Genomic DNA, 57,671 nt, shown 5'->3' on the forward strand with positions numbered 1-57,671 from the left:
ATGACCTTTATGCTGAAAGGGGTCTTCTTTACGATCCTCCTGGCGGTGGTTTCCGTCAGTGCCAGCCTGGGTGTCGCGTCCGTCCTGGCTCTAGTGCGGAACTACTGTACCAAACCGGCGGAACGGGTGTTCCGCTGGGCTGCCACGGCCTACATCGAACTGTTCCGGAATACGCCCCTGCTGTTCTGGATCTTCATCGGCACCGTGTTCTTCCCGGCTCCCGGCATCCGGCGGATGTTCGGCCTGAGCTCTGTGGAGACCAAGCTGCTGTTCAAGTGCACCGTTGCCCTGACCATCTTCGAATCCGCTATCATCGCAGAAATCATCCGGGGGGGCCTGAACGCCATTTCCAAAGGCCAGTTCGAAGCCGGGTATGCCCAGGGGTTCAATATGGTCCAGGTGATGTGGTATATCATCCTGCCCCAGGCCTTCCGGAAGATCGTGCCCACCCTGATGAGCCAGGTGATCACCATCATCAAGGATACGTCCTTTATGGCTAACGTGGCCACCATCGAACTGATGGCCCGGGTGAACAAAGTATTGAGCGGGGCGGCCCTCTACAACGGGACCGGGACCATCAATGTATCTGACGTATTCGTACTCTTCGGCTTCGCGGCTCTGGTGTACTTTGTGATCAACTACACCCTGTCTTGTGCTGTCCGCCATGTCCAGGCCAACCTGGAACGGGAAGGGGAGCCGGTACCGGTGGCAGAAATGCCGGCCAATGTGGAAATGGCCAAGTGAATCACTGATCAAAAGGGGGTGCTGCGGTAAGCAGCAGCCCCTTTTTCCTTTACAACCACGCCTAAGTAAAGTACAATGAGGGGTGTTGAATTCCCGTCGCGCCTTACCAAATATCATTGAGGTGATTGTGTTGAATCTGTATCTTGGTGTCATTATCTGTTATGCACTGCTGCTGATCCTGCTGGGACATCTGGTGGGGAAGCATGTGAAAGGGGCGTCGGATTTCTTTGTAGGGGGCCGTTCCTTCCATGCCGGGCTGCTCTTTACTACCCTGATCGCGGCCAATATCGGTGCCGGCTCTACCGTAGGGGTCACGGGGCTGGCCTATAAATTCGGAGTCTCCAGCTGGTGGTGGATTGGCTGCAGTGGCCTGGGTTCTCTGATCCTGGCCTATATCGTGGGGCCGGCGGTCTGGAAAGCGGCCCAGAAGTACAATCTGTATACCATGGGAGATTATCTGGATCTCCGCTACTCCCATGCCTTCCGGGGCGTCACGTCCACCATGATGGCTATCGGGACCCTGGCCCTTTTCTCCGGCCAGCTGCTGGGGATCGCCTGGATCCTCAATGTAGTGGCCGGCATCGACAAGCTGTACGGCATCATCATCGCCGCGGTGGTGGTGACCCTGTATTTCTCTGCAGGCGGGATCAAAAGCGCCGCTATCGTGAATATCATTGAACTGATCGTCATCCTGCTGGGCTTCTGCATCGCTACGCCGTTCGCTCTCCAATATGTAGGGGGCTGGAGCGGGCTCCAGGCTGCTGTGGCCAGCCATATGGGGGATAGCGCCCGGACGGCCAAGTATTTTGCCTGGGACGGCATGGGCACCACGGCCATCCTGGGATATTTCCTGATGCTGACTCCCGCTTTCTGCATCTCTCCGGGGCTCATCGGCAAAGTCTATGCGGCCAAAGATGAAAAGGCCGTCCGGGTGGGGACACTGTGGAACGGCATCGTCCAGTTGCTCTTCGCGTTCCTGCCCATGCTCATCGGCATGTGTGCTTACGCGGCGTTCCCGGATCTGGGAAACCAGGAACTGGCCCTGCCCAAAGCTATGAAGGAAATGATGCCCTTCGGCATCTCGGCCCTGGCCCTTTCAGCCATCTTCGCGGCGGAAGTCAGTACCTGTGATACGGTGCTCTATATGCTGGCCACGTCTCTGTCCAAAGACCTGTACAAGACCTTCTTCCATCCGGAGATCTCTGATGAAGAACTGCTGAAAGTGAGCCGGAAGCTGACAGTGCTCTGCGGTATCGCAGGGATCTTCATTGCCTATTATATGGCCAACATCATAACCGCCCTGGCCATTTTCTACTCCTTGATGACTGTTTCCCTGGCGGCTCCTTTCCTCTTCGGACTGTTCACGGAAAAAGCGTCCACCAAGGGAGCCTTCTGTTCGGCTGTCCTGGGGGTGGCTGTGGTGCTGGGCCTGAAATTCTTCAACGGAGGAAAGGGCTTCGGCATCTTGAATTCTACTAGCCTGGGGATCATCGTGGCAGCCGTGGTGATGCTGCTGAGCCTGTGGGTGTTCCCCCGGAACCGGGAAGAAGCTGAAAAGAAGTAAAGAAAATCCAGGGAAAGGGAACCCTGACTCCTGGAAAACTAGAGCAGAACGAGGTATGACCCATTGAACAAGAAACAGAAACGGCTGGCCCTGGGCCTTGCTCTGGCCGGCCTGCTGGGGACTGGGACCGTCTGGGCCTCCCCCCTGGAACCGGGTGCCAAACCGGCGGAAACCGTCCTGCTGGATGAAACGGACGGACCTCTTTCCCATCTCCAGAAAAAGAAAATGGAGAAAAAAGAAAAGCTCCCCAAGGAACGGAACCTGGAAAAGAAAGAGGCCAGCTTCCGGGAAAAGTTCCGGAAACAGCGGAAACAAGAGGAAAAGGCGCTCCAGAAGAAAAAAAACCTTCGGGAGCAGCCGGAGAAAAAGACTTCTCAGGAGGGCAAGAAACGCCTGGAGGAACCGGCTACAGCCAGGACCAAAGAGAAAGGACGCCGGGATGGGCGGGACAAGGATCCCCTCAGACGGGATCTGCAACCTGCCAGCCAGCCTCCATTGGTCATCCGCAAGGGATATCTGGCGGTGAATGGGGATCCCCTTACGCTGCCCCAGTGGCCGGACCCGGATAAAGTCCTGAGACTGGAAAATCAGGACCGGGTGGTCACGGATCCCAGCCTGAAGATCATCCTCAGCCGGCTGACCACTACGGCGAAGATCTGGGAACTGCCGGAGAATTATCAGGACGTGACCATTGCCGGGCCGGCAGAAGCCAACCGGGACCAGGCTGTGGTGCTGCTGCGCCGGTACAATCCCAAGCTGCCCATCAAGGCGACCCCGGAAGAGATCGTGGACCTCTACTACCAGGAAGCTGGCCGGGAAGGGCTGCGCTGGGATATCGTGTTCTGCCAGGCTCTTTTGGAAACCGGGTTCTTCCGGTTCGGGGGGACGGTGGTGCCCCAGCAGAACAATTTCTGCGGACTGGGGACCACCAGTGCCACGGTCCAGGGTGCCTGGTTCCCTACACCGCGGGATGGGGTGCGGGCCCATGTCCAGCATCTCATGGCTTATACCACGGACCGGCTGCCGGCCACTCCGGTGATCGATCCTCGGTACTATCTGGTGTACAAAGGAAAGGTCCAGAACGGATTCTATACCCGCTGGTCCCAGCTCAACGGCAAATGGGCCACGGGCAGTTATTACGCGGAGAAGATCCTGAATCTCCACGAACAGATGAAGAAGATCATCGCCATTTCCGGCAATGACTGGGATGGAGGCGTTTTGAAATGATGCATATCGTATTGGTAGAACCGGAGATCCCCGGGAATACGGGGAACATCGCCCGGCTCTGCGCAGCCACAGGAGCCAGTCTGCATCTGGTGCGGCCCCTGGGGTTCTCGGTGGATGACAAATACCTGAAAAGGGCGGGCCTGGATTACTGGCATCTGGTGGACATCCACTATTATGATTCAGTGGAGGAGGTCTTGGCAGCCTATCCGGACAGCCCTCGGTTCCTGCTGACCACCCATGCACACAAGTCCTACAGCCGGGTCCATTATGGACCTGATTCCCTGCTGATCTTCGGCAAGGAAAGCGCCGGCCTGCCGGAAAACTTCCGGCTGGACCATGAAGAGGAATGTGTGCGGATCCCCATGGTCAGTGAGGCCCGCTCCCTGAATCTGGCCAATTCCGTTTCCATCGTCCTTTATGAAGCATTACGGCAGAATGATTTTGATTTGCAGGAGGGAACCATATGATCTGTATCAAAGAATTCGAATTCGACGCAGCCCATTATCTGCCCAATTACCATGGCAAATGCGAGCATCTCCACGGCCATACCTATAAACTGGTGGTGAAGGTGGAAGGCCATCCGGACGCAGAGGGGATGGTACTGGATTTCGTCCAGTTCAAGCATACGGTGAAAGACCTGGTGGTGGACCAGCTGGATCATCACTGCCTGAACGACATCCTGCCCCAGCCATCGGCGGAAAACATCGCGGTGTGGGTCTGGAACAAATTGAAGGAACCCCTGACGGGGGCCAATTATACCCTGTATGAAGTCCAGGTCTGGGAAACCAAGACCAGCGGAATCGTGTATCGAGGTGAATCATGCTGAAAGATGTACAGGCGCAGCAGGATCTGCGTCACATTGCCCTGAAACATGTAGGGATCCGGGACCTGCGCTGGCCCATCTGCCTGGCAGACCGGGAAAAAGGGAGCCAGCAGACCGTAGCCACCGTGACTTTGGCTGTGGATCTGCCCCAGGAACAGCGGGGGACCCATATGAGCCGCTTCGTGGAATGTCTGAAGCAAGTGGGTCCGATCCGGCCCCATGAATTGGAAGAAGTGCTGGACAATCTCCGGAACAAGCTGGAAGCCCGGAAGGCCCTTTTGGAATTCTCCTGCCCCTATTTCATCACCAAGAAAGCTCCAGTCAGCGGCATCGAAAGCTACCTGGATGTGGACTGCCATTTCCGGGCAGAAAAGGGAGAGAGCTTCTCCCTGGAAGTGGGTATGGATGTGCCCATCCATACCCTATGCCCCTGCTCTAAAGAAATCAGCAAGTATGGGGCCCACAACCAGCGGGCCTGGGCGAGGATCCGGATCCGTACTGCCCAGCCGGTGTGGATCGAAGAACTGGTGGAAATGGCGGAAAAGGGAGCTTCCACTCCCTTGTATTCCCTGCTGAAACGGCCGGATGAAAAATGTGTCACGGAAATGGCCTATGAGAATCCCCGGTTCGTGGAAGACGCAGTACGGGAAATCGCCCTCCAGCTCAATGGGGATCCCCGGATCGACTGGTATACGGTGACCGTGGAAAGCGAAGAAAGCATCCATAACCACAATGCCTTTGCTACGGTAGAAAAAGAGGTGTGACATGTATCTGACCATTCCGGCGGAGCGGATCCGCAGTGAAATGGAAAAACTGGAAGTCCATCCTGCCGGCATCGGGCTCATGGCCCCCAAGGCCGCGGTGCTGCCGGTGAAGCTCCTTTCCGTCCGGACGCCGGCGGCCAACATCATCAAACAGGAAATGCTGGCCCTGGGCGGGGAATGTGTGAATCCCAAGGGGACCATCAACTGCAGTGTGGACCGGGTGGATGTGATCCTCCTGGGGAATCGGCGGCAGTACCAGGCCCTGGCCGGGAAACTGAAGACCATGGCCGGCTGGTTCGGTCTCCAAGGGGTATTGGAAGACCTCCGGGAATTCTTGGATCCGGGGGAGATGGCTACCCTTCTGGCCGATGGCCGGAAACTGACCTATGAAAAGATGCGGGTCATGGGGATCCTGAATGTGACCCCGGATTCTTTCTATGCCGGGTCCCGGATCAGTGGGGAGGAAGCTCTGTTGCAGAAAGCCGAGACCATGCTCCGGGATGGGGCAGACCTGCTGGATATCGGCGGGGAATCCACCCGTCCGGGAGCGGACCCTGTGACTCCAGAAGAAGAGAAACGCCGGGTGACAGGCGCCCTGTCTGCCCTCCGGAAAGCCTTCCCAGAGGCCATCCTCAGCGTGGACACGTACCATGCGGCCACGGCGGAAGCGGCCCTGGAAGCGGGGGCAGATATCATCAACGACGTGACGGCGGCTACCGGTGACGGCCGGATGCTGGAAGTAGCGGCCCGGGCTAAGGCTCCCCTGGTGCTGATGCATATGCGGGGGACTCCCAAAACCATGATGACGGAAGAACTGCGGACCTACCAGGATGTGGTGGGCGAAGTGTCCCGTTACCTGCTGGAACGGGCAGAGGCCTGTGCAGAAGCCGGCCTGGGAAAGGATAAGGTGATCCTGGATCCGGGGCTGGGCTTTGCCAAAGGACGGGCGGAAAACCTGGAACTGTGCAGCGGCCTGGCTGAAATGACCGGTCACGGGATCCCGGTGCTCCTAGCAGGGTCCCGGAAAGCGTTCATCGGCAAAGTGCTGGGGAATCTGCCCACGGAAGAGAGACTGGAAGGGACCATGGCTCTTTCCGCAGCGGCCCTCTATGCAGGAGCCCAGATGGTCCGGGTCCATGATGTGAAAGAAAATGTCCGGCTGATCCGGATGCTGGAGGCGATCCGGGCATGCCAGTAGCCTATGTAGCCCTGGGCAGCAACCTGGGGGATAAGGAACAGAATATCCGCGGGGCCATAGAACGGATGGAGCAGCACGGTATCCAGGTGCTCCAGGTATCGCCCCTCTTCACTACGGAACCCTACGGGGTGACGGACCAGCCGGTATTCCTCAATGGAGCCGCAGCCGTGGAATGGGCAGGAGATGCAGAGAGCCTCCTCCATACCCTCTTGGCTATCGAGCAGGAAATGGGCCGGCAGCGGAAGCGGCACTGGGGAGAGCGGAACATCGACCTGGATCTGCTCCTTTTCGGGGACCAGGTCATCCATAGCGCCGATCTTGAGTTGCCCCACCCGGATATGGCCAACCGGAGTTTTGTGTTGGAACCTTTGGCAGCCATTGCCGGGACGGCGGTCCATCCCGTATTCCATCGGACCATCGGAGAACTTTGGGCGGACCTCCAGGAAAAACAACAGAAAAAAGGGGACTGATTCATGTCTGATCGTTTGAAAACAGGTCTTGTCCTGTTCCTTTTGTATGCTCTTTTATTCGTTTTATCGCAATGTTATCAGGTGGTGCCAGGGCTTTCCGGCCTCCGGCTCCAGGCCATGCTCTCTGTGCCCTATGGGCTGATCTTCGGACGGACCGGGGCCATTGCAGCGGCCTTGGGGGCTGCGGCGGCCATGGCATTGACCGGGGAAAATCCCAATTTCATACCTATCGAATTTTTGGGGGCCCTGCTTTCTGCCTATCTCCCTTTCCGGATCTGGCAGGGGATGCGCAGCCCCCAGGAACCCTACCTTTGTGTAGAGGATCAGCGGACGGCTACCATGTATTTCATCCTGAGCGTCATCGGGGCAGTTCCCATGGCGGTGTTCCCGGCAGTGGGCGGGGATCTGTACCGGGTAGTCCCGTTCCCGGCTTCTTATCCTCGGATCTTCCTTGCTTCGCTGGTCTGTACCATTGTGGGAGGGTTTTTGGTCTACAGCCAGGCAGCGCCTCGGATGTTCCGGGGAGCGGGAGAAGCGCTCTGGAACCGGATCCGGGATACCAAAGGGACTACCCGGAGTATGGCGGTGGCGATGCTCCGGATCACTCTTACCGGAGGTTTCCTGGGGCTGGGGCTGGCGCTGATCTTCCCCAATGAGTTCGAACTGCTCATCGTGGAATATGTGATGGGGATCTTTGCGGCCCTGCTCTTTATCCTGACGGCTGTCTGAGGGAAATATCATGATGTATGTACTGACCTTCATCGTCCAGCTGGTGCTGTTCCTGACTTTCCTCTGGACCTGCAGCACGGTGTTCATGGGTCAGCTGACCCGAAAAAAAGCCCGGCCCGTGGCAGCAGGTCCCAGCCGTTTTGCCATCCTGGTCTGTGCCCACAACGAGGGCCCGGTGATCGGGAAACTGCTCCAGAGTCTGGAAGATCAGGACTATGCCGCCGACCTGTATCAGGTGTTCGTCCTGGCGGACCACTGTACGGACCAAACGGCCGAAGTGGCTGGGCAGTATCCCCATGTAACGGTCTTGGAACGGAACAGCGGGCCTCGTACGGGTAAAGGGGCTGTCCTTAGCTGGGGGATCCCCCTTATCCAGGAACGGTTCCGTAGCCGATTTTCCCATATCGTGATCTTCGATGCGGATAATATGGCCGACCGGGGCTTCCTGACGGCCATCAATGACAGCTTCACCCACGGGGCCCGTCTGGTCATGGGGAACCGGTTGCCCCTCAATCCCTATGACAATCTGATTTCTCAATGGTACAGCATGTACTGGCTCAGTGTGGATGTGTTCAGCAAGCCCCGGTACAATGTAGATATGCCGGCCATCGTTTCCGGCACCGGGTTCGGATTCGACATCCAGCTGCTGGAGCCAGAAGGCTGGCATACCCGGACCATGGTGGAAGATCTGGAATTTTCCATGCAGCAGAATTTCAAGGGAGTCTTCTCCGAATACCAGGACAAGGCCCGGTTCTATGATGAACAGCCAGTGACCCTGAAGGTCATGGTGAGCCAGCTGCGCCGGTGGATGACGGGAAATTATGAAATCGCTCATGCCTATTGGCGGGAATGGTTCCAGCATTTTCGGAAGAAGCCGGATATCCGGCTGATCGACAATTTCATCCCCATGCTCATGTGTGTGGTCTTTGGATTCTATTTCCTGACCAATGTACTTTGGGTGGGGTACCATGCAGTGGAAGGGAGGCCCCTTTTCGCAGCCAAGGATATCCTTTGGTGGACCATGCTGTATGTGCTGAGCCTCATCATGGGGACCAATGCGGTGCGGGGCGGGGACTTGCAAATCAAAAAAATGCTGCCAGGGATCCTGACAGGCGGTTTCTTCTGCATATTTCTTTCTTTGATCGCCGTTTATTCCGTCTTTTTTCCCCAAAGGAAATGGATCCCCATCGCCCATATCCATAAAGAGGGGCCGGAGAAGTAAAGAAGGGGGGTGTGAATTTTTCACATCCTCTTCATAAAGCGTATGACGTATGACGACTGACGTATGACGAAAGGGATGCTGCACGCAACGTGCAACATCCCTTTTTTACTTCTCCCATTCCTCCAAAAAGCTATGTTCCCTGCCGTGGTACTTGAACTTCAGCACCGTATCCAGATTGATGTTTTCCAGGCTGTGGAAGATATTGCTGGGGACCTGGGGATTGCCGGCGGCCAGCTGGGCAATCAGCTTTTTCACTTCCAGCCGCTTGGAGTCGGTGGTCCCGTCTGTGTGGCAGGTGGAGCAGGTTTCCGTGAACTTGCAGGCACACTGGATGAAATACAGATCGTTTTCGTCCCGCCAGCTCTTGATGTCATCCTCCCGGACATAATAGAGGGGGCGGATCAGTTCCATACCCGGGCAGCTGGTGCTTTTCAGCCGGGGCAGCATGGTACGCACCGCACCGGCATAGAGGATGCTCATCAGATTGGTTTCGATCACATCATCGAAATGGTGGCCCAGGGCGATCTTATTGCAGCCCAGCTCCCGCGCCTTCCGGTAAAGATACCCCCGGCGCATCTTGGCGCACAGGTAGCAGGGAGATTCCTCTACATGGAAGACGGATTCGAAGATATTGGTGGAAAAGAAGGTCAGGGGGATGTGGAGCAGTTTGGCATTCTCTTCGATGATCTTCCGGTTCATTTCGTTGTAGCCCGGGTCCATGCACAGGAACACCAGGTCGAAGGGTATCTTGTTGTGGCGCTTCAGATCCTGGAACAGTTTCGCCATGAGCATGGAATCCTTGCCTCCGGAAATGCACACGGCAATCTTGTCCCCTGGCTGGATCATGTCGTAGTCGCAGATGGCCTGGACGAATTTGCTGGAGATCCGCCGTTTATATTTCCGGCGCAGAGAGGTCTCGATCCGTTTCAGCCGCTGGGAGTCAGCAGCGTCCTGTACGGCTTGCTTTTCCAGCCTACGCTGGAGCCATAGGGCATAGCCGCCGTGGAGAGAGACCGCTGTGTAGCCCTGGTCCCGCAGGTTGTCCGCCAGGCTCAGGCTGATCTTGCCCCACATACAGAGGCAGACGATGAGCTTTTCTTCCGGCAGTTCCAGGAGCCCTTCCTGGAGTGCCAGAGGATCCAGGTTAACGGCCCCTAGCAGGGTCCCCCGCTGGAAAGCTGCTGCGTCTCGGATATCCACCACATAGATCTGCTGGGGATCCAATTCCGCCAATTCTTCCGGAGAGATTTCTCTTTTCTGTGTCCAATGATCATGCAAAGCATCCATGCTGTTCCTATGCTTCCTTTACTTCAGAATCGATGGCAATAGACCAATCTTTCCTATTTTACCATGAAATCAGGACAAAACAAAGAAGGAAGCAGGAGAGAGAGGAAATCAAACCATGAACGCCTCCGTCCAAGTATGGTATTATAATGGTCTTGCAAGCCTTTCCTTTGGAGAGTTTGCCGTTTTGAAGGGAAATCATTTCAGAGAGGTGAATGATCATGGATGGAAGCTAGAAAAAGGATTTTGTCCGGATGTTTCTGTGGGATACGCTGAAAGGGGATGCTTCCCAAGAGGAAAACGACAATTTCGACGAGCCGTTAGAGGAAAATGGGGAAGAGAATGACGATGAGGATGAAGAAAGAGACAAAGATGATTTTTATAGAGATTGAGAAAACAAGAAAATAGAACCCGATCATCCTGACTCCTCACAAATGTAGTGGCAATATGCTATGCTGCAAAAGCAGGCCCGCAGTTGAAAAGACTGGGGGCCTGCTTTTACATCGGTCATAAGGCCCGCTGTATTTTTGGGCACCAGCTACATCCTCCATCCCCTCCAAGGACAAAAGGAAATCCCTTCAGTCCTGCAAAATCTCCCGCAAGGAACCGGGATTTATAATAAGTTTATCAATGAAAAGGTACGAATGTGCTATCCTTAATGGGTAAGGAGGGAGATTACATGCATACGAAAAGAAGAACTGGACAGGTCCTTTTGCTGGCCTGTATCCTGGCTCTGGGCAGCGGGACCTGGGGCTGTGCCCAGGGAACAGGCCGCCAATCCGTTTCTCCCGGGCAGGGAACGGCGGTACAGGAAAAACGATCCCTGGAAAGACCGGCCATGGAATCCAGGCCTATTGCCTTTACGGACCTGCGGCGCCGGCTGATCCGGGAATATGCCCGGATCCACTACGGCCAGGAGATGGAAACCATTGTGCCCCAGGCAGTAGTGGTCCACTGGACGGCTTCTGATTCCCGAGACGGAGTATACCGGTATTTTTACAACGAAGAGAATCCCCATCTCCAGAACGGGACTCTGAACGTGGCTTCCCATTTTCTGGTGGACCGGGACGGGACCATCTGGCAGCTGACTCCGGAAACGGCTCTGAACCGGCATGCCATCGGACTGAACTGGTGCGCCATCGGCATCGAGAATGTGGGTGGGGTGGACGGCCGGGAAGATCTGACCCAGGCCCAGCTGGAAGCCAATGTGAAACTGATCCGCTATCTCCGTGGGAAATATCCCGCCATCCAGTGGGTGCTGGGCCATTATCAGCAGGACCAGGCTCGGCATACGGCTTTGTGGAAAGAGGACGTACCAGGCTATTATCATGGTAAGACGGATCCGGGACCCCATTTCATGGCGGGGCTTAGGGAACGGCTAGCCGGGGAAGGAGTGAAGTTCTTTTGAAACCATGGAAACAGGGCATCGTCTTGCTGCTGGCGGGCCTTCTGCTGCTGCCCGGAGGGATGCTGCCCCGGACGGCGTGGGCCGGGGCCCCGGCAGCCGCATCTTTCAGAGCGGCCCTGAGTCCCCGGATGCAGAAAATCGGAAGGATCATACGAGAGGCGGGTCCCTGCCAGGTCTATTTCACCGATTTGACCACCAATCAGAGCATCTACCTGGGTAGCAGCACCCTGCCTTCTGCCAGTATGATCAAGGTCTTCATCCTGGCCAAGGCCTATGAAGATCTTCAGGCTGGCAGCCTGAGCCGGAAGGAAACCTTCACCCTCAGCCCGGACAATGTGGTGGGCGGGGCAGGAGTTCTCCAGGGACGGCCCTATGGAACCAAAGTCTCCCTCCAGGAGGCATTGGACCTGATGATCACAGAAAGCGACAATACCGCCGCCAACCTGCTCATCGACCGACTGGGCATGGACCGGATCAATACCTACATGCAGAACCATGGGTACAGCCACAGTGTCCTGCGCCGGAAAATGATGGATACCGAAGCCATGGGGGAAGGTCGGGAAAACCTGACCAGCACCCGGGACATAGCTCTATTGTTCAAACGGCTGTACCGGGGAAAATGCGTGGGCTTAGACCAGGACCGGGAAATGCTGGCCATTTACAAACGTCAGACGGACAACGACAGCATCCCTGGAGACCTGCCCCAGGGAACCGTGGTGGCGCACAAAACTGGAGAAGTCAGCGATGTGCGCCACGACGGGGGCATCGTCTATACCCCTAAAGGAGCCTATGTACTGGTGATCTTCACACGGAACTATACTCCTTACGGAACTATGGCCGCTCTGTCGAAGCAAATCTATCGGACCTTTGTGGAATAGTAGGGAAGGGGATGTTGCACGTGAAAAATATGTGTGCAGCATCTCCAACGTCATAGGTCAGATGTCATACGCTTTTGGAAATCGATTTTCGCAAATTGATTTTAAAACAGCAAAACCTGTTCCATAAATCAACTGATTTACTTAAATTCGGAGCCAGCAAAGCTGGCTTCCATGGACTTTCGACAATAGAAAAGCGGTTCGGCTGAAGGGGAAGGGCAGCTGAAGGGAAATGCACTGACTGTGAGAAAAACAGCACTTGCATTGACAAAGCTAATTTTTTGATATAAAACGAAGTAAGATTGTACGCAGGAGGCTTGACAGAATTGAAAAACCTGGATTGGAAAAGGATCATGGTGATGCTATCGGTGCTGGCCCTAGGGCTGCCGGCTGCAGCGGGGGCGGAAGAAGCCTGTACCCAAACTGCCAGTGTCCATTATCAGGCAGCCGGTGACACCCAAAAGGAAGTCTATTCTGGATATGACATGGCCGTCCAGGGCAGTACGCTGACGCTGGACCTGAAAGGAACAGCAGATGGAGATAAGGGATGGAGCGTGGCGGATCTGGATCCGACCATGCTGAGACTGGATTCTCAGACCGTAACTCAGAACACCAGGGAGCAGCCGAAACTGGCTGTAACCAACCTGCATTTTACGGCACTCAAGGCAGGGGCAACCTCATTCCAGATCAAACAAAAGGGGACGGATCCGGCAAATGCGCTGGAAGCCCATGTCACGATCAGCCCAGAGAAACAGATAATTAGTGTCCAGTTCACCCGTCCGGGTGCGGCTGGAGGCACCGATGCTGCCATCCTGAAATCCCTGGCGCCAGCAAAAGGGGATTCTTTCCAGGAAACCCATGAAGACCATCTAATCCGCAATGGTCTTACCGGTGAAGCTTATTCCGACCGAATGGTATTGCTGCATCTAGACTGGGGGATGACCCGGAAAGATGTGGAAAAGCTAGCTGAAAAAATGGACTGCAGCGTCCAGTACTATATGCCTATGCTGAGCATGGCTGCTGTAAAACTGGATCAGCCGGTGAAGGATTCCCGGGAAATGCAACAGATCCTGGACAAATTCTGCGGGATTACAGGCGTCATCATGGCGGATGTGGATCGGGTACTGACGCTGGAATGAAGGTCCGGTCCGATGTCCTTCTTTACGTTTTCGAGGATTCCCTATATGGAATTGTAGAAATGGGAACATAAATTCATTGAGGAACAACTCAAAAAGTATACAAAACAACATTGAAGGAAACAGTTCTAGGTAAAGAAAAGCCATGCCGGGAAGAAAAAGTCCCTGCCATGGCTTTTTTCGTGTATAACCAAGTGCTCATCCTGCATGCTGCTTCCGACTCCTGACTGACTATGGATTGATGGGAAAAATGACCGGAACCTGTACTTTAGTACAGTAGAATTATTTTGAATATTTCGTAAAATGATAGTAGGGATGGAATACGTATGGAATGAGTGGCAGGGAGAAAAGGAGGCAGCCTATGGAGAACAACGGAATCAATGCCAGGGCTTTTATCGCCCCGGCGCTTGCCTGGGCGGGGCGGCAGGGCTGATGCTTGTGGTCATGTACGCGCCCCGGACAGAGCATATCAACGGTCAGATGTTAGCTTCCTGCTCCAACCGTAGGGGCCGCAGGCCCGGCGGCCCGCCAGATACCCAATCCCCTGCGCCGTCTTCGTCGCGCTTGCCTTTCCCAATCAGAAATGGTAAAAATTCCTTGAAACAAGGAAGTTTTACCATTTTTTTATAAGGAGGAAACCACTATGACCAATGCTGTGCTGAAGGAACCGGTTCTGGATCAGAAACGGGTGACTATATCCTCGAAAAGACAATTTACCATTCCTCAAAAATATTATGCCCAGGTGGGATTTGGAAAAGAGGCAGAATGCCTCCTGACCCGGGATGCCATCATTATCCGTCCCCTTGCATCCAATCAGGGCGGAGAACTGGCAGAATCCATCCTGGCTGATCTGATAGCCCAGGGACTGTCCGGCCAGGAACTCCTGGAAGCCTTCCGGAAAAAACAGGCCCAAGTGGCTCCTGCCGTAAAGGCCATGCTTTCTGACTCCCGTAAAGTGGCAAAAGGGGAGAAAGAATATGAGACCATGGATGATGTATTTACGGCGGAGGATTGACCCATGCCAGAAATCCGCTTTATGAAGTCGGCAGCCAGGTTTCTGAAAAAACTAAAAGAACTATATCGGCAGGCCTTGGAAAAATTGGCCCAGGATCCCACCCTCGGTCAGGAAAAAACAGGCGATTTGGCAGGTATCCGCAGTTATGATATTTATTACAATAAAACCAATTACGAATTGGCCTATACAGTGGTTGTTGAAGACGATGCTATAATTGTGGTGATAATGGCTGGAACTCGGGAAAATTTATATGAAGAATTGAAACGATACATGAAGGTTCAATAAGAATCGGGGTCCGCCAAAGACAAACCCTTCCCGGCCACCTTTCCATTCGGGAATTTTACCGACATGAGTGGGATTTTGGGGCATGAAAAGAAGTGAGACATGGCCCTTCGGGCCTTGAGATATCAGACGTCAGATTTGTTCGGTGGAGAGGGGAAACATCCTGCCTTCATTTCTGGATGACCACATTTCTCCTTTATAGTGAAGTTTGCTCGTATGTAATGTTACAAAATGGACTATAGCCGTGGTTGGAGTAACCTGCTAGGGCAATTTTGTTTTGTACAATGCTTATGGTATACTTATTATAAGTGTAAATTTTGCAGAACAGCATTATCGTACAGGGGCGAAAATGGAGAATGATCGATGCTGTTATGTAGGAACGGTGGCTGAATTCCAAAAATTGAACTTAGACAATTGGACAGCTTACATGATTCGTAGGTTCCACCAGGTTTATCCTGATCTCCCTCTTGATGAGAATGAAAATAGAGGATAGGTCAAAGCATGGAGAAATTGTTTTAAGGTCATGCAGGCAGCGTTGGCCAATGCAAAATTTCCGGACACCAATTATATTGTGTTTGAATACAAGCTCCCCTATGAAGGAGAGCGTCGCCCAGACGTTTTACTGATCAGTGCTTCCTCTGTGGTGGTCTTTGAGTTCAAAGATTGGGATCGGTATCAAGTTTCCCAGGCCAACCAGCTTTTAGGATATAAAAGGGATTTAGAAGAGTATCACGTTGAAACCTGTGGGAAAACGGTTTATCCTATTCTTGTACTGACTTTAACCAAGGGCCTTCAGAATCAAAAAAAAAGACGTATATGTACGTTCTCCTGACAAACTTTCGATTCCTTGCCTTTCTTCAAAACCTTTTTCAATCACCCAATGGCTCAATTCCAACTATAAACCACTTTCTACGGTTCTTGAAGCTGCTCGCCAGTATGCAAATCATGAGCCCTTACCTGAGATTCGGCAGGCCTATAGTGCAGGAATTCCGGATGCAATAGAATTTTTACATGGAAAGGTCCAGTATGCTTTTACTCATAAAAAGCATCTGTTAGCTTTCGTAACTGGAGTACCTGGTTCCGGTAAAACGCTGCTTGGGCTTCAGCTTGTTTATCAAGAAACAAAATATTCTACTTGGTTCTTATCCGGCAACAATCCACTTGTAGAAGTCTTAAAGTATACTCTTAAAAGTAAATCTTTGGTCAATCAGGTTTATAACATAAAAAAGAAAAGCATATTAATCGGAACGTAATCGTTTTTGACGAAGGCCAAAGAGCATGGCCGGATGAACCTGAAAAATTGATAAATCTTATGAGCAAATGCCTGGATTGGGGCGTTTTACTCATTTTAGTAGGAGAAGGGCAAGACATCTATCAAAAGGAAATTGGCAGCTTGCAAATATGGGCAGATACATTATCTCCTGACTGGGAAGTTGCTTGTCCTTCCAAACTATTGCCAGTATTCAAAAGAGCTAAATTCGTAGAAGACAAATTGAATTTAACCGTTTCTCTTCGTACCCATACGGCAGGACAGTATAGCAAATTTGTGAATATGATGATTGCAGGCTACACAAAGGAAGCTAAGGACTTGCTTGGTCAGATCGGTGAAGATTTCCCTATTTATTTTACCATGGATTTGTCTGCGGCTCAGCAATATTGCATCAATCGATATCACGAGGAAGATCATAAACATTATGGAATGATTACATCATCAAAAGAAGCATATCCCTGGTATCCCAAAATTTCAAAATGGGAATGGGGACCATGGTATGTCCTTCCCCGAGGAGAGAAAGGGTCTAGCGGGAATTTTGAAAAGGTTGCTACGGAATTCAGCTGTCAGGGACTGGAATTAGATATGCCCATCGTATGCTGGAAGGATGATGTTTTGTGAGATGGACAGAAATGGTGGACAATTGACGATCCCAAATGGAATGATATAATTCATGATAATGTGGATAGAAAGCATCGACTCAATAGTTATCGCGTGCTGCTAACCAGGGGACGTGATGGAATCATAATTTATATTCCCAATGAGAGTCGATTCAAGTCTACCTATGAGTTCTTCAAAAATTTGGGAATCCAAGATTTAGAAGCTGCAAACGGTTAATATAATTAGTTTAAACTATCGATTGGAGGAGTTTCTCATGGGATGGAGAATGAGAAGACGTATCAATTTGGGATTTGGATGCCATATCAATATCAGTAAAAGCGGAATCGGCTACAGCTGGGGAATGAAGGGAGTCAGATTCACCAAAACGGCCCGGGGTGGAGTCCGTGAAACATATTCTGTCCCTGGAACGGGGATATCCTATGTGCAGGAACACGGTCCCAAAAGACAGAATGGTGTCCCCGGGGCCCAGCCAGTTCAGCAGCCATTAGAACCTCCTGCTGTCAGTACCGAAAGAATAGAAATTAGTGAATATCAGGATCCGGAATATGCTGTATTGCTAAAAAAACTGAAAGCGGTCCAAAGATATAATTATATCAGTACTCCATTGTTGGCCACGGCGGTATTATCCATAGTGTATCCGGTATTTGCCCTGACGGCATTGCTTGGGGCTATCCTTAAGGTTCTTGTCTATACAAAACTGCGGGTCCCTATGGAATATTCCTTTGACGAAGAATCCAGGCAAAACTACGAGCATTTATCTGCACTGTGGATGCAATTGGGTAATAATGCTAAATTTTGGCAGGTGATTTCGGAAAGCAGCCTTGAACGCAGAACCAACGGCGGCGCATCAAGGGGAATCAATCGTATTGCGGCGAGAGTTACCAATCAACTGCCTTTTTATATCCTGTCCAATGTGCCCTGCTTTGGGATAAAACTTCGAAAACAGGCTCTTTACTTTATGCCCGACAAGCTGCTGATCGTTTCAGCGATGGATGTGGGGGCGGTCAGCTATTCAGATATTCTGTTGGATTTCAAGAAAACATCATATGTGGAAGAAGAGCTGGTTCCCAATGACGCTGAAGTCATCGGCCAGACATGGCTGAAAGTCAATAAAAATGGAACACCTGACAAACGATTCAAAGACAACAGGCAGCTTCCTATTTGCGCATATGGAACTATCATTATCCGGTCCAAAAACAAAGATCTGTATGTGGAATTGATGTGTTCGAATAATAAGACCGTTGAAGGAATGAAGAAATTAGCACAAAACCCTTCGTAATGCTAATCTGAGGCAAAAGACTGTTATATATGCGGCATTCTTCTGATATCATGGACGATTTCTTTTATCATAGCGAATACCTTCTTTCTGTTGTACAGCCAGCTCCATGACAAAATAGGGGATGGATATACCCTGACGCAAAGCAACCTGTTCCTGGATGACTTCGTATCCCCGATGTTCAAAAAAAGATCGGGCTGTTATCGAAGCATGGGTCATGACCGTATTTTTTGCAAAATTCTCCAGGTGATTGCAGTGGCAAATCCTCTGCGTTGGTAATCTTTATGGACAAACAGTCTGTCCAGGTAACCGGAGGGGGCCAAATCTCCAAAACCACCGATCTTATTTTTTTCACGGCAACAACTGTCCAGTGATCCAAAGTGGGAGAGATCCAGCCCAAGGTGATCCGGTTTCCCAATAAGGCGTGAGGGACATGGTAAGAAATCAGACACGGACCTATGGGCCTTGAGACGTCAGATTTTGTACGGATTAGCAGCAGGGACCTTTTCCTTATGTTTTGTTGGAGGCAATAATTTCAAGCTTCATTGTCCACATCTTTCATAAGGTCAGCAAAGCTGTGATACCGTTTGTATTTTTCCGGATGAGTTTTCATTTCTTCATACTCGGCAAGGGCAGCACGTGTTTCAGCATTGAATGCATTGCGGCGGACTTGGAAGGGAATCCCGTCACATCTGACCGCACTCTTTAAAAACATGGTGATGGCAGACGACATATTCAGTCCCAAATCATTGAATAATCCTTCCGCTTCCTTTTTCAGCTCTGCGTCCACGCGGACATTGATGTTGGCAGTAGTCATCCTGACTCACCTCTTTCTTTTTATCAATTTAATTATATGTTAAAATAATGAAAAGAGCAATATAATAAATGATATTGTTCTATTTTTGCAACATATTTTACTATAAATTAAAACAGTAACGACTAACAAAATCTGGTAGGCGAGATCCAGCCCAAAGTGATCCGGTTTCTAAAGCTAAATGAACAGTGCAGAGCGCAGAGGGAAGAGAGAAGAGCGGTATGGTGGGAATCCAATGACCCATTGCGATACCGTAGAGGGCGCGTAGATGCTCCTGAACGTGAAAACCGGTGGCCGGGAAGGGTTTCCCTTTGGATTGCACCCTATGCCGTCGATTTCGGAGCATGGTGCAGAAAAGGCGGGGCAACCGGCCTGCGCCCCCTACGGGTCCGTGAATGAATAACTATACTGTGATGAAGATTTTACCGAGAACTTATTGACACATACCTTTCCCAACAGACTGCTTGCCAAATTTCATCAACTCTGTTATACTAAACACGAATCAATCATATACAAGTGGTGCTGGCTGCTGCCGAGTAGTCAGAAGTACGCCGTTTCCTTATCGTCAGGTCTTAGCAGATAAGGAAGCGGCATATTTATTTTTGACCGTAATAAACATTCAGGAGAAACTAATGGAAAAGTTTATTTATAAAAAACCGTATCAGGAAGAGGGAAAATCTATTTTGGAAGTAAACCTTTTCCCCGGCAAATATTGCAATTTTAACTGCATTTTTTGTCCTGTGAGTCGTAAGCTGGTACACGTACAGACCCAGGAGTCAGTGAATCTGGGAAATCTGGACGATGCGATTCGGGATCTGCGACAGCGGATTCAGAGAATCAAGCCTGATTTGGTATTTCTCAATTCTTTGGGCGAGTCTGTGCTGCTGAAAGGTGTGGAACAGGTCATTGATACTGTTCATAGGGAGAAAGTCCCCATCCGACTCCTGTCAAACGGCTATCTTTATGGAAATCCGGCGTATGCGGCCATTGCAGGTCGGTGTGAAGAAGTAATCGGGGAACTGAAAATGGGACGGGAAGAAGCTTTTCAGAAAGCCCAAAGGCCTATCGCCGGTTATACGGTTCGGCAGCATATTCAAAATATGGTGAACTTCAGGAAATCATACACGGGCCGTTTCCATCTGGAAATCACGGTGGTTAAAGGCTACAGTGACGATCCGGAATCCCTGGATATTTTTCGCAGTGCTGTTGCCCTTTTAAAGCCCGATGTGCTGCAGGTAGTCACGCCGGAATTTCCTTTTGATAAAGTACTTGGTATCTCTCAGGATAAACTGAAAAAAGTTGCTGAATTTTTGACAACGCGAAACTCAATGAGTACAGCGCCCGGGACCCATCCCGGCCGCCCAGAGGGCAAAAAAACAGACCCGCAGTCAAGGTGATTGCGGGCCTGCTTTTTTCGATATGTAATGTTTCAGAACAAGTCAGAATGGGAACCAGTGCGAAAAAGAAACAATTCCAGTACAACGATGTCAAGCTTCATTGTCCACATCTTTCATAAGGTCAGCAAAGCTGTGATACCGTTTGTATTTTTCCGGATGAGTTTTCATTTCTTCATACTCGGCAAGGGCAGCACGTGTTTCAGCATTGAATGCATTGCGGCGGACTTGGAAGGGAATCCCGTCACATCTGACCGCACTCTTTAAAAACATAGTGATGGCAGACGACATATTCAGTCCCAAATCATTGAATAATCCTTCCGCTTCCTTTTTCAGCTCTGCGTCCACGCGGACATTGATGTTGGCAGTAGTCATCCTGACTCACCTCTTTCGTTGTTTATCAATTTAATTATAAGCAAAAAGACTGAATAAAGAAATACAATAAATGACAATGCTTTATTCTTGCAGCATAAATTGATGCAAAAATAAAATTTGGCGATTCGTAGGAGCAGGTAGGTGAAATTCAACCCAAAGTGATCCGGGGTCCCCATAAGTCGTGAGGGAATCTGACAAGAAGGCAGACACGGCCTCAAGGGAGCCTTGAGACGTCAGCGGGACGGTGCGAATCCAACGCCCCCATTTGCGATGCCGTAGGGGGCGCAGGCCCGGCGCCCCGCTCTTCAAATCCGCCTTACGCCAAAGGAGACCATCTGCCGGGCAGATGGTCCTGAACGTGAAAACCGGTGGCCGGGACGGGCGGGCCTGCGGCTCGCCCCTACACCGTTGGTATCGGATGTTTGATTCCAACGGTCAGAGAAACGGGACCTTCGGAAACCGCGTTTCTGAGATTTTTCGTTGTATCTCTGCCCCTAACGCCGTAGGGGTTCGCCAAAGGCAAACCCATCCCGGCCGCCCGGAGGGCAAAAAAGCAGGCCCGCAGTCGAAGTGACTGCGGGCCTGTTTTATTCAGTTTCATTCAAAATATCTTTGCTGAGATCTTCAATGTTGCGGCCACCATAATAAATACGGGAAATCATGACACAATGGGATTGCTCATTGATTAGATAGAAAACAACATAATTGTTTACAGGCATCTGATGAATTCCCATTGATTGCAGGGGTTCCCAGTCAACTCTTTTGAAACGAGATGGCATAGTATTTAAAGCGCGGACTCCTCTTAGGATTCTATGAATCTGGTCTTTAGCAATTTCAGGGACGAGCAGCTCTTCAGCAATATAAGTATATATTTCCCTCAAATCTTCAAGAGCTTCATTGGAATAAGTGACGCTGTATTGAATGCTCATATGCCAAATTCCTTTTTAAGGATTTCATCTACTTCATTTGCAGTGTGGACATGACCAGATTGAATGGAATCCATACTTGCTTGGATTTCAGCAGTCAGTTCATCCCTTGTCATTGCTCCGAGAGCCTTTGGCCTGGGGGAAGTAAGTTTGAGTTCAAAAGGAATTCCTTTTCTTAAGACGACTTGGCTGTAGAACATTTGGATGGCGCTGGAGGGGGTAATGCCGAGCTGGGCAAGGATTCCTTCAGCATGATCTTTTAAATTTTTATCGATTCTGGCATAAACAGCAGAAGTATTGGCCATAATATCGCCTCCTTTTTTAATTATAGGTTATTATGATTGCAATTGCAAGCAATTAAAAAAGAACTGGAGCAGGTGGGAAAAATCCAGCCCAAGGTGATCCGGTTTCCAAAGCTAAGTGCAGAATGAAGAGCGAAGAGTGCAGAGCAGGACGGAAGGGGCGAATGGTCCATTGCGATGCCGTAGGGGCCTCACGCCGGCAGGCCCGCCAGATGCACGAGCCCCCGATCCCAACGTGATAGGGGCTCCCCGCAGGAAAGCCCATCCCGGCCGCCCAGAGGGCAAAAAAAGAAAGCCCGCAGTCTTTAAAGATTGCGGGCCTGCTCTGTAATTATCCGGCAACAGCCCGAGGTATTTAAGCCCCGGGATTATCTTTTTGTACATGAAAAAGGACTGCTGCACGTCATATTACGTGCAACAGACCCATTTTATCACGCTGTTGCATGCGATTTCACATGCAACAGCTCACTTTGTTACGTTCTTATTTATCAAAATTTATTATCTGTCCATCATCCGGTACAGCTACCTGTTTGCCTAACTTTCTGCTATGGACAAAGTCGCGCATATTCTTGCGTGATACTGTGCAATGGTTAATGGCATCCATATGCACCGCTACAATTTTGGCCTTTGGCATTCTCGTTGCCGCTCTGCCTACATCTTCTGTACCCATAATAATGGAATCATTGTAGCAGATGGACTTAGCATAACCAGTATTCATAATTAGAATATCGGGCTGACGATTTTGTAGCGTTTTATCAACCCGGGCCGTCCAGACCGTATCGCCCATCAGGTAAGTAGTTTTTTCACCGGGAGCAGCAAAGACCACGCCCATACTTTCTCCGAGCAGTACGCTATAAGCGGGATTGGCATACATCTCTTCCGTACCATGCGTGCCTTCTACTCTGGTCAGGCGCACCCCTTGGAACTCGATATCCCGATTCAGCACCTGAACATTGCGGAAACCTTCCTTGCGAATTTCAGTAGCGTCCTTATCATCCTGCACAAATACAGGAATATCTTTGTTGATGAACTGCTGAGCTACTTCATCCCAATGGTCAAGATGGGTATGCGTGACAATTAACGCATCAACATTCTTTAATACATCCTCCTTTGATTCGGGCAAGTCCATCTTGGGATTGCGCACCTCACTGTTGAAAGAACCAGCAAAGCCTTCATAACGGCCTTTTTCTGCCAGCATGGGATCTATCAAAAATACCGTATCGTTGTACGCCAATTTGCCCGTAGCATTGCGTACATGCTGGTAAGAAACCTGTGCAAAGGCATTGCCCGTCATCATCGTCATTCCCAAGAATGCAGCCATTAAAGTTTTTCTCCACTTCATTTCATTTCCTCCTCTGAAGCATAATTTAATTTACATTGTGATTATACTTTGCTAGAATTTTACTTACGATACAGGATTTCAAGAGATGCAGACAAATCACTTGAAATTTTCAAGTTTTCAAGTTAGGAGCATTGCCATGAATTTTTTACCTGCCAACAACAAAAAAATTGACAAAACTGACCATGAAATCCTCAGCATTCTGCATAAAGAGGCCAGAATTTCCATGACTGAACTGGGAAAACGCGTTCATTTAACCAGTCAGGCGGTCAAGAATCGTCTTGACCGCCTGACTGATTTGGGCGTTGTCCATCACTATACCGTGAATGTCAACTGCCCCATATATGGTTATAAAACACATGCCCTTATAAAAATAACCCCACACAGCGGTTTTATGAAGTCCCTGTTGGATTATCTTACTCAGTGCCACAGCCATATCAACCACTGTTATCAGATAACTGGTGCTCAAACACTATCCATCGACAGTTATTTTACGGACGAGGCCGAATTGCAGGAATTTATTGACACAATCCAAAAATGGGGGGATTATGAAATCGAATTGGTATTAAGGGACATCTTACTCTCTGAAGGTGATGAATGATTTTTTTCTGTAACAGACACACTCACTATCTGCAGACATAAGATTTTGTGTGGTTTCCGTCAGGCTTTCCCAAACACCAAGGCCGACAGTGATACCATCATCAAGTGTCTTCAAATTATTATTTCTTTATAGTTGATATACCTTATTTAATAGGGTATATCAATAGAACACAGAAACGGCTGAATGCACAACGGAACCTGGCTTATGGGATTGGTACGATTCTACTAGCAGCATTGGTGCGGAAATGAAAAGAGCCATGGTGGGAATTCCTGCCATGGCTTTTTTTACTGTCCGTATTTTCACTCTTGTAAGATTATATACTGGAATCAAAGATAGGATGCGCAATTTTGTTTTTTCAGAATCCGGAAGATGTAAATCATCCTCCTCAATGTATTCAAAAATATCTTCCACAGGTTTACCAAATACATGAGCAATGTCCAAGGCCAATTTTAAAGAAGGATTATATTTCCCGTTTTCAATATTACTGATTGTTTCTCTGCGGACATGAACTAATTTAGCTAAATCACTTTGTTGCATTTTATGGATCCGGCGTAAGTCACGGATTTTTGTAATTAGATACTCCATGATTCAAGTATCCTTTTCTAGGTCACGAAAAGTAAGTCCAGCAGCAGTCATTCCAGCTCCTAAGATAATATTCAACAGAGCTTCTTGTGGAAAGTTAATAGGTGTTGGTAAAAAACTATTACCTATGGCGAAGATAAGAGATAACATTGTGGTCATACACATAACCTTAAAACCCCTATAAAAGGATTCCATAATATGGGATTTGCCATTTCATCCCTTTCTTCTTGTCCCATTGTAAATAAAATAATACTTAAAATAGTAGCCAGTGAAACGAAAATTAAAGCAGTCAATGTGAAAATGAAAGAATGCAGGAATTTACATATTCCAGCTATAATCCAGCATATACCGGTAAAAGTATAATTCAAAAAGATAGACTGCCTTACAGCAACAAAGATCTTTTTAGACATTACGGATACACCTCTACTTTGGGAAATAGAATACATATATTGAAAATACATATTTCATGTTAAAAATACATCACATACAAAGCAGGCGGTCAAGAGAGTAAAAAAGAAACTGGGCGCAGGCCCGGCGCCCCGCCAGATGCACGAGCCCATCCCCGGTCGTCCAGAGGACAGAAAAGAGAAAGCCCGCAGTCGGGGTGATAGACTCACGAGAAAAGAGAATGAAGAGAAGCCTTGCAGGATGTAAAAATCCTACAAGGCTTTTTTCTTGCAACAAATGGCATGGTGCTATTCTTGATGAATGATAATCCAGTGAAGAAGATCTTGCTGCGAGAGTTCTCCAGAGGCAATTTTTAAAAATGTATCTGACAGTTCATCTTGTGTATAGGTGAGCTCAATCTTATTAAGAGCGAGAAACACCAACATTACATGTGCACCGATACGTTTATTGCCGTCAATAAAAGCATGGTTTTTTACAAGACCATATCCAAGACGAGCAGCCTTCTGTTGTAAAGATGGATAAATGTCTGTGCCTGAGAAGAACTGAAATGGTGCGGCCAATACGGATTCCAGCAAATCCTTCATCCCGGATGCCATCAGTTCCCCCTGTTTCCTGAATCAGCTGTGAATGAAGTTTGATGATTTGATTCTTTGAAAGAACAATCATTTGGCTAGAACCTCATAGGCTTTCCGGTTTTTGGCGATTAAACGCTTGGAAACAGCAAGCACATCTTCGTCGTTAGCAAGCTGTTCCTGTTCCGCGTTGCTGAACTCAATCAGCAGATAGCGAGGAGAGTTGTTTTTCAAAATGACAACAGGACCTTTCTCATCAACCATTCTGGCTACACGAGAAAAGTTCTGGTTTGCTTCTGTGATGGAAACAAGATTTTCTGTATTGACATTCATAGTTGATGCCTCCTTACGTTTGATGATTTAATTATAACCCATAGATAGGATGAATTCAACCTAATACAATTTGGCTTTCCTATAAGGCGTGAGGGGAAATGAAAAGAAGTCAGCTTTGTACGGTGACAATTAGTGCAGAGGGCAGAGTGAAGAGCGGAGACGCACGGGTCGCAGAATCCTTTGTGAACCCGTATGGGCGATTCAATACTTTTGCCTCTGGCAAAATGTCGCTAAAGCCGCCCACTTCCTGTTCCAACCGTAGGGGCCGCAGGACCGGTGGCCCGCCAGATGCACAAGTCCATGACTCCAACGGTGTAGGGGCTACCCGCAGGGGAGCCCATCCCCGGCTGCCCAGTGGGTAAAAAAGCAGGCCCGCAGTCAAATTGATTGAGGGCCTTTTTCTGTCGTGATTTTTGGATAGGTCATTTGCTATAATGAAAAAAGTCATTAGTGAATCTTCAGCAGCAGGGTAAGAATGGAATCTATGAAAAGGAGTGATTTTATGAGAAAAATAGGAATCGCTTTAAGGGTGCTGTTGCTTGGCGTCTTTGTATGGGCAGCAGGAATGCTGCCTGTCAGTGCAACGGATGTTTGGGTAGCCCATTGGAACAGTGAAAATCTTGATATTTACGTGATGGATGATACCATTTCCTATGGCACGCGGGGAGATACCCGGTGGTTCGATGTATCTACAAAGATGGTTAAAAATGGCCAGCTGCAGGAAGTCGTCCATTGGGAATTCAGTAAATACAAAACAGATATGTGGCGCTATGAAACGAATCGGATGGGGGGTACTCATACGACTGTGGTTATCCCCCGCAGTAGAATCTTTGAATATTGCATGGATCAGATAGGCTGGCCGTACACTATCCGCATAAGCCACAGGATTACAAGGTATTATTATTGATGTCATCGAAAAAATCACCAGCTGGCATGTTGGAACCGGGCTGCAATTGCCGTCGCCAATGCACCACACTGGTGATTTCTTTGCTACTCATTATATTAACGTACGTAATGACTGTCAAAAGGAAATTCTGCTCTCTGGTTCTTTGACCCCAACGTGGTAGGGGCTTCCCGCAGGGAAGGCCGTCCCGGCCGCCCAGAGGGGTCCCTGTACTCTTCACTCTGCGCTTATGCCCCATTCCCACCTGCCCATCCCCCTCCTTTTTTGCTATAATAGCAGAGAAAAATTCACCCCAGAAAAATTTCGGTAGTAGGAAAAACCGTTTTACTACCATTTTTACTACTGCAATGGGGAAAGTTGTGCCGTTTTTTGCAAAATTTTGTCCTGTTCTATGTGGACATGTGGAGCTTGCAAAACCGCATTAAATCGGCATATTTTGGCATAGAAGGGAGTTTTGTGTCCATGATCAAAATACTATTTATCTGCCACGGCACTACGAGGTGAGCGAGCCTGGAGAGGCGCATAAACTGGGGATGACAGAAACAAATGTACAAGAGAAGAACACCTGTTTTACTACTGAGCGCAAGATATAGTGGCCTATTGGAAGAAGATAACTACATATTGTGTATGCCAAACAACGCACGTAAAACTTTGCAAATCAGGAAAGAAAAGAGAGCTTTTTAGGGCGCTTTTGTTATGAAGTGAATTTACATTCAGATATAGGAAAACTTGCTCGCAGGCAAGGGTACGGCAAGGGAGATGGTCCGGGTGGGAGTTCCTGTCCGGGCTTTTTTATATTGTTTTTTCATAATGATAATATGTTATACTGTATTTAACTATGTATAAGTGCATCTATTTCAGACAATACACCTGCTGCACAGCAGAAACTATGGTTTGCCAGGAAAAGTTGAAAACCAACATGCAGATTATGATACCAGATATTCCAGACGGTGTCTGGAATATCTCTAGTACTCCCGATAAAAGGAATAGAAAAGGAATAGAATGATGAGTATAGAAGGTCTGGAAAAACTAATTGGATCAATCGTCAAAATCAAACCGACGGTGATCCGTTCTGAAACAGGGGACATCATCAGGGCTAAATGGCTTCCGGAAGAAAGTGATTTTGGGAAGGATGTGATTTTTACTTTTGTGTGGAGGTTCTTGAAGTTCTGGGATGGCTTCATCCCCAATTCGCTCCGGCCTATCCTCGGACTGCTCCAGCTGATACCATTCTTCTACTTCTATGCAGGGCTGAGCGATGGATGGATGACCAAATATTATGCAGCCATTGGTATGGTCTGCATGGGGATAAGTATGTACGTAACAGAAGAAGGGGAAAGTCTGGTGGAGAGATTCAACCCCAGAAACTGGTAGGAAGAAGGGAAAGCCATGGATGATAGATATTTGTGCCCCAAATGCGGGTCCGATGATGTACGGAAAGTGGAAATGATCTGGAAAGAACAGACGGGGGATATCAACCTGGACTCCGTAGGGACCACATATGGGACCGGGGACGTCAATGTAGGGTATTTCAAATCCAAAGGGACCCAGATCTCCAAAATGGCCAGGGAAGCAGCCCCGCCAAGAAAAAGGAACATCAAGACCGATGTTTTGGGCGGAATTTTCCTGGGCTTCTTCCTGGGAGCGCTGTTCGGGCTGACTGCTCTCTGGACCGGGCACAAAGACCTGGCAGCAGGCATCTTCTGGGCCCTGTTGGGAATCGGCTGGATGTATGGATGCTTCCTGGCAGGGAAGGATAACGTCTGGAATGACAAGGTATGGCCGAAAGTCTATGCTGGCTGGCAGCACACCTGGATCTGCACCCGGTGTGGGAAACGTTTTTCCATCCATGATTGAAGTGGGGGATGGGAAACTGGGTTTGGAGGGGACTTTCATTATGGATTTTCTCTCCTTGTTATCCAGAAATTTACACAGCGTTCATGGTATAATAAAATATAGTATAAAAATGGGAAAAGGGGCGATGGCTTTGAAAACAATCAACGTTGTGGACGCATTGTTTATCAACCAGGATAAAGTCTTCGCTACCCTACGGGGATGTGAAGAATTCAATGATAGATGGAATATGTAGGAACAAAATTTATACTTACTCAGGAGAAAGAAAATGGATAATAAAAGTATTGGTTATATCATTGTAAGTTTAATTATTGCTTGTGTGATGATATTTGGGGGGAATGATAAACCTTCTAAAAATCAAACTTCTCAAGCCTCTCAAGAACCGAACTATATGTTACTTGCTAAGGAGGATATTGAAAAAAGAACAGGATTATATGTTACCGATTTTTCTATAAAACAGAGTAATGTAGCAAAAGCACAAAATGGAAATGTCACTGTTGATTCAGATATAAAACTAGACAATAAAAAAGAAACGCAACATTTTTGGGCTATTTACACCGAAAAAGGGAAATTACTTAGACTGAAAATTGGCCCAAATGTTATTTATGATGCTCAAGAACAAGATAAAAATAAGAAGCAATAGAGCTATAAGCATAAATCAAAATAGCACATGTGTTATGGAAAAATAAGGAATAAAGTAAATTGCATGTAAAAGAGAAGATGGCTTTGAAAACGGTACGGGTTGTGGCGGCGCTGATACTCAACCAGGATAAGGTCCTGGCCACCCAACGGAGGTATGGAGAATTCAAAGACGGATGGGAATTCCCTGGGGGAAAGATCGAGCCAGGGGAAACTCCGGAGCAGGCCATTAAACGGGAGATCCGGGAAGAGCTGGCTACGGATATCCGGGTGGAACAGCCTCTCACTACAGTGGAATACGACTATCCTACCTTCCATCTTTCCATGGAGTGCTTCATCTGCAAAGTGGAACAGGGCAACTTGACCTTATTGGAACACGAAGCCGCTAAGTGGCTTTCCTATGATGAATTGGATAGTGTGGATTGGTTGCCGGCGGATCGGATTGTGGTGAGGGAGTTGCGGAAGTTCCTGGCGAAAAGGTCTCTTGCAAAATATCATTAGTAAAAAAGAAATTCTACAAAGCTTAACTGTACTGAAATTTTCACAGAAACTGTAGTATTATGAAATAGATTGAAAACCACAAGTAATCGTGTTAAACTAATATATTAACAATTTATATATAAAATTAGAGGTTAGATTACTTTGACTGATGATAAAAATTTCTAGTTTTATAAAGAGAGAATAGAATCAATTTTAAAAAGCAACGTATATTTTAATAAATACTCTAACCTATATAGGATAGGGAGAATGCTATTACTAAAGTTCTGGATAAGATTTATAAAAACTCTTGATTATTAGGCCTATAATATTGTTATATGCATAAGGAGCAGGTTCAGTGTGGTGCAAAAATTGTAATATAGAAACCAACGAAAAAACATGCCCTATCTGTGGTGAAAAGACTATTGAAGATATTCCGACAGAAGTATACTGGTGTGATAAATGCCATGTTCCTGTAATGCAGGAAATTACGCAAGCCGATAAGGGCGTCTGCCCAAGATGCGGCACACCAATGAAATATTTGACGTCGGATATTCGCCCAGTGTTTCCGGAAGAAAGATTATTAATCGAAATACTGTTAAAGAAAAAACCATATTTGTGGGCAGAGTCTTCAGTATGGGCATCTAACAATAGATATTATGTTAATGGAAAATCAATAGCATTACCTAGTAAACTTTTCAAAGAAGCGAATGAGGATATATACATTGAGCAGCTTCAACGTTTCAAAGAAAATAATCCGCATGAATTTTTTGAGGGAAATCTTGAGGTATTCAAGGAAGCAAATCAAAGAAGATTAGATTACCTAATTGATGAAGCTCATAATTTTATTAAAAGAGCGGCTGCGAAATTTCCGGAAGAAAATATTGTACTTTCTTTCTCAGGGGGGAAAGATTCCACTGTTACAGCTGATCTTGCTATCAAAGCATTAAGTAATCCAAGTTTGGTTCATATTTTTGGTAATACTACATTGGAATTTCCTTTAACTGTACGGTATGCAGAACGCTATCGGCGTAATCATCCACAGGCAATTTTCAAAATTGCTAAAAATAATGAACAGGTTTTTCTAGACGTGTGTTCAGATATTGGGCCCCCTGCTCGAATGATGAGATGGTGTTGCTCTATGTTTAAGACTGGTCCCATCACTCGTGTAATTAATGCTTTATATCGCAACCAGCAGATTCTAACATTTTATGGAATTAGAAAATCTGAATCTGTAGCAAGAAGTAAGTACAATCGCATAGAAGATGATGCTGAATCAATAAAGATTCAGCAACAGACTGTAGCATCACCAATATTCTTTTGGAAAGATATGGATATTTGGCTCTATATTCTTTCTGAAGGTATTGATTTTAATGAGGCATATCGGTTAGGGTATGATCGTGTTGGCTGTTGGTGCTGTCCTAACAATAATCAACGGGCTCAATTTTTATCTAGAATCTATATGCCAGAAGCATCTAAAAAATGGAGAGAATTTCTTGTAGATTTTGCCAGGAAAATTGGCAAACCTGATGCAGAAGAATATGTGGATTCTGGAGCATGGAAGGCAAGACAAGGTGGAAACGGGTTGCAGGCTGCTGGTGATGTAAAAATTCGTTTTACTAATTGCACAACAGAAGAACACGCAAAAATATATCGTCTTGTTCGTCCTATGGATGACGAATTTCTTAATATGCTGACTCCTTTTGGGAGAGTGGCTCCAGAACTTGGCCAGAAATTACTACACGAGGTACTTGTACTTGATGTTCGCACTAATGTCCCAATTTTATCGGTGCAGCCGTTTGAACAGGATGGGTTTGAGCATGCTGTTAAAATTCGGACAATGAACGTCAAAAATCATAACAACTTACAACATATGGTAGGTTATCAGGTTCGTAAATTTAATGCATGTAGAAAATGCTTAAAATGTGAGTCTCTTTGTAAAGCTGGTGCAATTTCCATAACAGAAGAAGGATATCATATTGATCCGCAAAAGTGTGTTCATTGTAAGATGTGTGTGACAGCAAAGTACCTCCGCGGTGGATGTCTGATGGATAAATATTTGCGAACGAAGGATTAGGAGGAGCAGAAGACATGGCTATGAAATTCCGTGCCCATGAAACATTTTTTATAAGAAAGGGGTGGTTAAGTAAAGGTATGCGATATGTGTCGCAAAAACCTGATGTTTTTATTGATAAAAACGAAAACCCCATGGATGTTCTTGGTCTCGGTTCGAACATGGTCAAGTCACTCCGCTATTGGCTTCAAGCTGTGGGATTGACTGAAGAAGCATCTAAGGGGAAACGTTTCCAAAAATTTACAAAGCTTGGAGAACAGGTATTTAAGCATGATCCGTATACCGAAGAGTATGGAACTCTTTATTTGTTACAATACAAATTGGCTACAAATGAAGATGTGGCCCCATCTTGGTACTATTTTTTTAACGTATTCTCTATGCAGGAATTTGGAAAAGACGATTTCATCGAGCAAATAGAGAATTATCTTAAGATGAAAGATGTAAGCGTTGCCTTACGTTCTTTAAATGATGATTTCTCTTGTATCATAAATAGTTATGTACCCAAATATAAATCAAGCCCTATAAAAGATTCTCCTGAGAATAGTATTAATTGCCCATTTGGAGAATTGGGATTGGTTGATATTTTAAACAAAGATCACAATAATTACATTTATAAAAAGTCTATGCCGCCAGTAAAAAGCTTAAATCCTTGGGTTGTGATGGCAGTAATATCTGACCAGGCAAAAGAAAGAAAAGAAATTGGCTTGAATGAGCTATTAACTTCAAAATGTAATATTGGAAAAGTGTTTAATTTGGATTCTATTGGTATGCTGGAAGTTTTGCACGAAGTAGAAAGAATCGGTGAAATTAAAATAATTCGTACAGCAGGGTTGGATATCATCCGGATTAATCATAAAGAGAATACATTTCTTGAATGCGTAAAAAAATATTATGATAGCATTGAGGAACAAAATATATGAGTAGAATGATTACAGTTGCACCAGGATTCCAATATTCGGTGAATATTGGATATGACCTGAATAACGACGATAAACTAAAAAATTTCATTCCCACGAGATCGGCAGTACAGCTTTTAAAAGAAATATTACAAAGTACAAGGCAAGATTCTACAGAGCGTGCAAGAGTACTAATCGGTGCTTATGGGAAAGGCAAATCGCATATTGTTTTGACGATTTTATCAATTCTTATGCAACGAGATCGGAACCTTTTTGTCCATCTTAATCCCAAAATTGATGAAGATCTTGAACTGAAACAACTTGTTAACAATTATTATGCTAATCCTAACAATAAAATTTTGCCAGTTATCATAAATGGTACGAGTACAAGTTTATCACAAGTGTTTTTACTTGCGTTGCAGAGAACTCTGAATGAGAATAATTTAGATCTTATGCCAGAGACTAATTATAAGGCTGCGATTCGAGCAATTCAAAAATGGCGAGCAGAGTATCCAGATGTTTATGAGAAGCTCAAGAAAAGTATCTCTCTTCCGATTGATAAATTTTTATTAGGACTTGAAGATTATAATATCGAAGTTTATGAAGAGTTTGAACGAATCTATCCTACCTTGACTGCGGGAAGCTTGTTCAATCCATTTGTAGGCTTTGATGTGGTCGAGTTATATGAAAGTGTGGCGAAGAGCCTGAAGCAGCAAGGATACCTTGGCCTGTATGTCGTATATGATGAATTTAGTAAATTCTTAGAAGCAAATATAGCAGCAGCTTCCGTCAGCGATACAAAAATGTTACAGGATTTTGCCGAGAAGTGTAATCGAAGTGGTGATACACAGATGCACTTGCTCCTGATTTCGCATAAGGAAATTGTCAATTATATTGATCAGCTTCCAAAGCAAAAGGTAGATGGCTGGCGTGGAGTTTCTGATCGATTCCAACATATCCATTTAAACAATAATTTTGCACAAACATATGACATTATTTCTACAGTAATTATTAAGAATCATCGGAAATGGGACGTTTTTTGCAGTGAGCCGGAAAACGCAAACAAATTCGATGAATTGAAGCAACGGTATAAAAATCATGCAATCTTTAATGACTCGGTTGAAAATGAGATAGATACGACGATTTTTGGGTGTTATCCACTACATCCCGTGTCTACCTTTATTTTGCCACGCCTATCTGAAAGAATTGCACAAAATGAAAGAACGCTTTTCACATTTTTATCTGCGGACGGACCGTCTACGCTAACAGCATTTCTTAACAAAAATAAGCAAGATGAATTTGAATTGCTTACGCCAGATATGATATTTGATTATTTTGATCCTGTCTTTCAAAAAGAACCGATATCTGGTGAAATGCATAAAAATTACATTCTTACATTAAGGATTCTTGAACAAATCAAAGGTCAGGAACTCGAAAGTAAGATTGTAAAAACAATTGCTCTGATTTATATGCTAGGGCAATTTGATAAATTAAAACCAATCAAAGAAGAAATCGTTGGCATTTTTAGTGTTCAATATCATCCTGAAGAAATAAATGCTGCAATAGATCGACTAATAAAAGCTGAGTACGTCATTTACTTAAAACAAAGTAATGGCTATCTTAAACTTAAGCAATCTTCAGGTGTTGATATAGAACAAAAGATAGCTGATACTATTGCTTCCCAGGAATCAAGTTTTTCTTTAAAAGAAGCATTAAATGCTTCAAATCTTGATAAATACCTTTACCCTTCAAGATATAACGATGAGAAGGAAATGATTCGTTATTTTGAGTTTGAATTTATTGAGGAAAAAGAATTATTCGGTGAAATCAACTGGGAAAAGAAATCGGAAACTGTAAACGCTGATGGTGTGGTTTATGCCATTGTTCCAGATACAAACGAATCAATCCCGTCAATCAAAGAGAAAATTCTGTTATCAAGTAAAGAAACAGATAGGTGTATCTTCATTATTCCCCAAAAAGCTACGGCTATTACTAAGATTCTTAAAGAGTACGAAGCTATTCAAATTCTTAGAAAGAATGCTAAAGAAGACACGGTACTTTTTGAAGAATATGAAGTTATATATGAAGATCTCCGAGATGTAATTAAAGAGTTTATTAATGAGTATACACATCCAGAAAACTTCAAATCTGTGTATATTTATAAGGGCGCGGAGCGAACGATTTTAAGAAAAGCTGCTTTAACAGGCCTGGCTTCTGAAATTTGTGATAAAGTGTTTTCTGAAACACCAACAATTAATAATGAAGCAATTAATAAGAGTATCATTACTTCTATTGCTAATACTAGTAGAAGTAAAATAATCAGTGGTTTGTTACGAAATAAATTGGAACCCAATCTAGGCCTTTCGGGAACTGGCCAGGAAGTTTCAATTATGAGAAGTACGTTGTTGAGAAAAAATGTATTGATCAATGATGCAACTAGTACACGTATTAATTTAAAGCCAGCCGATTATCAAATGAAAAATGTGCTTGATCAGATAATTGCATTCATAATGGAAGCAAAGAAGACTGGAAAGGTATCTTTTGAACGACTTTATGAAAAGCTGGAATCTCCTAAATACCATATCGGATTACGTAATGGAGTAATTCCTATTTATATTGCTGCTGTTTTTCATGAATTTCTTGAAGACATTATCATTCTTAATAATTATGGGCAAGTGCCGTTGACAGCAGATACTCTTCAAGCGATAAACTCTACACCGAGTGACTATATGCTTGAATATCTTGAATGGAATGCCGAAAAGCAGGAATTCGTTACGAAGATCGCAGAGATGTACAATCAGTATGTGGTAGAAGCAGAACGAAATTTAAGCGCATATGAATATGCTGCATCCGCTATGAAACGGTGGTACTTGTCTTTGCCGAGATACACGAAAGAGACAAAAGTACTGGGAGAGAAAAAAGTCGATATCCGGTATCAAAAAATGATGCGCTTGCTAAAGCAAAATTTTAGTGGGCAAGAATTACTCTTCGAAAAACTACCCGAAGTATTTGGATATAAAGGGTTTGATGTTGAACTTGTAGAAAATATTAAGCAAGCCAAAGAATATTATGATTCTGCAATTTTCAACTTGAAAAAATTGCTCATAGCCGAGACAAAGAAGATGTTTTCAATTTCGACGAATAAGGAGAATTTGGATAGGATTTCTCTTACCTCCGTAATCAAGGATTGGTGTGAAACCCTGGATAAACAGGTCTTCGAGCAATTGTTTGAAAATGGAACTGATAGATGTCTTGGGCTTTTTAAAAATATTACAAACGACGAGATGACTTTCATTTCTAAGCTTGCAAAATTGACTACAGATCTTCGAATTGAAGATTGGGATGACTTTACCATCCAGAGATTCGAAGAAAACTTGAAAGTATTCCAAAATACTGCTAGAGAATTCCATAGCAGCATTGAAATAAATAACGGAAGTTCTACGAGTGCTTATGAGATTCGTTTTACTTCTGATGATGGTGCTTCTGAAGTTAAAAGATTTGAGAGGATTGAATCTAGCAAAAAAGGACGACTACTTTACAATTCAATCATGGCGGAAATTGATTCAATGGGAAAATCAATTTCTGAACAGGAAAAAAGACAAATACTTATGGATATCCTGAAAGAGATGTGTTGAGGAGGAGAGTGCATGGCGTATTTTGATAATGCAGCTACTACTTACCCAAAACCTGAGTGCGTTTATCAACAGATGGATCAATTTTATAGAACTTCTGGTGCTAATGCAGGCAGAGGAAATTACAAATTGGCAAAAAGCGCTGGTGCACTAATCGGTGAAACAAGAAAATTAATACAAGAACTTCTTCATTGTCCGTCAAAACAGGTAGTATTTGAGCCCACTGCGACTATAGCGTTGAATATCATCATTCAAGGGATTATACAAAAAGGCTCGACGAATATTTATATTAGTCCATTTGAGCATAATGCAGTGACTCGGACTCTTCATCATTATGAAAAAGAAGGGCGAGTTAAAGTTCAGCAACTTGTTGTTTCAGATAATATGCAGTATGACTTGGAACGAATCCGCTATCAATTTGATGCTGTTAAACCTGATTTGGTGATAGTAAGTCATGCGAGCAATGTTTTTGGGTTAGTGGCTCCAGTTGAGCAAATCTTTGCTATTGCTAAAAACTATGATGCATTGACTCTAGTGGATATGGCTCAAACTGCAGGCTTGGTTGATTTCAATGTTGGACTTTCTACTATTGATTTTGCTGTGTTTGCCGGTCATAAAACACTTTATGGCCCAACTGGAATTTCAGGATTTGTAATGAATCCAGCAGTAAAGCTCCCATCTGTCTTATTCGGCGGTACCGGTTTTGATTCAGCAAATCAAGATATGCCGGAAAGTCTACCTCAAAAATATGAAATGGGAACTCTCAATATTTCTGGGATAGCTGGATTAAATGCTGCATTGAAATGGATTATGCAAAAAGGTATGGTTGCATTATGGAATAAAGAGCAACAGCATAGGCAGAAATTGCTAAGCTTGCTTAAAAAGTACTCTTTCTTAAAAATTGTAGGGAATAAACCAGGATGTATATACGTCGGGATTGTTTCTGCAATTATTGATGGAATAAGTAGTGATAGTGCAGGTCCAGTCTTTGATCGCTGTAATATTGCTGTTCGTACCGGATTGCAATGTGCGCCTTTAGCACATAAGTTTGAAGGAACTTATCCTGCAGGTACAATAAGATTTAGTGTGAATTATTTCACTTCTGATGCTGATTTTGAGGAGCTCAAACAAGCTTTGGATTACATTGAACAAGAATTGTAAAGGAAGAGGAACGCTATGAGCTTTAAAAAAATAGATATTAAAAGCGAATATCGATCTCTTATAGATAATGTTATCCAAGACTTTTACTTACCATTGTTGCACGAAGCTAAATCATATCGGCGGGCTGTTGGCTTTTTTTCTTCATCTTCTTTAATTGAAATTTCTAAGGGAATTGGAGATATGGCTAGGAATGGCGGTAAAATTGAAGTTATAGCCTCTCCTTATTTATCCGATGAGGATATTAAAGCTATAAAGACAGGTTATGAAGAAAGAAATAAAATCATTGAGAGTGCATTAATCAGACAATTATCAGATGAGCATACGGATCATTACTCAATGGAACGCCTTAATTTACTTGCAAACTTAATTGCAGATGGTATCATGGATATTCGGATTGCTTATACGGATAACCAAAAACAACTCGGTATGTACCATGAGAAAATGGGGATTATTGAAGATTACGATGGGAATCGAGTTGCTTTTTCTGGATCTATGAATGAATCAATGAATGCTATGTCAATTAATTATGAAACGATAGATGTATTCTGTGATTGGAAAGGGGAAGAAGCTAAACGAGTTGATTTGAAGGGAAATGCATTCTATGCGATGTGGAATAATATTGAACCGAGTTTGGATGTCTTGGAATTCCCTAAAATTTCGGAGGTGCTAATTGAAAAGTATAGGCATAAAGAGCCGAACTTCGATATTGATAATGAACAATTTGCTTCAAAAATAAATCGCAAGCCAAAAGAGATTGCCGAGAAAAAGTGTCATTTTGATACAAAACCAGTTGGCCCAAGGATTCCTGCAGATATTACTCTTCATGCTTATCAGAAAGAAGCAATTTCCTGTTGGGTTGGGGAGAATTATAGAGGTATTTTTGATATGGCGACAGGAACTGGTAAAACATATACGGGACTTGGAGCAATTTCAAAGTTATCTGAAGACTTGAATGATGAACTTGCGGTAATTATTGTAGCGCCTTTTCAACACCTCGTCGAACAATGGGTTGAAGATATTTGTCGCTTTAATATGAAACCAATTATCGCTTATGGAAATCCAGCGTATAAAGATTGGCGCAAGCGTCTTACTAAAGCCGTTCTAGATCAAAAAATAAGAAAAGATAAACGTTTTTTCTGCCTGATTTGCACGAATGCAACATTTACAGATCATTTTTTACAGGAGACGATAGCTAAGATAAAATCACCAATTTTACTGGTAATTGATGAAGCTCACAATTTTGGAGCTAAATCATATGCACGATTGTTGGATAATCGTTTTACTTATCGTTTAGCACTTTCGGCTACGCTTGATCGACATAACGATGAAGAAGGAACGGCTTTATTATATAAGTTTTTTGGGAAGAAATGTATTCAATATACATTAGAACGAGCAATTGAAGAAGGTAAACTGACACCTTATAAGTATCATCCAATCTTGGTATATTTGACAGTTGAAGAACTAGAAGCTTACGAACAACTTTCTTATGAGATTTCAAAGTGCTTTATTAAAAGCCGAAATGGAAAGTACAAACTTAGTAAGTATGGTGAGATTTTAGCATTAAAACGATCAAGAATTGTTGCGGGTGCTATTCAGAAGTTAGATGCTTTAAGAGATGCTATTCAGCCGTATAAAAATGAAAAAAATATTTTGGTATATTGCGGTGCTACTAGGATTGTCGATGAATCCGACCTTTCTTCATATGATGAATCTGATATTAGACAGATAGAGGCGGTTACAAAAATTCTAGGGAATGAACTTGGAATGTGTGTCGCTAAATTTACGTCAGAAGAAAATATCGAGCAACGGACACTAATCAAGGAGCATTTCCAAAATGGCACTCTACAAGCGATTGTAGCAATTAAATGTCTTGATGAAGGGGTTAATATTCCGGGGATACGTACTGCCTTTATTTTGGCTAGTACGACAAATCCCAAGGAATATATTCAGCGCCGCGGCAGGGTATTGAGAAAAGCACCAAACAAACCATTCGCGGAAATATATGATTTTGTAACACTTCCAAGACCATTGGATGCGGTTTCAGGCTTAACACTAGAACAAGCAAATAGAGATAAGACTTTGGTAAAAAATGAACTTGCCAGGATTAAGGAATTCGGAAGATTGGCAATGAATTCTATGGTGGCAAACAATCTGATTTGGAAGATTGAAGAAGCGTACCATTTGGATAGCGCAGAATTAGAACTGGAGGTCGGTAATTATGAGTGATTCCGGGGAAGTATATGTAGATGAGAAGGCAATAGAACGATTGAAACGAGCCATCATCATCAAGGAAAATATGAATCTGAAAATGAGAACAATGAACGATTCACAGATGATCAAATGGATTCAGAAGAAAATCGAGGAGGAAGTAAAATGCTGCTTAAATCAATAAAATTAGAAAACTTCCGCCAGTTCCGCAATGAATCCATTGATTTTGCGCAGGGAGAAAACGGCAAGAATGTTACTATTATTATTGGGGAAAATGGAACCGGGAAAACGACTTTTGCACAAGCCTTCTTCTGGTGCATGTATGGAGAAACAGAGTTTTCAGATAAGGTTATCCTTAACAAAATTGTTGCTTCTGAAATGACACCTGGTAAAGAAGAAAAGGTCAGAGTCGTCCTTGAACTTCAACACGGTGCTGTTAACTACAGACTTATTCGTGAGCAAAGTTATCACAAAGATTATAACAATAATGTTAAAGGAGATAACACCATCTTTGATATTGAGAAAAAAGATGCGAGTGGGAACACATCATTTGTAAAGAAGACTCAGTGCGAACTCGAGGTTAAAAGCATTCTTCCCAAAGAGCTATCAAGATATTTCTTTTTTGATGGCGAACGTATTGAGAAAATGAGCAAGGACATCTCGACGGGCAAGAAGGCTACTGACTTTGCTGAAGCAGTAAAGGGATTGCTTGGCTTGAATGCGATAATTAGTGCGATTAAACATTTTAATCCTCGGAGCAGTCTGAGTGTCATCGGAAGTTATGAAAAGTCTTTTAATACTAGAAGCAATAGCAAGATTGAGGAATATACTACAACCATAGAGCAAAGCAAGGCTCGTCTTGAGCAGATTGATATTCGCATGGAAGAACTTGATTCTCAGATTGCTGCTGCACAGACGAGAAGATCTGAGAAAAACGCTGAAATCAAACAATATGCCGAGGGAGAAAAGCTTCAGGTAGAAAAAGAAAAACTACAGAGAAATATTCAAAGCACAATAAATGTGCGTTCTAATGTATATAAAGCCATTTGTAAGGACTTTAATTCTTCAATGAGTTCATTCATTTCTATTTCTCTGGTGAAGAGGGCTCTGGAAGTTTTGTCCGAGCATGATTTTATTGGTAGAGATATTCCTTACATGCATCAGAAGACAATAGAGTATCTGTTGAAGCAGGGAGTCTGCATTTGCGGTACGCATTTGGATGTAGGATCGGTTCCTTATAATAAAGTAAAAGAATTGATGGATTATCTTCCTCCACAGTCAATCGGCAATATGATATCTGACTTTAAGAAAGAAGCAAAATCACGGGGAAGTAAGATTGGGAATCTTCCTGTTCAAGTTCAGGAGAATCTTGCAATAATAAGTAAAGAGACAGATGACATCGACGAGATGACCGATGAGTTACATGTTATTGAAGCTAAGCTAAGTGGAGGTGATGTTAGGGAAAAAGTTCGTGCAATTAATAAGGAAATTCAAATTTGCACAGACACTATTAACAAAAGCAATAGAGAACGGGACAAATTAAATGTGGAACGCGGTGGCATTAAAAAGGATATGGAACGAGCTGACTCCGAGCGTCAGCATCTGACTCTTCTAGATGAGTCTAATAAAAAAATTCAGCGTTATCTTATATATGCTAAGCGTATCTATGATGAGCTTGAAAGTGTTTATCAGACAAGCGAGGCAAAGATTAGAGATAGGCTGCAGAATACAATCAACGATATTTTTAAACAGATATACGCAGGTGGCCTTTCTCTATCAATTGATTCAAAGTACCATATTACGGTTCAGGCAAACGATTATGATGGCGATGTGGAAACATCAACAGCGCAAAGCATCTCCGTTATTTTCGCATTTATTACTGCTATCATAAAAATGGCAAGAGAAAACAGAAATGCGACGGATGAAGATGCTAAGCTGCTTTCATCAGAACCATATCCACTTGTTATGGATGCTCCACTTTCAGCTTTTGATAAGAGAAGAATTAAAACTGTTTGTGAAGCTCTGCCAGAGACTGCAGAACAGGTTATTATTTTTATCAAAGATACGGATGGAGAACTTGCCGAAGAATATATGGGAAACCGGATTGGCAGCAGACACATGTTTGATAAAAAGAACGAATTTGAAACCCTATTGGTATAAGGAGGAGCGCAATGTTTGATAAACAATATAGATTTAAAGGCAGGCACGCTCTCCGTGTTGACCAGTTGACGAGTGTATTTGATGAAAACAGCAAGGCAAAACTCATTGAACGGAATGTTGATGTATACACAAATGCACCGCTGATTGGATTCCTTTATAAAAGAACAGCTGAGTTAGATGACACTAAAAATCCGGAAACTGGGCAGGTCTATAACCAAAATGTTATGGGCGATCGGGTCATTTATTCCAGTGAAGAACTCCAATTTAATTTCCGGCTGATAATGCTATTGGATAAAGAGTATGAGCCGAATGTTGAAAAACGTATAGATAAGGCCTTCAGACATATGGGAGAAGATCCCGCAGATGAAGAGCGATTTGACAGTTATGTCAGAGGTGGAGTAGATGTGCTTTATGAAAAGTTGATTGAAGGCGCGGGGGATCCAGATTCTTATATTAATCGTCTGTATGAGTTCATTGAAGAATTTAATGACAGATTTAACAGCGAGATAGATCCGGATGGTATATTGAAGTTATGCATGGCAAAATAAGTAGGTGATTGGTGATGGGAAGAGACAACAGAGAGTGTGCTTATCAGCAACTCATAGAATTGTCGGAAAAAAAAGGATATGTACTCTTTGATGACATAATGGATAGCGCTGACAAATGGTCGCTTCCCATTCAAGATGTTGATTGGCTTTCAAATTCTATTACAACTAGAGGAATTTTAGTCTATGATACCGCTCCTGCAACAGCGCGTATTGAAGGTGACGAAGACATAGATGACTATGCCCAGATTGATTATGATGCAATGTTTAATCGTGTGATAGAAATAGATCCCTCTCTGGAACCATTCATTTCAGAGATTCGCAATATAAAGCCTCCGCAGACACGGGAGATGGAACAGCTTAAATACCAGGTGCAAGAGAAGAATCTTTATGCAAGGCAACGAGTAATTGAGATGCATTTGCGTTTTGCTGTTCGTATCGCTCTACAAAGAGTTGAACAGTATAACTGTGGTATGGAAGATACACTTCAGGATGCTTGCATTGGTTTGATTAATGCAGTCGATAAATATGACCCCGATTCTAGTGGGCCTTTTGGTACCTATGCTTCTTTATGGATATTGCAAAATATTACTAGAAATCAATCAACACAAAGGCCTACTGTGTATTATCCTGTCCATAAAAAAGAGACCTATTTTGCAATTTATCCTGTATTGAAATCTTTAGATTTATTACATAAAGATATTAGAAAGTCGGAAAAAGTTCTTACACTTATTCAAAACAAAATAGGTTGTTCGAAAGAACAAGCAGAAGAAGTTATAGAAGAGTGTCTTCCGATAGATTCGCTTGACGATGTATATAGTACTTATTTAGAAAATATGGAAGCTTTGGAGAAATACGATTTATGCGATGCTGGATTTAATGAACGGATTTTTTATGCAGAAGATCCTTTTGAGCAAGTAGAGTCCTGTATTTTTAGGCAAGAGATTGAAAAAGAACTGGATAATTTAAAATCACGGGATAAAGAAGTAATACGTGAAAGATATGGATTTTCCGATGGTGGTGTTAAAACCCTTGAAGAAATCGGAAAACATTTGGGTGTAACCAGAGAAAGGGTTAGGCAGATAGAAGCAAAGACGATTAAAAAATTAGAACCAATATTAGAAGCATATGTCTAATATTGAAGATAATACTATTCTTTATGATGTCACAAAGCAGCTTTGCATAGATGTAAAATTAGACTGATTTATAATAGTATTTTCTGAAAGAGGTCACGCTAGATGTATTCGTTTTCATTTCCAATTGCAAAATCTGAAAATCTGCTTTATGCGATACAAAAGAAGCAAGATACTGTTACAGATTATCGAATTCGACGTATTGCGTATCCTGATATTGTGATTTCTTCTGCGTCTACTCGATGGGAAGTGTTCTTCAGCAAGAAAAAAGATGAAATCAAGCTGAATCTCTTAAAGGATATAGCTGAATATAATAGGTATGTGGACCGGCTCGAATCGATTCCTGGACTGATTGATTTCTTTGTGCAGCATGACCTTCGACTTTCTCGACAGGAAGTACAAGAGAGATGGTCTCGAAAAACCGCAGATTATGTGTTTTCGAAAAAAGAATATGATTTTGAAACGGATTTGGTCATTGTCAATGATTTTCTGCTCGATAGAAGAGCGTCGATTGATTATGAAATCTGCTTAGAAGGTCAAGTGCTGCAGCTGCCAATTGGAAAAAGCAGTATGTCCTATCCTCATCACGTGGGGGCGTATGTTCTTATGTGGAATTGGGTAAATAACGGCCATGATTTTTGTCCTGCCTTGTGGAAAATGCTGGGTTCACCCTATTGCAAGGGTGGATTGGAAAATACAACTGATGACGCTGTAACCTATGAATTTGATGCCTATGAACAATTTCGGTTTAATCCTGTAGAACCGCAGATGGCAGCGATTTTTCATAAGTTGGAAGCCTTGCACTATATAAAGACATACACTATTTGTCCCCAGGTGAGAAATCCCTACTGGGCATTATTCGGAAAATCCGATGGATCCATTGATGTAGCATTGGTAGATCCTGCGTTCAAAAAGAACTCCCTTGTCAAAGAGCAGATTGAACTGCTCTTATGGGCAAAGGATAGGGATTTGGATAAGAAAAAATATTTTTTAACGGATTCTGCAAATCATCAATTCCTTTCGAGTGTGCCTGGAGTCTATGGTGGGCACAAGAAACTCAAAATATATGGCCGCTTGGATTGCCCTTCGGCGTTAAGGTATATTCAGCAAGGGGACTATGTAAGGAACAGAGTGTTTTTTGCAGATCAGCAAACTGCTATTGCAGCAGGGTATCGTCCCTGTGCTCGTTGTATGCCAAAAGAATATAAGGATTGGAAAGATAAAAATATGGAGTAGATTTTAGGCAATCACACATTCCATAGTAATAGTACAAGGGGTAAATCCCCGGAAGAAGTTGGAAACTCGACAGGATTTTCCCAGAAAGCTTGGGGGAGTCCTGTCTTTTACGCCCATACGACAAAACTGTGTTCGTAAAACAAACGTAGTAAAATTGAATCAACTGCAAAGTATCGACTCATCAGAGAAAATTTTCTTGCCATTTTCGAGAAATTTTAAAATCTCTAAAATACGCAAAACCCTAGAATTCACGCGGATTTACGCCATCTCGAATCGCAAGAAAATCTTTCATATTGAGAAACAGACTAAAAATTTCCCCTTCTAAAATTTCAGACATGTGCTATAATAAACACATAAACGAACAAATGTTCAGCATCGACAATCCGAGGGGGTATGACAACATGGGGAAAGTGAGACGGCACATTCGGAACTTGGACGATGGGTCGGAAGATGGAGAGAGATTGTTTGATGCCATCGTGGAGGGAGGCCGGGTGATCATCGAACTGAAGACCAGCAGGAAGCAGCTGGTCCAGGTTCCCTGGGAAGATATTTTGCTGCAGGTGGAGGCAGCGAAACGGGCAAGTTCAGAAGGATAAAGAAGTTACCATAACAGTCCGTATTTTGTACGGAGCTGTCAGACGGAGCTATCTACATTGACCAGAAGGTCATGTGGATGGCTCTTTTTTTGTTATCCGGCTCAAGGTTCATTCCCGGACGCGGGAGTGCCCAGAGCGGCGAGCCGGACCTTATTTTTCGTCAGCCTACTGGGATGGTTGACCATGGAAGCGAGGAGGCATCTCATGGTCAATACAGACAGGCAGCCTATATGCGTCTTCGCTTCGCATTTTGCGAAGGAGACCGCACATGGGCAACCAAGAGAAAACCAGAGTCAAAGAGCAGTATTTTATTCCCCTGGAAGTAAAGGAGGGAACCATCATCACGAAGGAATATGAAGACGCACCGCGGCAGTGGTCCAAGATTGGAAACCGGAAGGTCCGGACCATCCTTATCCCGGCTACCAGGGAGCAGTATGAAGCCTACATGCGGCCGGAGTGGAAGGAAGACAAACGGCAGCAGCGGCTGGCCGAAAAACGCAGGAAGCAGGAGGAAACCAGGACCCTCCAGGGCTGGGATACGCCTGTATCCTACGAGCAGCTGCAGGAAACGGGATATGGATTCCTGGGGGAAGCCGAACAGGACAGTCTGGAAGAGATCGTGGAGAAAGAGGAGCTGTTGGAAGCCCTGCGGCGGGAATTGGCCCAGCTGGAAGAACTGGACCGGACCATTCTGAAGATGGCGTCCTATGGCATCAGCGAAGCGGCCATCGGCCGGAAAGTGGGCCTTTCTCAGAAAGGGGTCAACAAACGGAAGCACCGGCTGCTGGCAGCCCTGCGGGAACGGCTGGAAGAGTATCGGTAAAACTTTTTTCAAAAAAGGGTACTTACCTTCGGGTATTTTGTCCTGTTATGAGTGAAGGGTGAAAGAAGAGCCCTTGAGAGAGGAGGAAAACCCATGAAAAAGGAAGGTCGCCTTCGGGAGCGGAACCGGATCCTGGACCGGGAACTGGCCGGGGTGCTGCTGAAAATCAGCGAAACCGCGGAACGGACCGCCAAAACCATCCTGAAACTGCAGAAGAAAAACGAAAGGAGTCAACTGGTATGACAAAGGAAGAACTGGCCAGCCTGGCCACTGAACTGAAGAAATGTGGGGCTGCTCTTGTGAAAATTGCGGCATCCCTGGAGGTGCCGGCACAGGCGGTTCCCCCAAAAACGCCGGAAGCCCCAACCCTCACCCTGGAAGAAGTCCGGAAGGTGGCGGCGGATAAATCCCGGCAGGGCTTTACCAATGAAGTCCGGGAACTGATCCAGAAGTATGGGGCCGACAAGCTCTCCACCATGGATCCGGAGAACTACGGGGCCTTTCTCCAAGGCCTGGAGGTGATGGGCCATGCCGGGTAACCACGCGGTTCTTTCCGCTTCGTCCAGTTACCGGTGGCTGGCCTGTCCGCCTTCGGCACTGGAATGTGCCAAGCTGCCGGATGTGCAGAGCGACTTTGCCAAGCAGGGGACGGAAGCCCATGCCCTCTGCGAATACAAGGTGAAGAAGGCTCTGGGGCAGAAAGGAAAAGACCCCACAAAATCTCTCACCTCCTTCGATGAAGAAATGGCCGAATGCACCGATGCCTATGCCCAGTTTGTGCTGGAGAGCCTGGCTGCGGCCAAAACCGTCTGTAAGGATCCTCTGGTTCTGGTGGAACAGCGGCTGGATTTTTCACGGTGGGTGCCGGAAGGGTTTGGTACTGGGGACTGCTTGATTGTGGCGGACGATACTCTCACCGTCATTGACTATAAGCACGGGTTGGGAGTGCTGGTGGAAGCAGAGAAAAATCCTCAGATGATGTGCTATGCCCTGGGAGCTCTGGATCTTTTTGACGGGATCTACGATATCCAAAAGGTCTCCATGACCATCTTCCAGCCCAGGCGGGAAAACGTCAGTACCTACACCATGTCCAAGGAAGAATTGCTTCAATGGGCGGAAACGGTGCTGAAGCCTACTGCGGACATGGCGGCCAAGGGAGAAGGGGAATACAAGGCTGGTGACCACTGCCGGTTCTGCAAGATCCGGGCTACCTGCCGGAAACGGGCCGAGTACAATCTGGAGCTGGCCAAGTACGACTTTGCCATGCCTTCCACCCTGGAAGATCCAGAAATGGAAGCCATCCTGGCCAAAGCCGATGAATTGGTGAACTGGGTCGGGGACGTGAAAGATTATGCCCTACAGCAGGCTCTTTCCGGCAAGACTTGGGACGGGTGGAAAGTGGTGGAAGGCCGGTCCAACCGGAGGTACGTTGATGAAGAAGCGGTTGCCGCCAAAGTGGAAGAGGCAGGATATTCTCCTTATGAGAAGAAACTCCTGGGGATTACGGCCTTGACCAAACTATTGGGAAAGAAACGGTTTGATGAACTTCTCACTGACTTGATTGAGAAGCCACAGGGCAAACCGGTCCTGGTACCGGAAACAGATAAACGGCCGGCCATGCATACGGCGGCAGATGATTTTTCTAAGGAAAATGAAGGAGGAAACAAGAATGTCTAAGAATTATGTGAATCCGTGCAAAGTAATTACTGGAGTGAATACCCGTTGGAGTTATGCCAATGTGTGGGAACCCAAATCCATCAATGGGGGAACGCCCAAATACAGTGTCAGCCTGATCATCCCCAAATCCGACACCAAGACGGTGGAAAAGGTCCGGGCAGCCATTAAGGCGGCTTACCAGGAAGGGGAAGGGAAGCTGAAGGGCAACAGCCGGGTGGTACCGGCCCTGGAAGCCATCAAGAACCCGCTGCGGGACGGGGATCTGGAACGGCCGGGAGATGAAGCCTACAAAGACAGCTTCTTCATCAACGCCAATTCCGCCACCCAGCCGGGGATCGTGGATGCCAAGTGCCAGCACATCCTGGAGCGGTCCGAAGTGTACAGCGGGGTCTATGGCCGGGCGTCCATCAGCTTCTATGCTTTCAACAGCAATGGGAACAAAGGCATCGCCTGCAGCCTGAACAACTTGCAGAAGATCCGGGACGGGGAACCTCTGGGCGGCAAGCCCCGGGCAGAAGATGACTTCGCCACGGCGGACGATGACGATTTCCTTTCTTAACCCACAAGGTGGCGGGATCTAAACCGCCACCTTTTTATAAGGAGAAACTTATGAGAACTCTATCATTGGATCTGGAAACATACAGCGATGTAAACCTGGCCAAATGCGGGGTGTATAAATATACGGAATCCCCGGATTTTGCCATCCTCCTTTTTGGCTATGCGGTGGATGGGGGCCCAGTGCAGGTCATCGATCTGGCCCAGGGGGAAACCATTCCGGAAGAAATCCTGGAGGCCCTCACCGATGACTCCATCACCAAGTGGGCCTTCAATGCCAATTTCGAACGGGTGTGTCTGTCCCGGTATCTGACGGATCTGGGGAGGAGCCTAGATCCCTTCCATGACCGGCACCCGTTGTCTCAAGAGTGTGCCCGGTTCCTGAATCCGGCCGGCTGGAAGTGCTCCATGGTCTGGTCCGCTTATATGGGGCTGCCCCTATCCCTGGAGGGAGTGGGGGCGGTGCTGAACCTGGACAACCAGAAGATGAAGGAAGGCCGGGACCTGATCCGTTACTTCTGCGTGCCCTGCAAGGAGACCAAAACCAACGGGGGCCGGACCCGGAACTTGCCCCAGCATGCCCCGGACAAGTGGAATCTCTTCAAGAGCTACAACAAGCGGGATGTGGAAGTGGAAATGGCCATCCAGGAGAGGCTGCAGAAATATCCTGTGCCGGATCAGGTGTGGGAGGAATACCACCAGGACCAGGAAATCAACGACCGGGGGATCGCCATTGATCTGGAGCTGGCCAGACAGGCGGTGGCCATGGATGCCCGGAGTCGGGAGAGCCTGATGGCCGCCTTAAAGGAAAAGACCGGACTGGAGAATCCCAATTCCGTCCTCCAGATGCTGGGATGGCTGGAAGCCCATGGTCTGAAGACGGACTCCCTGGGGAAGAAGCAGGTGAAGGAGATGCTAAAAACGGCCCAGGAGCCTCTCCGCAGTGTGCTGCAGCTCCGGCAGAAGCTGGCCAAGTCTTCCGTGAAAAAGTACCAGGCCATGGAGAATGCAGTCTGCGAAGACGGGCGAGCGAGAGGAATGTTTCAGTTCTACGGGGCGAACCGGACCGGACGGTTTTGTCTTACTGGAGACCATGAGGTATTGACGGATACAGGATGGAAACGTTTGGATTCCTGGAAAGGCGGCAGAATTGCAGTTTGGAACGCCAATTCTTGTGCTGTTTCCTTTCAGGCAGCTAAACAGGTTAGTTTTGATTATAACGGAAAAATGTACACGTATACCGATGTCCGTATCGATCAGTGCAGCACTCCAGATCATAAGATGAGGGTGAAGCCCAGAATGGACAAACACTGGACGGATATGACCGTTGAAGAGATGGCATCCTGTCGCCCAACCATTCCTCTGAACGGATATCGTTACTACAGGGGATGTGCAAATTCTGCATGGCTCCGTGTTCTCATCATGACACAGGCGGATGGCTTTTATACGGCTGATGGTTCTATCCGATTCCACTTCCGAAAAAAGCGGAAAATAGAGCGGTGCAAGATGCTGCTTCGAAAGGCAGAAATTCCTTTTACCCAGTCAGGTGTGTATAAAAGCGGAACTTCGGTTATTTCAATCCCGGCAAGAGCTGTACCTCTTTGGCTTCGTCAGTTTAGGTCAAAGACATTCGGATTTTGGCTCTTTGAAGAAAATCCGGATATCTTCTTCGATGAACTTCCTAATTGGGATGGCTATTATCCTGCACCGAACAGCATCCAGTATACGACATGTAATAAACAAAATGCTGACATCGTACAAGCACTGGCCCACATGAGCGGGCGTACCTGCAATATGAGAGTCAAAAAACATTCTAAGCTTCATGAAAATTGGAAGGATGCCTATGTACTGGATATTTGGCTGAACAGTTCAGGTACCCATGAGATTCGAAATAAACCAACGATTTCTGATTTTACAGGGAAAGTATACTGTGCCGTTACGTCAACCGGGTATTTTCTTGTTCGCAGGAACGGAAAGGTTTGGATTACGGGAAACAGTGGCAGACTCATACAATTGCAAAATCTTCCCCAGAACCATCTGCCGGACCTTTCTGAAGCCCGGGAGGTGGTGCGCCAGGGGAACTACGAGGCACTGGAGCTGCTCTATGATTCTGTGCCGGATGTGTTGTCCCAGCTGATTCGGACAGCCTTTGTACCCAGGCCAGGGATGAAGTTTGTGGTCTCGGACTTCTCGGCCATTGAGGCAAGGGTCATTTCCTGGATGGCCGGGGAGAAGTGGAAATCCGCAGCCTTTGCAGCCGGAAAGGATATCTACTGCTCAACGGCCAGCCAGATGTTTGGGATGCCCGTGGTGAAACACGGGGTGAATGGGGACCTTCGCCAAAAGGGGAAGATTGCGGAATTGGCCTGTGGCTATGGCGGATCGGTTGGTGCGTTGAAGGCCATGGGGGCCATGGAGATGGGGATCCCGGAAGAGGAACTGGGGCCCCTGGTCCAATCCTGGCGGGCCGCCAATCCTCATATCGTGGATTTCTGGTGGCAGGTGGATAAGGCTGTGAAGACCGCCATCAAAAAGAGGATCCCCGTCCAGGTCAACAACCTCCGCTTCTTCTGCAAGAGCGGCATGCTGTTCATCGAACTTCCCAGCGGGCGGCGGCTTTCCTACGTAAAGCCCCGGATCGGGGAGAACAAGTTCGGCGGAGAATCCGTAACTTACGAAGGCATCGGGGCATCAAAAAAATGGGAGCGGCTGGAAAGCTACGGACCAAAGTTCGTGGAAAACATCGTTCAGGGAACGGCCAGGGACATCCTCTGCTATGCCATGCAGACCCTCCGGTGCTGTGCCATTGTGGGCCACGTCCATGATGAATTGATCATCGAATGTGAGAAAAACGTCAGTGTAGACGCCATCTGTGATCAGATGGGCCGGACCCCTCCATGGGCAGAAGGGCTCGTGCTGCGGGCGGATGGGTATGAATGTGAGTTTTACCAGAAGGACTAAGAAATAAAGAAAAGCGGCCACAAGCAGGAATTACACTTGTGACCGCTTTTTCTTTCTGCAACAGGAAATCATCAGGCTCGAAACGGATCTTTCTATAACAATATTATAGAGAAGCCATCTTGGAATGACAACCGGAGATCCGGATAAAAAATATCTCTTTTCGAGTACTTAAACCAGCGGATTCTGTCCTGTTACTGGTGAGAGGAAAAAATCCTCGAAACTTTGTAACGAAAGGTGGAATCCGCTATGAAAAATTTGATCCCAGAAGATGAGCTTGGTGTGTTTGCTGATCAGGGAGGTGTGCCAAGGGTCGACAGCCTGTTTGTCGCTGATGTTTTTGATAAACAGCATTTCCATGTTCTGCGTGATATCGCAAAAATCACTGAATCCAAATCTGGATTGAGTGAAACGTTCATTGCATCCAACTTTGAGTCCAGTACATATCGTGATGCCAAAGGCAGAAAACTGCCACGATACCTGCTTACCCGCGATGGCTTCACGATGCTGGTCATGGGCTATACAGGCCCGAAGGCGATGCACTTCAAGGAACTCTACATCCAGCGTTTCAATGAGATGGAACAATGTGTCCGGTCACTCCTGTCTGCCCGGCAGGAATTCCCGATGCTGACGGACATGATCTGCCGCCTGCATGAATGCCCGAAACCTTACCATTTCAGCAATGAATGCGACATGCTGAACCGCATCGTTCTCAGGATGTCGGCCAAACAGTTCCGGCTGGCTAACGGCATCGAAAAAGGGCAGAGCATCCGGCCATATCTTACGGCACAGCAGATCCATGCCCTGGACCGACTGCAGCACCTGGATTACGGGTTACTGTATTCCTGCCCAGACTTCCAGCAGCGCAAACAGCTGCTCATGGCCTATTACAAGACAGAACTGGAGGGGTAAACTATGTTTTATGTGAAGGAAACCATCAACGATTCGCTGGAAGTGAAGGTGGAAATCAACGATGAGAATGTGTTCTGCCATTGCCCGGTCTGCGGCAGGGAGGTCTCTGTGAACCTGGAGGACGTGCTGGGAGATGGCCGGGGTGACCTGTTTGGCACATCTGTCATGTGCGAAGACTGCTCCCGGGAAATGATGGAGGTACAAAGTGGAGACAGACCTGAAGCATAACGCAGAGCACTAACCGGATCCCACGGCGTACCAGGCCATCCGGAATACAGAGCCTCCCCGGTTCCCGTTCCGGCCCATCGTGTACGTATGTTCACCTTACGCGGGGGACGTGGAACGGAACATCCTGCGGGCCAGGCGCTGCTGCCGGTATGCCGCAGACCAGGGGTGCATCCCCTTAGCTCCCCATCTGCTCCTGCCCCAGTTCCTGGACGAAAGGACGGAACGGGACCTGGCCCTTTTCATGGGGCTGGCGCTCCTCTCCAAGTGCGCGGAACTCTGGGTCTTTGGAGAAACCATCTCCCCGGGGATGGAACTGGAGATCCGGCAGGCCCGGAAGAAGGGGAAACCCATCAAGTACATCTATGAGGTGATTTAGGTGAAATTTACTTTGTTTACCGCATCCTGTACCGGCAGGGAAGCCAACTGCCGGTATCCCCAGAAACGGGAAATCCAGAATGCCCAAGACCTGAAAGAGGCGGCAGCCTTCGACCATGTCTGCGCGGCCTACAAGAACAGCTACCGAAGCCGGGACAATTTCCTCTGGTCCGATGTGGCGGTGATGGATTGCGACAATGACCACACGGAAGATCCAAAGGACTGGGTGACGGGAGAAAAGCTCCTCTCCATGCTGCCAAACGTGGCCGTGGCCATCGTCCCCTCCCGGAACAACGGAAAAGCCAAGGAAGGCCGGAAAGCCCGGCCCCGGTTCCATGTGTATTTCCCCATCACCGAAGTGCAGGATGAAAAGGCCTATACGGCTCTGAAGCAGGGGATCCGGGAGCAGTTTCCTTTCTTTGATGAAGCGGCCTTGGATTCTGCCCGGTTCCTGTATGGAAGTCCGGCAGAATCCGTTCTGTGGCAGGAAGGGGAGCGCACCATCATAGAATTCCTGGCCGGACTGGAATCGGCGGAATCTAGTCCCATGGAACCGCCCTTCTACACGGGGAATTCCATCCCGGAAGGCAGCCGCAACAATGCCCTGTCCCACTTTGCCGGCCGGGTGCTGAAGCGGTATGGAGATACGGACAAGGCCTATAAAGCCTATCTGGAACGGGCTGCACAGTGCGAACCTCCTCTTTCGGAGAAGGAACTGGGAACCATCTGGAAAAGTGCCCTGAAGTTCTTCCGGAACAAGATTGAAAGCAGTGAAGGGTATGTCAGTCCGCAGGAATACAACAATCCCTATCCCGGATGGAGCGAGCCCCTGCCATTATCACGTTTCACAATGGCTCCATTTCCGGTCGATGCGCTGCCGCAGCCGATTGCTGATTATGTGAGGGCCGTAGCGGAAAGCACACAGACACCTGTGGATATGGCGGGGAGCATCGTACTTTCCGTACTTTCGACCTGTCTGCAGAAGAAATACCGGATCCAGGGAAAGCCTGGCTGGGTGGAGCCGCTCAACACTTATGTGATTGTGATTGCCCCGCCGTCCGAAAGAAAGTCATCCGTCCTGCATCTCATGCTGCAGCCGGTCAACGATTACGAGACCGAGTACAACAAACAGAATGCCGCTGCGGTGGAGGCTGGGAAGATGCAGAAACGTGTCCTGGAACGCAGACAGAAGGCAGTCGAAGACAAGGTCGCCAAGGGAAATGCCAAACCGGAAGAACTGAAACGTATCGCACAGGAGGCCGCTGACTTTGAGGAAGTAAGCCCCATGCAGCTTTATGTGGACGACATCACCACGGAAAAACTGGTAGCCGTCATTGCCAAAAATCATGGCCATGCAGCTCTCATTTCCAGTGAAGGAGGTATCTTCGACACTCTCTCCGGTATCTATACGAAGACGGTCAATATCGATGTCATGCTGAAGGGGTACTCCGGAGATACGATCCGAGTGGACCGTATCGGGCGTGAGAGTGAAAGCATTATGGATCCGGCACTGACAATCCTCCTGATGGCACAGCCGAACGTGGTCTCATCCGTATTGAGCAACACCACATTCCGGGGACGCGGTCTTACGGCGAGGTTCCTGTACAGCATGCCAGTCTCGTCAGTGGGAAAAAGGAAGTATCGGAGTAAAGCTGTGACGGACGAAACCTACCGCGGCTATGAACAACTTGTGGTGAATCTCCTGGAAGATGAGTATCCGGAAAAACCGCAGACCATCACACTCTCTCCGGAAGCGGACAGGGAGCTTGAAGCATTCGCAAACTGGCTGGAGCCGAAGCTCACAAACGACTATGCAGAAATGGCTGACTGGGCCGGAAAGCTTGTCGGCAATGTACTGCGCATATCCGGACTCCTTTGCAGGGCTTCCGTTTACCAAAGCCATGACTTTCTTATGGTGCAGGATGCCTTGTCCGTCACCGGGAAAACCATGTCAGATGCGATACGTCTTGGAAAATATTATCTTAACCATGCACAGGCCGCCTATTCCGTCCTGCCGGAAAATGACATGTACGAGAACGGGAACCTGATCCTCCAGAAAATCAGGGAGCGGCGTCTCACCGCCTTTGACAGGCGGGAAGCTATGCGCATGTGCCGGAGGTTTAAGACCGTGGACAGCATCCAGCCGGTTCTCGACTTCCTTGAGGATTACGGGTACATCATGCAAAAACCGCAGAAATACTCAGGCACGGGCAGGCCACCACTGCCCAAATATGCCATCAACCCCTGGTTGAAGGAGCATTGACTGGGTTCTGTCCTTTTGTCCTGAGGTTGTCCTGATTTTTGTGGTCAGTCTCAGAGCAGGCACCATGCGGGTTTCCGGCTTTGTCCTTTTTGTCCGAAAACTATAAAAAAGTAAAAAGTACTTACTTACTTACTCTATATATTATTCTACTAAAAAATATAAAAATATTTATTTAGGGACAAAACAGACAAAATGGACAAAACCCGGAAAGCCAGAAAATACGGGGGTTTTAACACTATGGGTGATGAATCAGAGGAAAAAATGGCTGATGGCAGAAAGGACAAAAGTTATTTTGCCCGCAGCCAGAAAATATTACGCGAATGGGGAGCACCGCTCTCAGGATGGCATTGCCAGGAAGTTTATGATGTACGAGAAGATGACATGGAGGCGCCGCTTCACACCTGTGAGCTCTGCGGCTGCAGGAAGGTACGGTTTGTGCATGTGATGAGGCATCCTGACTACTTTGAGGATGTAGCCGTTGGCTGCATCTGCGCCGGAGTCATGGAAGGGGATATCCTTGCCGCCAGGGAACGGGAACGGCTTATGCGGAACCGTTCCAAACGGAAACGCAGTTTTCCAGGACGCAAATGGGAGCAGACCTCGCATGGCTGGCGTCTCACTTATCACGGAGAGCAGATTCTCATTGGACGCAGCCGCCGCAATCCGAAACATCTCGGCGTGAAGTGCCGCGGTAAGTGCATCTGGACCTATAAGGGGAAGCCCATCAGAAACTTTCTCTCCGCCGCCTACGCCGCATTTAATCTTGTTGACCCAATACCGGAGGTGAATCATGAAGAATGAAAAGCAGATAGAGCAAAAGCTGGTGACGGAAACGAGGAAGAAAGGCGGACTGGCTGTGAAGTTCGTTTCCCCTGGATATGCTGGTATGCCAGATCGGCTGGTTCTTCTCCCTGGTGGGAAGCTGGCCTTTGTGGAAGTGAAAGCACCGGGGAAGAAACCACGGATGCTGCAGGTGAAACGGCACGAAAAACTTCGGGAGCTGGGGTTCCAGGTGTTCGTCCTGGATGCCACAGAAGATATCCCCGGGCTGCTGGAGACCATTGCGGAAGGAGGTGATGCCCAATGAAGTTCATACCCCATGCATACCAGACCTATGCCATCGAGTACATCAAGACCCACCCGGTGACGGCTCTCCTGCTGGATATGGGCTTAGGTTCGGCAAGACGGTGACGACCTTGACGGCTATTCGGGATTTGATGTATGACTCCTTTGAAGTCCACCGGGTTTTGATCGTTGGACCCCTCAGAGTAGCGAGAGATACATGGCCGGAAGAAATCCGGAAGTGGGACCACCTGAAGGACCTGACCTGCAGCGTGGTCGTGGGGTCCGTGACGGAACGGAGGCGGGCCCTCCAGAAGCCAGCGGACCTTTACATCGTGAACCGGGAAAACCTGGTGTGGCTTTGTAAGAACTGCCGGCTGGATTTTGACATGGTGGTCCTGGATGAACTGTCCTCTTTCAAGAACCAGCAGGCCCAGCGGTTCAAAGCCATGAAGGCCCTGCGGCCCAAGGTGAAACGGATCGTGGGCCTTACCGGGACACCCAGCGGCAATGGTCTTATGGACCTGTGGGCGGAATTCCGGCTCCTGGACATGGGAGAGCGGCTGGGGAGATACATCAGCCAGTACCGGAATGCCTACTTCCAGCCGGACAAACAGAACGGGATGGTGGTGTTTTCCTACAAGCCCCTGCCGGGAGCAGAGGACGCCATCTACAAGAAGATTTCGGACATTACCGTGTCCATGAAGGCCACAGACTATTTGCAGATGCCGGATTTGGTGCGTGTGAAAACCGAGGTCAATCTTTCGGACTCGGAGCGGAAGCGGTATAATGACTTCAAAAAGTCCCTGGTGCTGGAATTGCCGGATGGAGAAGTGACGGCAGCCAATGCGGCTTCCCTTACGCTGAAGCTGACCCAGATGGCCAACGGAGCCATCTACACCGATGAAGGGCAGACCATCCATCTCCATGACCGGAAACTGGATGCCCTAGAGGATCTGGTGGAAAGCGCCAATGGACGGCCGGTGCTGGTGGCCTACTGGTTCCGGCACGACCGGGAACGAATCTGTCAGAGGATGGAAGCCAGGGAGCTGAAGGAGAGCAAGGACTTTGCCGACTGGAATGCCGGGAAGATCCCGGTGGCCCTGATCCATCCGGCTTCTGCCGGTCACGGCCTCAACCTGCAGCAGGGCGGGTCCATCCTGATCTGGTTCGGGCTCACCTGGAGTTTGGAACTCTACCAGCAGACGGTGGCCAGGCTGTGGCGGCAGGGGCAAACAAGCAGGACCATCATCGTCCAGCACATCGTGACGAAAGGCACCATCGATGAACGGATCCTGAAGTCCCTGGAGAAGAAGGACAGTTCCCAGGCGGCTCTGATTGAAGCCGTCAAAGCGGATTTGGAGGGAAAAGCATGAACGCGAAAGAGTACTTGCAACAGGGATTCTACCTGGATAAGAAAATAGAGAGCAACCTGCGGGAGGTGGCTGAGCTCCGGCACCTGTGCCTGGGGATCTCCGCAGCCGGCCTGGAAGAAAGCCACAACCCCAACCGGCCCACGGAAGCTCCCTTCGTCCGGACCATCGAGAAGATCTGGGAGCGGGAGCAGGAGATCAACCAGGAAGTGGACCGGCTGGTGGACCTGAAGTATGAGATCGGCCAGGTCATCGACCGGGTGGAAGACGAAGCCCAGCGGCTGGTCCTCCGGGACCGGTACATCCACTTCGATGCCTGGGAGGATATTGCCCGGAGCATGGGCAAAGGAATCCGGTGGGTTTATGCCGTCCACAG

The 57,671-nt window shown here is 46.9% G+C and carries 59 protein-coding genes and 4 pseudogenes (2 of these 63 only partly in view); 51 read left to right on the forward strand and 12 right to left on the reverse strand.

What is annotated here, in order from left to right:
- The 10 genes from ACTUHY_RS02025 to ACTUHY_RS02070 all read left to right on the forward strand — a co-directional run.
- Window positions 1-744, forward strand: the 3' portion of a protein-coding gene (locus ACTUHY_RS02025; RefSeq protein ID WP_442826423.1) for an amino acid ABC transporter permease. Its footprint begins 48 nt before the window's first position; 744 of the gene's 792 nt are visible here — the last part of the coding sequence; its start codon lies off the left edge, out of view; it ends in the stop codon at window positions 742-744.
- A gap of 130 nt (window positions 745-874) precedes the next feature.
- Complete coding sequence (locus ACTUHY_RS02030; RefSeq protein ID WP_442826424.1) at window positions 875-2,308, forward strand: sodium:solute symporter family protein; 1,434 nt, start codon at window positions 875-877, stop codon at window positions 2,306-2,308.
- Window positions 2,309-2,371: 63 nt separating this feature from the next.
- Window positions 2,372-3,535, forward strand: a complete 1,164-nt coding sequence (locus ACTUHY_RS02035; protein WP_442826425.1) for a glucosaminidase domain-containing protein — start codon at window positions 2,372-2,374, stop codon at window positions 3,533-3,535.
- Complete coding sequence (locus tag ACTUHY_RS02040) at window positions 3,535-4,002, forward strand: tRNA (cytidine(34)-2'-O)-methyltransferase (RefSeq protein ID WP_442826466.1); 468 nt, start codon at window positions 3,535-3,537, stop codon at window positions 4,000-4,002. Before ACTUHY_RS02035 ends, ACTUHY_RS02040 begins: the two co-directional genes overlap by 1 nt.
- Window positions 3,999-4,361 carry a 6-carboxytetrahydropterin synthase QueD gene (queD, locus tag ACTUHY_RS02045; RefSeq protein WP_278675379.1) on the forward strand — a complete coding sequence of 121 codons (363 nt, stop codon included), beginning with the start codon at window positions 3,999-4,001 and terminating at the stop codon, window positions 4,359-4,361. Before ACTUHY_RS02040 ends, queD begins: the two co-directional genes overlap by 4 nt.
- On the forward strand, window positions 4,358-5,122 hold the full coding sequence (folE2, locus tag ACTUHY_RS02050; RefSeq protein ID WP_442826467.1) for a GTP cyclohydrolase FolE2: 765 nt from the start codon (window positions 4,358-4,360) through the stop codon (window positions 5,120-5,122). The genes queD and folE2 overlap by 4 nt, the downstream gene beginning before the upstream one ends.
- 1 nt (window position 5,123) lies before the next feature.
- On the forward strand, window positions 5,124-6,320 hold the full coding sequence (gene folP / locus ACTUHY_RS02055) for a dihydropteroate synthase (RefSeq protein ID WP_442826426.1): 1,197 nt from the start codon (window positions 5,124-5,126) through the stop codon (window positions 6,318-6,320).
- Window positions 6,311-6,790 (forward strand): 2-amino-4-hydroxy-6-hydroxymethyldihydropteridine diphosphokinase, encoded by a 480-nt coding sequence (gene folK, locus ACTUHY_RS02060; protein ID WP_442826427.1) that lies wholly within the window; start codon window positions 6,311-6,313, stop codon window positions 6,788-6,790. Before folP ends, folK begins: the two co-directional genes overlap by 10 nt.
- Before the next feature lie 3 nt (window positions 6,791-6,793).
- A complete protein-coding gene (locus ACTUHY_RS02065) occupies window positions 6,794-7,519 on the forward strand; it encodes a hypothetical protein (protein WP_442826428.1) in 726 nt (241 codons plus the stop codon).
- 10 nt (window positions 7,520-7,529) lie between these two features.
- Window positions 7,530-8,741: a glycosyltransferase family 2 protein gene (locus ACTUHY_RS02070; protein ID WP_442826429.1), complete on the forward strand. Its 1,212-nt coding sequence runs from the start codon at window positions 7,530-7,532 to the stop codon at window positions 8,739-8,741.
- Between the two features lie 105 nt (window positions 8,742-8,846).
- On the opposite strand, the gene ACTUHY_RS02075 is transcribed toward ACTUHY_RS02070, so the two are convergent.
- A complete protein-coding gene (locus ACTUHY_RS02075; RefSeq protein WP_442826430.1) occupies window positions 8,847-10,028 on the reverse strand; it encodes a PP-loop family protein in 1,182 nt (393 codons plus the stop codon).
- Window positions 10,029-10,279: 251 nt separating this feature from the next.
- Here ACTUHY_RS02075 and ACTUHY_RS02080 point away from each other — a divergent pair, with 251 nt between their 5' ends.
- The 10 genes and pseudogenes from ACTUHY_RS02080 (at window position 10,280) to ACTUHY_RS02125 (ending at window position 17,911) form a co-directional block, all read left to right on the forward strand.
- Window positions 10,280-10,417, forward strand: coding sequence for a hypothetical protein (locus ACTUHY_RS02080; RefSeq protein ID WP_442826431.1), 138 nt, complete (start codon window positions 10,280-10,282; stop codon window positions 10,415-10,417).
- 287 nt (window positions 10,418-10,704) lie between these two features.
- A complete protein-coding gene (locus ACTUHY_RS02085; protein ID WP_442826432.1) occupies window positions 10,705-11,433 on the forward strand; it encodes an N-acetylmuramoyl-L-alanine amidase in 729 nt (242 codons plus the stop codon).
- On the forward strand, window positions 11,430-12,311 hold the full coding sequence (locus ACTUHY_RS02090; protein ID WP_442826433.1) for a serine hydrolase: 882 nt from the start codon (window positions 11,430-11,432) through the stop codon (window positions 12,309-12,311). The genes ACTUHY_RS02085 and ACTUHY_RS02090 overlap by 4 nt, the downstream gene beginning before the upstream one ends.
- A 314-nt stretch (window positions 12,312-12,625) precedes the next feature.
- On the forward strand, window positions 12,626-13,447 hold the full coding sequence (locus ACTUHY_RS02095; protein ID WP_442826434.1) for a hypothetical protein: 822 nt from the start codon (window positions 12,626-12,628) through the stop codon (window positions 13,445-13,447).
- Window positions 13,448-14,087: 640 nt separating this feature from the next.
- Entirely contained in the window at window positions 14,088-14,459 is a 372-nt protein-coding gene (locus ACTUHY_RS02100) for an AbrB/MazE/SpoVT family DNA-binding domain-containing protein (protein WP_442826435.1), read from the forward strand.
- A gap of 3 nt (window positions 14,460-14,462) precedes the next feature.
- On the forward strand, window positions 14,463-14,744 hold the full coding sequence (locus ACTUHY_RS02105; RefSeq protein ID WP_442826436.1) for a type II toxin-antitoxin system RelE/ParE family toxin: 282 nt from the start codon (window positions 14,463-14,465) through the stop codon (window positions 14,742-14,744).
- Window positions 14,745-15,264: 520 nt separating this feature from the next.
- Window positions 15,265-15,573: a hypothetical protein gene (locus tag ACTUHY_RS02110; protein WP_442826437.1), complete on the forward strand. Its 309-nt coding sequence runs from the start codon at window positions 15,265-15,267 to the stop codon at window positions 15,571-15,573.
- Between the two features lie 217 nt (window positions 15,574-15,790).
- Entirely contained in the window at window positions 15,791-15,994 is a 204-nt protein-coding gene (locus tag ACTUHY_RS02115) for a DNA/RNA helicase domain-containing protein (protein WP_442826468.1), read from the forward strand.
- Window positions 15,979-16,848 (forward strand): annotated as a pseudogene (locus ACTUHY_RS02120) (DNA/RNA helicase domain-containing protein). The gene ACTUHY_RS02115 and the pseudogene ACTUHY_RS02120 overlap by 16 nt, the downstream one beginning before the upstream one ends.
- 37 nt (window positions 16,849-16,885) lie before the next feature.
- The gene (locus tag ACTUHY_RS02125) at window positions 16,886-17,911 is read left to right on the forward strand and encodes a DUF4236 domain-containing protein (protein ID WP_442826438.1); all 1,026 of its coding nucleotides are present in this window, start codon (window positions 16,886-16,888) and stop codon (window positions 17,909-17,911) included.
- Window positions 17,912-18,123: 212 nt separating this feature from the next.
- Here the strand turns inward: ACTUHY_RS02125 and ACTUHY_RS02130 are convergent, their stop codons facing one another.
- Window positions 18,124-18,360, reverse strand: a complete 237-nt coding sequence (locus tag ACTUHY_RS02130; protein ID WP_442826439.1) for a GNAT family N-acetyltransferase — start codon at window positions 18,358-18,360, stop codon at window positions 18,124-18,126.
- 83 nt (window positions 18,361-18,443) lie between these two features.
- The gene (locus tag ACTUHY_RS02135; protein WP_012938313.1) at window positions 18,444-18,725 is read right to left on the reverse strand and encodes a type II toxin-antitoxin system RelB/DinJ family antitoxin; all 282 of its coding nucleotides are present in this window, start codon (window positions 18,723-18,725) and stop codon (window positions 18,444-18,446) included.
- Window positions 18,726-19,354: 629 nt separating this feature from the next.
- On the opposite strand from ACTUHY_RS02135, the gene ACTUHY_RS02140 reads away from it, so the two are divergent.
- Entirely contained in the window at window positions 19,355-20,119 is a 765-nt protein-coding gene (locus tag ACTUHY_RS02140) for a radical SAM protein (RefSeq protein WP_442826440.1), read from the forward strand.
- A 90-nt stretch (window positions 20,120-20,209) separates the two neighbouring features.
- Here the strand turns inward: ACTUHY_RS02140 and ACTUHY_RS02145 are convergent, their stop codons facing one another.
- The 4 genes from ACTUHY_RS02145 to ACTUHY_RS02160 all read right to left on the reverse strand — a co-directional run bounded on the left by ACTUHY_RS02145 (window position 20,210) and on the right by ACTUHY_RS02160 (window position 23,061).
- Window positions 20,210-20,491 (reverse strand): type II toxin-antitoxin system RelB/DinJ family antitoxin, encoded by a 282-nt coding sequence (locus tag ACTUHY_RS02145; protein WP_012938313.1) that lies wholly within the window; start codon window positions 20,489-20,491, stop codon window positions 20,210-20,212.
- A gap of 587 nt (window positions 20,492-21,078) precedes the next feature.
- Window positions 21,079-21,420: a type II toxin-antitoxin system RelE/ParE family toxin gene (locus ACTUHY_RS02150; protein WP_074707398.1), complete on the reverse strand. Its 342-nt coding sequence runs from the start codon at window positions 21,418-21,420 to the stop codon at window positions 21,079-21,081.
- Window positions 21,417-21,722, reverse strand: a complete 306-nt coding sequence (locus tag ACTUHY_RS02155) for a type II toxin-antitoxin system RelB/DinJ family antitoxin (RefSeq protein ID WP_074707401.1) — start codon at window positions 21,720-21,722, stop codon at window positions 21,417-21,419. Before ACTUHY_RS02155 ends, ACTUHY_RS02150 begins: the two co-directional genes overlap by 4 nt.
- A 478-nt stretch (window positions 21,723-22,200) precedes the next feature.
- Window positions 22,201-23,061 (reverse strand): MBL fold metallo-hydrolase, encoded by an 861-nt coding sequence (locus tag ACTUHY_RS02160; RefSeq protein WP_442826441.1) that lies wholly within the window; start codon window positions 23,059-23,061, stop codon window positions 22,201-22,203.
- 136 nt (window positions 23,062-23,197) lie between these two features.
- On the opposite strand from ACTUHY_RS02160, the gene ACTUHY_RS02165 reads away from it, so the two are divergent.
- A complete protein-coding gene (locus ACTUHY_RS02165; protein ID WP_022488291.1) occupies window positions 23,198-23,659 on the forward strand; it encodes an Lrp/AsnC family transcriptional regulator in 462 nt (153 codons plus the stop codon).
- 378 nt (window positions 23,660-24,037) lie between these two features.
- Here ACTUHY_RS02165 and ACTUHY_RS02170 read toward each other — a convergent pair.
- The 5 genes and pseudogenes from ACTUHY_RS02170 to ACTUHY_RS02190 all read right to left on the reverse strand — a co-directional run.
- Window positions 24,038-24,244 (reverse strand): annotated as a pseudogene (locus ACTUHY_RS02170) (helix-turn-helix transcriptional regulator); the annotation flags it as partial.
- A gap of 3 nt (window positions 24,245-24,247) precedes the next feature.
- Complete coding sequence (locus ACTUHY_RS02175) at window positions 24,248-24,400, reverse strand: hypothetical protein (protein WP_442826442.1); 153 nt, start codon at window positions 24,398-24,400, stop codon at window positions 24,248-24,250.
- Window positions 24,397-24,651, reverse strand: a complete 255-nt coding sequence (locus tag ACTUHY_RS02180; protein WP_442826443.1) for a hypothetical protein — start codon at window positions 24,649-24,651, stop codon at window positions 24,397-24,399. Before ACTUHY_RS02180 ends, ACTUHY_RS02175 begins: the two co-directional genes overlap by 4 nt.
- 285 nt (window positions 24,652-24,936) lie before the next feature.
- Window positions 24,937-25,315: pseudogene (locus ACTUHY_RS02185) on the reverse strand (type II toxin-antitoxin system death-on-curing family toxin).
- Complete coding sequence (locus ACTUHY_RS02190; protein ID WP_370834445.1) at window positions 25,312-25,554, reverse strand: type II toxin-antitoxin system Phd/YefM family antitoxin; 243 nt, start codon at window positions 25,552-25,554, stop codon at window positions 25,312-25,314. Before ACTUHY_RS02190 ends, ACTUHY_RS02185 begins: the two are co-directional and overlap by 4 nt.
- A gap of 475 nt (window positions 25,555-26,029) precedes the next feature.
- On the opposite strand from ACTUHY_RS02190, the gene ACTUHY_RS02195 reads away from it, so the two are divergent.
- From ACTUHY_RS02195 to ACTUHY_RS02335, 29 genes and pseudogenes are all read left to right on the forward strand, one after another.
- Window positions 26,030-26,461 (forward strand): hypothetical protein, encoded by a 432-nt coding sequence (locus ACTUHY_RS02195; protein WP_442826444.1) that lies wholly within the window; start codon window positions 26,030-26,032, stop codon window positions 26,459-26,461.
- 999 nt (window positions 26,462-27,460) lie between these two features.
- Entirely contained in the window at window positions 27,461-27,832 is a 372-nt protein-coding gene (locus ACTUHY_RS02200) for a hypothetical protein (RefSeq protein WP_441094897.1), read from the forward strand.
- Window positions 27,833-27,847: 15 nt separating this feature from the next.
- Window positions 27,848-28,315 (forward strand): hypothetical protein, encoded by a 468-nt coding sequence (locus ACTUHY_RS02205; RefSeq protein ID WP_442826445.1) that lies wholly within the window; start codon window positions 27,848-27,850, stop codon window positions 28,313-28,315.
- A gap of 265 nt (window positions 28,316-28,580) precedes the next feature.
- Window positions 28,581-28,955, forward strand: coding sequence for a hypothetical protein (locus ACTUHY_RS02210; protein ID WP_442826446.1), 375 nt, complete (start codon window positions 28,581-28,583; stop codon window positions 28,953-28,955).
- An 83-nt stretch (window positions 28,956-29,038) separates the two neighbouring features.
- Window positions 29,039-29,452 carry a (deoxy)nucleoside triphosphate pyrophosphohydrolase gene (locus ACTUHY_RS02215; RefSeq protein WP_442826469.1) on the forward strand — a complete coding sequence of 138 codons (414 nt, stop codon included), beginning with the start codon at window positions 29,039-29,041 and terminating at the stop codon, window positions 29,450-29,452.
- A 334-nt stretch (window positions 29,453-29,786) separates the two neighbouring features.
- Entirely contained in the window at window positions 29,787-31,505 is a 1,719-nt protein-coding gene (locus ACTUHY_RS02220; RefSeq protein WP_442826447.1) for a phosphoadenosine phosphosulfate reductase domain-containing protein, read from the forward strand.
- Between the two features lie 20 nt (window positions 31,506-31,525).
- On the forward strand, window positions 31,526-32,422 hold the full coding sequence (locus ACTUHY_RS02225; RefSeq protein ID WP_074739741.1) for a DUF4007 family protein: 897 nt from the start codon (window positions 31,526-31,528) through the stop codon (window positions 32,420-32,422).
- Window positions 32,419-36,033: a restriction endonuclease subunit S gene (locus ACTUHY_RS02230; protein ID WP_442826448.1), complete on the forward strand. Its 3,615-nt coding sequence runs from the start codon at window positions 32,419-32,421 to the stop codon at window positions 36,031-36,033. Before ACTUHY_RS02225 ends, ACTUHY_RS02230 begins: the two co-directional genes overlap by 4 nt.
- 12 nt (window positions 36,034-36,045) lie before the next feature.
- Window positions 36,046-37,191: an aminotransferase class V-fold PLP-dependent enzyme gene (locus tag ACTUHY_RS02235; protein ID WP_074739729.1), complete on the forward strand. Its 1,146-nt coding sequence runs from the start codon at window positions 36,046-36,048 to the stop codon at window positions 37,189-37,191.
- Between the two features lie 15 nt (window positions 37,192-37,206).
- A complete protein-coding gene (locus ACTUHY_RS02240) occupies window positions 37,207-39,417 on the forward strand; it encodes a DEAD/DEAH box helicase family protein (protein WP_074739728.1) in 2,211 nt (736 codons plus the stop codon).
- 114 nt (window positions 39,418-39,531) lie between these two features.
- Entirely contained in the window at window positions 39,532-41,559 is a 2,028-nt protein-coding gene (locus ACTUHY_RS02245) for an AAA family ATPase (protein WP_442826449.1), read from the forward strand.
- A gap of 11 nt (window positions 41,560-41,570) precedes the next feature.
- Entirely contained in the window at window positions 41,571-42,107 is a 537-nt protein-coding gene (locus ACTUHY_RS02250) for a hypothetical protein (protein ID WP_074739726.1), read from the forward strand.
- A 14-nt stretch (window positions 42,108-42,121) separates the two neighbouring features.
- Window positions 42,122-43,240, forward strand: a complete 1,119-nt coding sequence (locus tag ACTUHY_RS02255) for a sigma-70 family RNA polymerase sigma factor (protein WP_074739725.1) — start codon at window positions 42,122-42,124, stop codon at window positions 43,238-43,240.
- A gap of 102 nt (window positions 43,241-43,342) precedes the next feature.
- A complete protein-coding gene (locus ACTUHY_RS02260) occupies window positions 43,343-44,473 on the forward strand; it encodes an Ada metal-binding domain-containing protein (protein WP_256211659.1) in 1,131 nt (376 codons plus the stop codon).
- A gap of 401 nt (window positions 44,474-44,874) precedes the next feature.
- Entirely contained in the window at window positions 44,875-45,069 is a 195-nt protein-coding gene (locus ACTUHY_RS02265) for a hypothetical protein (protein WP_442826450.1), read from the forward strand.
- Between the two features lie 268 nt (window positions 45,070-45,337).
- Window positions 45,338-45,892 carry an RNA polymerase sigma factor gene (locus ACTUHY_RS02270; RefSeq protein ID WP_442826451.1) on the forward strand — a complete coding sequence of 185 codons (555 nt, stop codon included), beginning with the start codon at window positions 45,338-45,340 and terminating at the stop codon, window positions 45,890-45,892.
- A gap of 93 nt (window positions 45,893-45,985) precedes the next feature.
- Entirely contained in the window at window positions 45,986-46,135 is a 150-nt protein-coding gene (locus tag ACTUHY_RS02275; RefSeq protein ID WP_302158003.1) for a hypothetical protein, read from the forward strand.
- Window positions 46,132-46,431 (forward strand): rRNA biogenesis protein rrp5, encoded by a 300-nt coding sequence (locus ACTUHY_RS02280; RefSeq protein ID WP_442826452.1) that lies wholly within the window; start codon window positions 46,132-46,134, stop codon window positions 46,429-46,431. Before ACTUHY_RS02275 ends, ACTUHY_RS02280 begins: the two co-directional genes overlap by 4 nt.
- Window positions 46,421-47,569: a DUF2800 domain-containing protein gene (locus tag ACTUHY_RS02285; RefSeq protein ID WP_442826453.1), complete on the forward strand. Its 1,149-nt coding sequence runs from the start codon at window positions 46,421-46,423 to the stop codon at window positions 47,567-47,569. The genes ACTUHY_RS02280 and ACTUHY_RS02285 overlap by 11 nt, the downstream gene beginning before the upstream one ends.
- On the forward strand, window positions 47,562-48,128 hold the full coding sequence (locus ACTUHY_RS02290; protein WP_442826454.1) for a DUF2815 family protein: 567 nt from the start codon (window positions 47,562-47,564) through the stop codon (window positions 48,126-48,128). The genes ACTUHY_RS02285 and ACTUHY_RS02290 overlap by 8 nt, the downstream gene beginning before the upstream one ends.
- A 50-nt stretch (window positions 48,129-48,178) precedes the next feature.
- Window positions 48,179-51,085 carry a DNA polymerase gene (locus tag ACTUHY_RS02295; RefSeq protein ID WP_442826455.1) on the forward strand — a complete coding sequence of 969 codons (2,907 nt, stop codon included), beginning with the start codon at window positions 48,179-48,181 and terminating at the stop codon, window positions 51,083-51,085.
- 246 nt (window positions 51,086-51,331) lie between these two features.
- On the forward strand, window positions 51,332-51,994 hold the full coding sequence (locus ACTUHY_RS02300) for a Rha family transcriptional regulator (RefSeq protein WP_199846828.1): 663 nt from the start codon (window positions 51,332-51,334) through the stop codon (window positions 51,992-51,994).
- A gap of 3 nt (window positions 51,995-51,997) precedes the next feature.
- Window positions 51,998-52,222 (forward strand): hypothetical protein, encoded by a 225-nt coding sequence (locus tag ACTUHY_RS02305; protein ID WP_106788034.1) that lies wholly within the window; start codon window positions 51,998-52,000, stop codon window positions 52,220-52,222.
- A 79-nt stretch (window positions 52,223-52,301) separates the two neighbouring features.
- Window positions 52,302-52,598: a DUF7768 domain-containing protein gene (locus ACTUHY_RS02310; protein ID WP_325034759.1), complete on the forward strand. Its 297-nt coding sequence runs from the start codon at window positions 52,302-52,304 to the stop codon at window positions 52,596-52,598.
- A complete protein-coding gene (locus tag ACTUHY_RS02315; RefSeq protein WP_441094269.1) occupies window positions 52,599-54,860 on the forward strand; it encodes a DUF3987 domain-containing protein in 2,262 nt (753 codons plus the stop codon).
- A 237-nt stretch (window positions 54,861-55,097) separates the two neighbouring features.
- Complete coding sequence (locus tag ACTUHY_RS02320) at window positions 55,098-55,661, forward strand: hypothetical protein (RefSeq protein WP_427774520.1); 564 nt, start codon at window positions 55,098-55,100, stop codon at window positions 55,659-55,661.
- Complete coding sequence (locus ACTUHY_RS02325) at window positions 55,651-55,947, forward strand: VRR-NUC domain-containing protein (RefSeq protein WP_441374086.1); 297 nt, start codon at window positions 55,651-55,653, stop codon at window positions 55,945-55,947. Before ACTUHY_RS02320 ends, ACTUHY_RS02325 begins: the two co-directional genes overlap by 11 nt.
- Window positions 55,944-57,298 (forward strand): annotated as a pseudogene (locus ACTUHY_RS02330) (SNF2-related protein). The gene ACTUHY_RS02325 and the pseudogene ACTUHY_RS02330 overlap by 4 nt, the downstream one beginning before the upstream one ends.
- Window positions 57,295-57,671: the 5' portion of a hypothetical protein gene (locus ACTUHY_RS02335; RefSeq protein ID WP_441094267.1), read on the forward strand. 55 nt of this gene lie beyond the right edge of the window; 377 of the gene's 432 nt are visible here — the first part of the coding sequence; the start codon lies at window positions 57,295-57,297; the stop codon falls past the right edge of the window. The pseudogene ACTUHY_RS02330 and the gene ACTUHY_RS02335 overlap by 4 nt, the downstream one beginning before the upstream one ends.

Source organism: Acidaminococcus nyctereutis, assembly GCF_052216985.1.
GTDB classification, from domain to species: Bacteria; Bacillota; Negativicutes; order Acidaminococcales; family Acidaminococcaceae; genus Acidaminococcus; species Acidaminococcus fermentans_A.

Excerpts from the sequence above, each read along its gene's own strand:
- ACTUHY_RS02040 (WP_442826466.1), top strand. The coding sequence starts at position 3,535 with ATGCATATCGTATTGGTAGAACCGGAGATCCCCGGGAATACGGGGAAC.
- queD (WP_278675379.1), top strand. The coding sequence starts at position 3,999 with ATGATCTGTATCAAAGAATTCGAATTCGACGCAGCCCATTATCTGCCC.
- folP (WP_442826426.1), top strand. The coding sequence starts at position 5,124 with ATGTATCTGACCATTCCGGCGGAGCGGATCCGCAGTGAAATGGAAAAA.
- folK (WP_442826427.1), top strand. The coding sequence starts at position 6,311 with ATGCCAGTAGCCTATGTAGCCCTGGGCAGCAACCTGGGGGATAAGGAA.
- ACTUHY_RS02065 (WP_442826428.1), top strand. The coding sequence starts at position 6,794 with ATGTCTGATCGTTTGAAAACAGGTCTTGTCCTGTTCCTTTTGTATGCT.
- ACTUHY_RS02070 (WP_442826429.1), top strand. The coding sequence starts at position 7,530 with ATGATGTATGTACTGACCTTCATCGTCCAGCTGGTGCTGTTCCTGACT.
- ACTUHY_RS02075 (WP_442826430.1), bottom strand. The coding sequence starts at position 10,028 with ATGGATGCTTTGCATGATCATTGGACACAGAAAAGAGAAATCTCTCCG.
- ACTUHY_RS02080 (WP_442826431.1), top strand. The coding sequence starts at position 10,280 with ATGTTTCTGTGGGATACGCTGAAAGGGGATGCTTCCCAAGAGGAAAAC.
- ACTUHY_RS02085 (WP_442826432.1), top strand. The coding sequence starts at position 10,705 with ATGCATACGAAAAGAAGAACTGGACAGGTCCTTTTGCTGGCCTGTATC.
- ACTUHY_RS02100 (WP_442826435.1), top strand. The coding sequence starts at position 14,088 with ATGACCAATGCTGTGCTGAAGGAACCGGTTCTGGATCAGAAACGGGTG.
- ACTUHY_RS02105 (WP_442826436.1), top strand. The coding sequence starts at position 14,463 with ATGCCAGAAATCCGCTTTATGAAGTCGGCAGCCAGGTTTCTGAAAAAA.
- ACTUHY_RS02110 (WP_442826437.1), top strand. The coding sequence starts at position 15,265 with ATGCAGGCAGCGTTGGCCAATGCAAAATTTCCGGACACCAATTATATT.
- ACTUHY_RS02125 (WP_442826438.1), top strand. The coding sequence starts at position 16,886 with ATGGGATGGAGAATGAGAAGACGTATCAATTTGGGATTTGGATGCCAT.
- ACTUHY_RS02135 (WP_012938313.1), bottom strand. The coding sequence starts at position 18,725 with ATGACTACTGCCAACATCAATGTCCGCGTGGACGCAGAGCTGAAAAAG.
- ACTUHY_RS02140 (WP_442826440.1), top strand. The coding sequence starts at position 19,355 with ATGGAAAAGTTTATTTATAAAAAACCGTATCAGGAAGAGGGAAAATCT.
- ACTUHY_RS02145 (WP_012938313.1), bottom strand. The coding sequence starts at position 20,491 with ATGACTACTGCCAACATCAATGTCCGCGTGGACGCAGAGCTGAAAAAG.
- ACTUHY_RS02150 (WP_074707398.1), bottom strand. The coding sequence starts at position 21,420 with ATGAGCATTCAATACAGCGTCACTTATTCCAATGAAGCTCTTGAAGAT.
- ACTUHY_RS02155 (WP_074707401.1), bottom strand. The coding sequence starts at position 21,722 with ATGGCCAATACTTCTGCTGTTTATGCCAGAATCGATAAAAATTTAAAA.
- ACTUHY_RS02160 (WP_442826441.1), bottom strand. The coding sequence starts at position 23,061 with ATGAAGTGGAGAAAAACTTTAATGGCTGCATTCTTGGGAATGACGATG.
- ACTUHY_RS02165 (WP_022488291.1), top strand. The coding sequence starts at position 23,198 with ATGAATTTTTTACCTGCCAACAACAAAAAAATTGACAAAACTGACCAT.
- ACTUHY_RS02175 (WP_442826442.1), bottom strand. The coding sequence starts at position 24,400 with ATGACCACAATGTTATCTCTTATCTTCGCCATAGGTAATAGTTTTTTA.
- ACTUHY_RS02180 (WP_442826443.1), bottom strand. The coding sequence starts at position 24,651 with ATGTCTAAAAAGATCTTTGTTGCTGTAAGGCAGTCTATCTTTTTGAAT.
- ACTUHY_RS02190 (WP_370834445.1), bottom strand. The coding sequence starts at position 25,554 with ATGAATGTCAATACAGAAAATCTTGTTTCCATCACAGAAGCAAACCAG.
- ACTUHY_RS02195 (WP_442826444.1), top strand. The coding sequence starts at position 26,030 with ATGGAATCTATGAAAAGGAGTGATTTTATGAGAAAAATAGGAATCGCT.
- ACTUHY_RS02200 (WP_441094897.1), top strand. The coding sequence starts at position 27,461 with ATGATGAGTATAGAAGGTCTGGAAAAACTAATTGGATCAATCGTCAAA.
- ACTUHY_RS02205 (WP_442826445.1), top strand. The coding sequence starts at position 27,848 with ATGGATGATAGATATTTGTGCCCCAAATGCGGGTCCGATGATGTACGG.
- ACTUHY_RS02210 (WP_442826446.1), top strand. The coding sequence starts at position 28,581 with ATGGATAATAAAAGTATTGGTTATATCATTGTAAGTTTAATTATTGCT.
- ACTUHY_RS02225 (WP_074739741.1), top strand. The coding sequence starts at position 31,526 with ATGAAATTCCGTGCCCATGAAACATTTTTTATAAGAAAGGGGTGGTTA.
- ACTUHY_RS02230 (WP_442826448.1), top strand. The coding sequence starts at position 32,419 with ATGAGTAGAATGATTACAGTTGCACCAGGATTCCAATATTCGGTGAAT.
- ACTUHY_RS02235 (WP_074739729.1), top strand. The coding sequence starts at position 36,046 with ATGGCGTATTTTGATAATGCAGCTACTACTTACCCAAAACCTGAGTGC.
- ACTUHY_RS02240 (WP_074739728.1), top strand. The coding sequence starts at position 37,207 with ATGAGCTTTAAAAAAATAGATATTAAAAGCGAATATCGATCTCTTATA.
- ACTUHY_RS02245 (WP_442826449.1), top strand. The coding sequence starts at position 39,532 with ATGGATTCAGAAGAAAATCGAGGAGGAAGTAAAATGCTGCTTAAATCA.
- ACTUHY_RS02250 (WP_074739726.1), top strand. The coding sequence starts at position 41,571 with ATGTTTGATAAACAATATAGATTTAAAGGCAGGCACGCTCTCCGTGTT.
- ACTUHY_RS02255 (WP_074739725.1), top strand. The coding sequence starts at position 42,122 with ATGGGAAGAGACAACAGAGAGTGTGCTTATCAGCAACTCATAGAATTG.
- ACTUHY_RS02260 (WP_256211659.1), top strand. The coding sequence starts at position 43,343 with ATGTATTCGTTTTCATTTCCAATTGCAAAATCTGAAAATCTGCTTTAT.
- ACTUHY_RS02265 (WP_442826450.1), top strand. The coding sequence starts at position 44,875 with ATGGGGAAAGTGAGACGGCACATTCGGAACTTGGACGATGGGTCGGAA.
- ACTUHY_RS02270 (WP_442826451.1), top strand. The coding sequence starts at position 45,338 with ATGGGCAACCAAGAGAAAACCAGAGTCAAAGAGCAGTATTTTATTCCC.
- ACTUHY_RS02275 (WP_302158003.1), top strand. The coding sequence starts at position 45,986 with ATGAAAAAGGAAGGTCGCCTTCGGGAGCGGAACCGGATCCTGGACCGG.
- ACTUHY_RS02280 (WP_442826452.1), top strand. The coding sequence starts at position 46,132 with ATGACAAAGGAAGAACTGGCCAGCCTGGCCACTGAACTGAAGAAATGT.
- ACTUHY_RS02285 (WP_442826453.1), top strand. The coding sequence starts at position 46,421 with ATGCCGGGTAACCACGCGGTTCTTTCCGCTTCGTCCAGTTACCGGTGG.
- ACTUHY_RS02290 (WP_442826454.1), top strand. The coding sequence starts at position 47,562 with ATGTCTAAGAATTATGTGAATCCGTGCAAAGTAATTACTGGAGTGAAT.
- ACTUHY_RS02295 (WP_442826455.1), top strand. The coding sequence starts at position 48,179 with ATGAGAACTCTATCATTGGATCTGGAAACATACAGCGATGTAAACCTG.
- ACTUHY_RS02300 (WP_199846828.1), top strand. The coding sequence starts at position 51,332 with ATGAAAAATTTGATCCCAGAAGATGAGCTTGGTGTGTTTGCTGATCAG.
- ACTUHY_RS02305 (WP_106788034.1), top strand. The coding sequence starts at position 51,998 with ATGTTTTATGTGAAGGAAACCATCAACGATTCGCTGGAAGTGAAGGTG.
- ACTUHY_RS02320 (WP_427774520.1), top strand. The coding sequence starts at position 55,098 with ATGGGTGATGAATCAGAGGAAAAAATGGCTGATGGCAGAAAGGACAAA.
- ACTUHY_RS02325 (WP_441374086.1), top strand. The coding sequence starts at position 55,651 with ATGAAGAATGAAAAGCAGATAGAGCAAAAGCTGGTGACGGAAACGAGG.